The sequence below is a fragment of the Streptomyces sp. NPDC047072 genome (genome assembly GCF_040643855.1).
Classification (GTDB): domain Bacteria; phylum Actinomycetota; class Actinomycetes; order Streptomycetales; family Streptomycetaceae; genus Streptomyces.
In genome coordinates this window covers 57,035-105,130 of the sequence record NZ_JBEYVC010000019.1, presented here as the reverse complement: position 1 = coordinate 105,130, position 48,096 = coordinate 57,035, and the positions used below count along the sequence as shown (strand labels likewise).

The 48,096-nt window shown below is 71.8% G+C and carries 45 protein-coding genes (1 of these 45 running past the window's edge); 38 read left to right on the top strand and 7 right to left on the bottom strand.

All coding sequences use genetic code 11. The annotated features are described in order from the left end of the window. The 20 genes from ABZ896_RS11730 to ABZ896_RS11635 all read left to right on the top strand — a co-directional run. Positions 1-1,216: N-6 DNA methylase (locus tag ABZ896_RS11730; protein ID WP_360925774.1), on the top strand; the 1,216-nt coding region annotated here is incomplete at its 5' end. Continuing rightward, positions 1,209-1,565: a hypothetical protein gene (locus ABZ896_RS11725; RefSeq protein ID WP_360925771.1), complete on the top strand. Its 357-nt coding sequence runs from the start codon at positions 1,209-1,211 to the stop codon at positions 1,563-1,565. The genes ABZ896_RS11730 and ABZ896_RS11725, both read left to right, overlap by 8 nt. 19 nt (positions 1,566-1,584) lie before the next feature. Continuing rightward, positions 1,585-2,577 (top strand): DUF4007 family protein, encoded by a 993-nt coding sequence (locus ABZ896_RS11720; RefSeq protein ID WP_360925768.1) that lies wholly within the window; start codon positions 1,585-1,587, stop codon positions 2,575-2,577. A gap of 94 nt (positions 2,578-2,671) precedes the next feature. Further along, entirely contained in the window at positions 2,672-3,043 is a 372-nt protein-coding gene (locus ABZ896_RS11715) for a hypothetical protein (protein WP_360925766.1), read from the top strand. A gap of 326 nt (positions 3,044-3,369) precedes the next feature. Beyond that, a complete protein-coding gene (locus ABZ896_RS11710; protein WP_360925763.1) occupies positions 3,370-4,110 on the top strand; it encodes a hypothetical protein in 741 nt (246 codons plus the stop codon). Between the two features lie 111 nt (positions 4,111-4,221). Then, complete coding sequence (locus ABZ896_RS11705; protein WP_360925761.1) at positions 4,222-5,019, top strand: hypothetical protein; 798 nt, start codon at positions 4,222-4,224, stop codon at positions 5,017-5,019. After that, complete coding sequence (locus ABZ896_RS11700) at positions 5,016-5,963, top strand: hypothetical protein (RefSeq protein ID WP_360925758.1); 948 nt, start codon at positions 5,016-5,018, stop codon at positions 5,961-5,963. The genes ABZ896_RS11705 and ABZ896_RS11700 overlap by 4 nt, the downstream gene beginning before the upstream one ends. A gap of 102 nt (positions 5,964-6,065) precedes the next feature. Further along, positions 6,066-6,440, top strand: a complete 375-nt coding sequence (locus ABZ896_RS11695) for a hypothetical protein (protein WP_360925755.1) — start codon at positions 6,066-6,068, stop codon at positions 6,438-6,440. A gap of 35 nt (positions 6,441-6,475) precedes the next feature. After that, positions 6,476-7,036: a hypothetical protein gene (locus ABZ896_RS11690; RefSeq protein ID WP_360925752.1), complete on the top strand. Its 561-nt coding sequence runs from the start codon at positions 6,476-6,478 to the stop codon at positions 7,034-7,036. Then, positions 7,033-7,920: a hypothetical protein gene (locus ABZ896_RS11685; protein ID WP_360925749.1), complete on the top strand. Its 888-nt coding sequence runs from the start codon at positions 7,033-7,035 to the stop codon at positions 7,918-7,920. The genes ABZ896_RS11690 and ABZ896_RS11685 overlap by 4 nt, the downstream gene beginning before the upstream one ends. A 433-nt stretch (positions 7,921-8,353) precedes the next feature. Next, entirely contained in the window at positions 8,354-9,190 is an 837-nt protein-coding gene (locus ABZ896_RS11680; protein WP_360925746.1) for a hypothetical protein, read from the top strand. A 498-nt stretch (positions 9,191-9,688) separates the two neighbouring features. Further along, positions 9,689-11,428 (top strand): hypothetical protein, encoded by a 1,740-nt coding sequence (locus ABZ896_RS11675; protein ID WP_360925743.1) that lies wholly within the window; start codon positions 9,689-9,691, stop codon positions 11,426-11,428. Between the two features lie 114 nt (positions 11,429-11,542). Next, positions 11,543-12,007, top strand: coding sequence for a hypothetical protein (locus tag ABZ896_RS11670; protein ID WP_360925740.1), 465 nt, complete (start codon positions 11,543-11,545; stop codon positions 12,005-12,007). Between the two features lie 134 nt (positions 12,008-12,141). After that, entirely contained in the window at positions 12,142-12,822 is a 681-nt protein-coding gene (locus tag ABZ896_RS11665) for a hypothetical protein (protein WP_360925738.1), read from the top strand. Between the two features lie 141 nt (positions 12,823-12,963). After that, positions 12,964-13,596 carry a TetR family transcriptional regulator gene (locus ABZ896_RS11660; RefSeq protein ID WP_360925735.1) on the top strand — a complete coding sequence of 211 codons (633 nt, stop codon included), beginning with the start codon at positions 12,964-12,966 and terminating at the stop codon, positions 13,594-13,596. Between the two features lie 50 nt (positions 13,597-13,646). After that, positions 13,647-14,030 carry a hypothetical protein gene (locus tag ABZ896_RS11655; RefSeq protein ID WP_360925732.1) on the top strand — a complete coding sequence of 128 codons (384 nt, stop codon included), beginning with the start codon at positions 13,647-13,649 and terminating at the stop codon, positions 14,028-14,030. Positions 14,031-14,157: 127 nt separating this feature from the next. Beyond that, positions 14,158-14,514 carry a hypothetical protein gene (locus ABZ896_RS11650; RefSeq protein WP_360925729.1) on the top strand — a complete coding sequence of 119 codons (357 nt, stop codon included), beginning with the start codon at positions 14,158-14,160 and terminating at the stop codon, positions 14,512-14,514. A gap of 116 nt (positions 14,515-14,630) precedes the next feature. Further along, on the top strand, positions 14,631-15,623 hold the full coding sequence (locus ABZ896_RS11645) for a hypothetical protein (protein WP_360925726.1): 993 nt from the start codon (positions 14,631-14,633) through the stop codon (positions 15,621-15,623). Between the two features lie 97 nt (positions 15,624-15,720). After that, positions 15,721-16,446: an HNH endonuclease family protein gene (locus ABZ896_RS11640; protein WP_360925723.1), complete on the top strand. Its 726-nt coding sequence runs from the start codon at positions 15,721-15,723 to the stop codon at positions 16,444-16,446. Between the two features lie 267 nt (positions 16,447-16,713). Further along, the gene (locus ABZ896_RS11635; protein WP_360925720.1) at positions 16,714-17,088 is read left to right on the top strand and encodes a hypothetical protein; all 375 of its coding nucleotides are present in this window, start codon (positions 16,714-16,716) and stop codon (positions 17,086-17,088) included. 14 nt (positions 17,089-17,102) lie between these two features. Here ABZ896_RS11635 and ABZ896_RS11630 read toward each other — a convergent pair whose 3' ends face one another. The 3 genes from ABZ896_RS11630 to ABZ896_RS11620 form a co-directional block, all read right to left on the bottom strand. Then, complete coding sequence (locus tag ABZ896_RS11630) at positions 17,103-18,350, bottom strand: hypothetical protein (protein ID WP_360925717.1); 1,248 nt, start codon at positions 18,348-18,350, stop codon at positions 17,103-17,105. A gap of 285 nt (positions 18,351-18,635) precedes the next feature. Further along, positions 18,636-19,340, bottom strand: a complete 705-nt coding sequence (locus tag ABZ896_RS11625) for a beta-ketoacyl-ACP reductase (RefSeq protein WP_360925714.1) — start codon at positions 19,338-19,340, stop codon at positions 18,636-18,638. 45 nt (positions 19,341-19,385) lie between these two features. Then, the gene (locus tag ABZ896_RS11620; RefSeq protein ID WP_360925711.1) at positions 19,386-20,282 is read right to left on the bottom strand and encodes a helix-turn-helix domain-containing protein; all 897 of its coding nucleotides are present in this window, start codon (positions 20,280-20,282) and stop codon (positions 19,386-19,388) included. An 86-nt stretch (positions 20,283-20,368) separates the two neighbouring features. On the opposite strand from ABZ896_RS11620, the gene ABZ896_RS11615 reads away from it, so the two are divergent. The 17 genes from ABZ896_RS11615 to ABZ896_RS11535 all read left to right on the top strand — a co-directional run bounded on the left by ABZ896_RS11615 (position 20,369) and on the right by ABZ896_RS11535 (position 38,571). After that, the gene (locus ABZ896_RS11615) at positions 20,369-21,250 is read left to right on the top strand and encodes a helix-turn-helix domain-containing protein (protein ID WP_360925708.1); all 882 of its coding nucleotides are present in this window, start codon (positions 20,369-20,371) and stop codon (positions 21,248-21,250) included. Positions 21,251-21,333: 83 nt separating this feature from the next. Further along, positions 21,334-22,290 (top strand): MBL fold metallo-hydrolase, encoded by a 957-nt coding sequence (locus ABZ896_RS11610; protein ID WP_360925706.1) that lies wholly within the window; start codon positions 21,334-21,336, stop codon positions 22,288-22,290. Between the two features lie 308 nt (positions 22,291-22,598). Continuing rightward, positions 22,599-23,120 (top strand): hypothetical protein, encoded by a 522-nt coding sequence (locus tag ABZ896_RS11605; protein ID WP_360925703.1) that lies wholly within the window; start codon positions 22,599-22,601, stop codon positions 23,118-23,120. Between the two features lie 488 nt (positions 23,121-23,608). Then, complete coding sequence (locus tag ABZ896_RS11600) at positions 23,609-24,193, top strand: hypothetical protein (protein WP_360925700.1); 585 nt, start codon at positions 23,609-23,611, stop codon at positions 24,191-24,193. Then, on the top strand, positions 24,148-25,110 hold the full coding sequence (locus ABZ896_RS11595; protein WP_360925697.1) for an ATP-binding protein: 963 nt from the start codon (positions 24,148-24,150) through the stop codon (positions 25,108-25,110). Before ABZ896_RS11600 ends, ABZ896_RS11595 begins: the two co-directional genes overlap by 46 nt. Before the next feature lie 20 nt (positions 25,111-25,130). Next, complete coding sequence (locus ABZ896_RS11590) at positions 25,131-25,820, top strand: SAF domain-containing protein (RefSeq protein ID WP_360925694.1); 690 nt, start codon at positions 25,131-25,133, stop codon at positions 25,818-25,820. Next, positions 25,820-26,635 (top strand): hypothetical protein, encoded by an 816-nt coding sequence (locus ABZ896_RS11585; RefSeq protein WP_360925691.1) that lies wholly within the window; start codon positions 25,820-25,822, stop codon positions 26,633-26,635. The genes ABZ896_RS11590 and ABZ896_RS11585 overlap by 1 nt, the downstream gene beginning before the upstream one ends. A 14-nt stretch (positions 26,636-26,649) precedes the next feature. After that, positions 26,650-28,224, top strand: coding sequence for a CpaF/VirB11 family protein (locus ABZ896_RS11580; RefSeq protein ID WP_360925688.1), 1,575 nt, complete (start codon positions 26,650-26,652; stop codon positions 28,222-28,224). Continuing rightward, on the top strand, positions 28,221-29,162 hold the full coding sequence (locus tag ABZ896_RS11575; RefSeq protein WP_360925685.1) for a type II secretion system F family protein: 942 nt from the start codon (positions 28,221-28,223) through the stop codon (positions 29,160-29,162). The genes ABZ896_RS11580 and ABZ896_RS11575 overlap by 4 nt, the downstream gene beginning before the upstream one ends. Further along, entirely contained in the window at positions 29,159-30,055 is an 897-nt protein-coding gene (locus tag ABZ896_RS11570) for a type II secretion system F family protein (RefSeq protein ID WP_360925682.1), read from the top strand. The genes ABZ896_RS11575 and ABZ896_RS11570 overlap by 4 nt, the downstream gene beginning before the upstream one ends. 18 nt (positions 30,056-30,073) lie before the next feature. Then, entirely contained in the window at positions 30,074-30,274 is a 201-nt protein-coding gene (locus tag ABZ896_RS11565) for a hypothetical protein (RefSeq protein ID WP_360925679.1), read from the top strand. Continuing rightward, entirely contained in the window at positions 30,271-30,693 is a 423-nt protein-coding gene (locus ABZ896_RS11560; protein WP_360925677.1) for a TadE family protein, read from the top strand. The genes ABZ896_RS11565 and ABZ896_RS11560 overlap by 4 nt, the downstream gene beginning before the upstream one ends. Next, entirely contained in the window at positions 30,693-31,142 is a 450-nt protein-coding gene (locus ABZ896_RS11555) for a TadE/TadG family type IV pilus assembly protein (protein ID WP_360925674.1), read from the top strand. Before ABZ896_RS11560 ends, ABZ896_RS11555 begins: the two co-directional genes overlap by 1 nt. An 11-nt stretch (positions 31,143-31,153) precedes the next feature. Beyond that, complete coding sequence (locus ABZ896_RS11550; RefSeq protein WP_360925671.1) at positions 31,154-31,606, top strand: hypothetical protein; 453 nt, start codon at positions 31,154-31,156, stop codon at positions 31,604-31,606. A gap of 2 nt (positions 31,607-31,608) precedes the next feature. Continuing rightward, entirely contained in the window at positions 31,609-35,283 is a 3,675-nt protein-coding gene (locus ABZ896_RS11545; RefSeq protein WP_360925669.1) for a LysM peptidoglycan-binding domain-containing protein, read from the top strand. A gap of 193 nt (positions 35,284-35,476) precedes the next feature. Then, complete coding sequence (locus ABZ896_RS11540) at positions 35,477-37,159, top strand: DUF2637 domain-containing protein (protein ID WP_360925666.1); 1,683 nt, start codon at positions 35,477-35,479, stop codon at positions 37,157-37,159. Between the two features lie 110 nt (positions 37,160-37,269). Then, positions 37,270-38,571, top strand: coding sequence for a hypothetical protein (locus tag ABZ896_RS11535; RefSeq protein WP_360925664.1), 1,302 nt, complete (start codon positions 37,270-37,272; stop codon positions 38,569-38,571). Positions 38,572-39,054: 483 nt separating this feature from the next. Here the strand turns inward: ABZ896_RS11535 and ABZ896_RS11530 are convergent, their stop codons facing one another. Beyond that, the gene (locus tag ABZ896_RS11530) at positions 39,055-41,061 is read right to left on the bottom strand and encodes a hypothetical protein (protein WP_360925661.1); all 2,007 of its coding nucleotides are present in this window, start codon (positions 41,059-41,061) and stop codon (positions 39,055-39,057) included. A 360-nt stretch (positions 41,062-41,421) separates the two neighbouring features. Between ABZ896_RS11530 and ABZ896_RS11525 the strand changes: the two genes are divergently transcribed. Beyond that, entirely contained in the window at positions 41,422-42,819 is a 1,398-nt protein-coding gene (locus tag ABZ896_RS11525; RefSeq protein WP_360925658.1) for a hypothetical protein, read from the top strand. A gap of 108 nt (positions 42,820-42,927) precedes the next feature. Here ABZ896_RS11525 and ABZ896_RS11520 read toward each other — a convergent pair whose 3' ends face one another. The 3 genes in view from ABZ896_RS11520 to ABZ896_RS11510 are tightly spaced (at most 8 nt apart) and all read right to left on the bottom strand, a layout consistent with a single transcriptional unit that may run on beyond the window. After that, positions 42,928-46,065 carry an error-prone DNA polymerase gene (locus ABZ896_RS11520; protein ID WP_360925655.1) on the bottom strand — a complete coding sequence of 1,046 codons (3,138 nt, stop codon included), beginning with the start codon at positions 46,063-46,065 and terminating at the stop codon, positions 42,928-42,930. Beyond that, a complete protein-coding gene (locus ABZ896_RS11515) occupies positions 46,058-47,587 on the bottom strand; it encodes a DNA polymerase Y family protein (protein WP_360925652.1) in 1,530 nt (509 codons plus the stop codon). Before ABZ896_RS11515 ends, ABZ896_RS11520 begins: the two co-directional genes overlap by 8 nt. 8 nt (positions 47,588-47,595) lie before the next feature. After that, a protein-coding gene (locus tag ABZ896_RS11510; protein WP_360925650.1) for a hypothetical protein crosses the window boundary here: on the bottom strand, positions 47,596-48,096 show its 3' portion. 183 nt of this gene lie beyond the right edge of the window; the window shows 501 of its 684 coding nt (coding positions 184-684); its start codon lies off the right edge, out of view; it ends in the stop codon at positions 47,596-47,598.

Sequence of the window (48,096 nt, the reverse complement as noted above, 5' to 3'; positions counted from 1 at the left end):
GACGGTGGAGCTCACCTTCACCCCGGCGGAGGGCGAGGCGGGCCGCGCGCGCCGGGTCGCCGTGGTCCCGCTGCTGGACGAACGCCCCCTGCGCTGGCTTCGGACGGGGACCGCTCTTGTCCACACCCCAGCGCGTCCCGTCAGAAAGCTGATCATGCCCTCTCCCTCCACCGCTGGCCTTGTCAGCGAGATCGTCGCCACGGCGCTGGCAGGACCGCCCGGCAACTGCACTGATCCCGGCTGCGCCCGGCACGCGGGCACCATGGAGTGCCTCCCGTTCGAGACGAGCCGCAGTGCAGGCGACGTCTTCGGCGAAGCGGTCGCCGCGGCCTGGTTCTCCGCCGGCGGAAGCCGGCTGGACATCCCCGCAGGGATCGTCGCCGCCCTGGCCCTGTGGCCCGTCAAGTCCCCCGGAGCCGAGCACGCCGACACCCTCGCCTCGTACATCGCCGCGCAGCCGCCGCGTGTCCTGGTCCGCGGACTTGCCGAATGCGCGGACTCCTACTGGGGGCTGCGACCGGACCTGTGGGAGGTCTCCCGGCCGCTGTTCGACTGGACGAGAGAAGACCTCAACTCCACCCAGCTCAACGGCGTCATGGCCGTGACGAAGGCGGCGCTGCGCCATGGAGTGCTCCGCCACACGGGTGACAGCGACCCCGGCCAGCGGTCGCACATCGATCTGATGTCCTGGGTGATCACGAACCTGCGGCATCACCAGTCCCGGCGCACCATGGGCGAGTACCACACGCCTCCGGACATCAGCGACCTGGTCACCACGATGCTGGCCGCCGAAAGCACCGGCTGGGCCCGCCCGCAGGGCGAGGCGTTCATCGAGCCGACCGCCGGCACCGGCGGGCTCTTCCGATCGGCGGCTCAGGATCTGCGCCGCAACGGCGAGAATCCGGCGGATTTCGCCTGGGTCATGCTCGAACTCGACCCGCTCGCCGCCGCGGCAGCGGCCGTGAATGCGATCGTCTGGGGTCTGGGGCCGCGGGCAGTCGTCGCGTGCGGGGACGTGCTCGTGGATGCGGACCTGGACCGGGAGGCGCGCACCCGACGCCGCGAGCTGGCCCGGCACCGGGACGACCTCGCCGAGCTCATCGGCTTCGCCGTCGCCACCCAAACTACTGACCAGCTCCTGCGATCGCTCCTCGCGCCGCAGGAGAAGCCCGACGCCGGAGCGACGGCGGGCCCGTCCGGAGGCACCGATGTCTGAGACCCATGACCACACCGACAGCGAGATCGTCGCCCTGGCGCTCCAGGAGGTCGTGCCGCTTCCCAGCCGCACCCGGGTGTACGCGCTGACCTGCGGATGCCCCGACTCCGACGGCGAGTTGTTCTGGAGCATCGACACGGAGACCCGCTCCTACGAACTCTCCCTCGCTCCGGACGGGACCGGCCTGCGCGCCGTGCGCCTGATCAGTGAGCCGCGCTTCGGGGACGGCGCCTCCTGGACGACGGGTTTCCTCGTCCGCGACACCGCGGCCGACTGGGCGCAGTCCCTCGCCCGACTCGTCGCACGCCTGACACTTGCCGACCGTAGCCCCCTCCCGTTTTCCGGCTGACCGACTGGAAGGAAGACCCGTGCAGAAACAGACGATGATGACGGGGTGCCTGCCCGCCTTCGGCCGGCACCGCGGCTACCCGCCGCGATGGGGCTGGTTGCGCAAGGTGCACCTCGCCATCCAGAACGACCCCGGGGCCATGACGCGGCCGGACGCGACCGTCGAGCTCGGCGTCAACAAGAGCATGGTCCCGGCCATGGGCTTCTGGTCCCAGGCCTTCGGCCTGGCCCGTCGTGAGGGTCGCGACCTCGTGCCTACCGACCGGGCCCGCTGGCTCCTGGACGACGATCACGGAGCAGACCCCTTTATCGAGCTCGACGTCACCTTGTGGCTGCTGCACTGGTGGCTGCTGAGCGCCGAGCCCTGTCATGTGCCCAGCTGGCGCTACCTGTTCGGGATCGCGGGGCTGAATCGGTACAGCCGCAGGGAACTCCAGCGGCGCCTCGCGTGGACCGCTGACGACAACGGCTGGAAGCCCCCCGCGCATTCCGTCCTCACCGCCGACATCGCCTGTCTGGTCAGCATGTACGGTCTCAGTGACGACACGGCGGCGGATTTCGAGGATGTGCTGTCCAACCCTTTCCGCACCCTGCAACTGCTCAGTTCCGAACCGCCGGGCGAGGACGTCGCCGACCGCAGCCACCTCGTGTCCATCCATCGCAGGGCCGGCAGCCGCTGCCCGGCGATCATCCAGGCGTACGCCAGCATCGACTTCGCCGCCCGCGCCTTCGGGACCGCTGCTGGCTCGATCAGCCTCACACGGCTCTCCTCCGACCCCCTTGGTCCCGGCCGGCTCCTCCTCGCCGATACCGCGGTGCTCCGCCACGCCCTGCACAGGGTCGCGGCACGTCATCCAGACCACCTGGCCGTCGTCCAGTCCGGCGACGGGGAGGAGATGCTCACCTTCAGCAGCCGTCCGGACCACCTCGCCGAACACCTCCTGGACACCGCGTATCCCGGGCCGGGAGCGGAGTGGCGCCGGGAGGTCCATGCCAGGGGTCGAGAGGCGTGATCATGCGCGCTCGCCATCCCCCAGACCGTTTGCGGCCTCCGAGCCTGGGCGGGGCCGCCGGCCACGACGGTCCACCACCGTGTTGGAGGGTCACGTGAACCATCCCGTCCCTGCGCCGTGTGGCGCGGAACGGCTCGCACCGCTCGGCCTGAAGAACTTCCTCGCCGAGGGCTACTCCGACGACGAAGTCGCCGACGTACTCGGGTCCGTAGCAGAGGTGACCGGTGTGCACGTGGTCTGCCTGTGGGACTACGTGGACCGGTACGGCTGTGGCGGGGACTCCGACTGGTACGTGCGGGCACCCAACGGCTCGCTGCACTGGCTTGCCTGCGATCTCTTCTCCTGGATCAACTACGGCGAGAATGCCCCAGGCGACCCGAGTACCTGGGCTGGCAGCCCCGCCGGCATCACCACCAGCACCCTGGTGACCGTCAGCCCGTTCAACTATGCGCGTCGGAGGGCATGACCCGCGCCGAAGGGCGGTGGGACGACCCGCCGGCGCGTCGCCGGCGCCGGTGAGGTTCATGGCGGGCCTCCCTGCGGGCGGGGCGTCCGTCCTCGGCCTGCCGCCTGGTCCCTTGCAGCGTGCAGGGCTGCTGGCGGCGTGCTCTACCACCTTGAGGGTGTTGCAGATTCACTTTTCGCCGTGTACGTTGACTGTGTGCCGGGCCGGTCCTCCACGTAGGGGCAACTCGCCCCTTACTCGACCGGCGACGCCCTGAGCAGACCTCTCGCAGACCGCACCTTCCTGTCTGCACATCCCCCCTTTCTTCCCCGGGAGTTGATCCCTCCATGCCTCCATCGCGCATTGACCCGCGCCTCGCCGAAGAGCAGCTGGCAGCAGCACTGCACAACGGGATCCTGGCGATCCAGACGAACACCGGATCGTGCACTGCCGGCGACATCACCGCACACCTGGTCGAACAGCTGACGTCCGGTCTGCTCTCGGAGCCGACCGCAGCGGCGTCGGCGTCCGCCAGGAACGGGCAACTGGACGTCGACGCCCTGGTCCAGACGCACTACGACGTCGAGAGCACGGTCAACAACACCAAGGCCCAGGTCCGCTTCACCCCTGGTCTGGCCGCGAGCGGCCTGGCTCGCGGAGAGCATCTGGACATCAGGGCGGAAGTGTCCCTGAAGTACCGGGTCGAACTGCGGTTCCAGTGCGCCCTGTTTAGCCAGAGCGACGGAGCCGACTGGTTTCTCGCCTTCACGGAATCCGACAAGAGCTGGCTCGAATCCGCCAAGACCCTCAAAGCGCCGGTCGGAGGACTGGTCACCGAGCTCGCGCACGAGCGGGACCACCGGTCCGGACTGGAGCCCGTGGTGGAAGCCGCCCGGCATGTCGCCGCCATGCGGGCGCTGTGGGTCCTCGGGGCAGCGCGCAGGCAGCTCGCCTCCGCCAGCACCCGCGCCCTGGCCGCACGGGCCGCCTTCGACCGGTACGGCTACGCGGCGGCTGACCTGGACCGGCTCGCCGCTCGCCTGCGGCAGCTCGCCGGAGAAGAGGACCTGATGCTCATCGGCTGGTGACGAGACGCCTCGCGCGAGCCCGGCGGGCCGCGCGAGGCAGTTCGCTCGGCCCGCAGCCACCGGGCCGCAGGCGCACACCTGCCCGATGCCGCTCACCGCCCGGAGAAGATCATGCCCGTCCACGCCCTGCCCCTGCCCGCTCCGTCGGCGCCTCCCCCGCTCCCGACGTTCTGGCTCGGTGTCCATCGTCCTCACTGGCTCGGGCTCGACAGCGTGCCGATGTTCGTGTCGAACCGCCAGCTGGCCGCTGTCAAGACCCTTCCGCGGGCCCGCGGTCCGTGGGCGCTCGACAGCGGCGGGTTCACCGAGATCACCAAGTACGGCGAGTGGCGCACCAGTCCTCGCCAGTACGTGAAGCTGATCCGCAGGTACCGCGACGAGGTGGGCCGCCTGGCCTGGGCCAGTCAGCAGGACTTCATGTGCGAGGACCAGGCGCTGCGTATGACCGGTCTGACGATCGACCAGCACCAGGACCTCACCGTCGCGAACTTCCTGACCCTGCGCGAGCTCGCCCCCGAGCTTCCGATCATCCCAGTCCTTCAGGGGTGGCTGCGCCCCCACTACTTCCGCTGTGCGGAGAAGTTCCTGGCCGCCGGAGTCGACCTGACCCAGGAGCCGCTCGTCGGAGTGGGCAGCATCTGCCGGCGGCCGAGCACGTACGTGGCGGGCACGATCCTGGAGGACCTCCATGCCGCCGGTCTGAAGCTGCACGCCTTCGGCTACAAGAAGTCCGGCCTGGACGTCTCCTGGCGGCACGTGGTGTCGGCCGACAGCATGGCGTGGTCCAAGAGCGGCCGACACGACGTCATGTGCGGGACGCACAAGAGCGAGGCGAACTGCCTGCGGTACGCGTTGTGGTGGCGCAGGGATCTTCTGGACCACCTGGCCGACATGCGGGGCCGGCGGTGAGCCGGCGGCCGGTCGTGCCGAGCAATGGCGAGCTGCGCGCGATCGTGTCCGGGGAGCCCCGGGGATTCGCCCAGCGGTGGACCTACGGCGTCCCAGGGTGGCGGCACACCTCGGAGGGCGGCTTCCGCAGGACGCGCTACGAGGTCGTCGGGATCGGTGAGGAGACGGCCCGTACCTACGTGACCAGGCATCATTACCTGTCCGGGTGGCCGGCGAGCATCCACAGGTACGGATTGCTGGACACCGAGGCAGAACCGGGCCCCGGCGACCAGACGGTGCAGGGCCACGTCCTCGTCGGGGCCGTGGTGCTCGCATCGCCCATGAACGAGCGTGTCCTCACCAGGCCGTTCCCGGGGTTGGTCCCGTATAGGGAGAGCGTCGAACTCGCCCGTCTGGTGCTCGCGCAGTCCGTGCCGGCCAACGGCGAGACGTTCCTGGTTTCCCGGGCCCTGCGGCAGGCCGCTGACCAGGGAGTACGCGGGGTCGTTTCGTTCGCTGACCCAGTTGCTCGGCAGCGGGTCACGGAAGGCGGGGTGATCATCGGTTCTCCGGGCCACCTCGGGATCGTCTACCAGGCGCTGGGAGCACATTTCGCCGGCAGGAGCACGGCCAGGTCCTTGTGTGTCCTGCCGGACGGGTCGGTCCTGAGCGCGCGTTCGATGGCCAAGGTGACCGGGGGCGAGGTCGGCAGGGAAGCGGTGGTGCGCAGGCTGCGGGCGCTGGGGGCGCGCCCCCAGTCCGGCGGCGAATCCCCTGCTCGGTGGCTGGCGGAAGTCCTTCCGGCAATCGGAGCACAGCGGGCGCGGCACCCGGGGAACCTGCGTTATCTGCTGACCGCCGGGCGCACGCGCAGCGAGCGGTCGAGGACGGTCCTCGGGATGCCCTCTCTGCCCTACCCCAAGTGGGCTGCCGATCGGCGCCCGAAGCCCCGCACCACCCTGTAGTGTTGCTGTTCCATGTTTTGTGATGTAGATTCATCATGCGGTCGAGGTGATGCCTCCCGTCCCGTCCTCCTCCGGAGCCCCCATGTCACGAGAGAGCCTGAGATGAAGCTGCTCATCACCGCCGCAGAGTCCAACTACTACGCGTCGCCCGCGGATTACTCCTGGACCCTCCCCGGAGAAGTCCTCACCACGGGTACCCCCGACACCTTCGTCGGCCTCGGCTTCGGACGGTCCACGACCCGCGCCCGGGTCACCGATGTCGACATCCCCCGCGCCGAAGTCCTCCGCAAGATCATCGGCCACCTCACCCGCAGCGGGCTCTACGAACTCGACGGCCAGGTCCAGAGCGTCAGGACGCGCCAGCGCATCACCGCGTTCCTCGGTTTGGCGGACGGGTTCGACGTCGGCACCGTTCTCGAACTCCACGACGGCACTCTCCGCCCGGTCACCGGCTCCGGCCCCGCTGCCGCGTCCTGACCCCAACGCACCCCAGCACGAGAAAGGGCACCGCCTTGAACGCCCCAGCCCCCCGAACCGACGCCGAACAGATCTGGTACCTCGCCACCCTCGGCCGCGAGAGGCTCCTCCGCGCCCTGGCGCCGCTCGGCCTGCCCGCCGCCGTCACCCACGACCCGCTCAGTCTCGCGGCCCGGGTCGTCTCGGCGACCCCGGGCAACGGGATGCACCGGGCCGGACAGAGCGTCCTGCGACCGCTGTTCGCGGCCAAGACGTTCTCCGTCACGGTCACTTCCGACGACGGCGCCGTCGACTTCACCGGTCTCGTACCGGCGCTCGGCCAGCGCACGGCGGGCGGAGCGACCGGCCTGTACGCCGAACTGCTCCTGTTCAGCAGGGACGGCCTGGAGAACAAGGCCGCCTTCCGGCTCTCCCTCATGCCGACCGACAAGAAATGGATCATCGACACCGAGTTCCAGCCGAGCGGACACCCCGGCGTGCAGCAGCCGTTCGCCTCCGCGCGTCTGGGCCGCAAGCGCACCGTTCTCGCCGCCTTCGCCGCCGAACTCGACCGCCTCGCCGCTCAGGCTGAGCAGCCGGACAAGGACGCGACGTGACGCTGTACGGCATCCCGCCCGCCGGGTTCCGGCGCTTGATGGCGCCCGAGCGCGGGCGGGACCACGCACATGCGATCGCTGATGCCGCGCATGCCTGGTGGGTGGCCAACCGCGGGGGCTCGGGCGACCGGGCCATCGCCGTGGGCACGCTCGCCGGGCTCGCCCTGTCGGCCCCGAGCCAATCCGAGGGTCCCGACTACGGCCCGCTGTTGATCCCCCTGAGCGACGAAGGGCTCGTGGACACGCTCAGAGCGGGCTGGAACACCTTCCGGCTCTACGACCCCGACCTCGCGGCAGTCGCCCGACCGCTGCACGAATGGCTTGCTGCGCCGACCGAGAACGATGTCCGGGGCCTGTCCGACTACGCCCGGGTGCTCGTGCGTGCAGGGCTGCTGGAGTACTGCAGCGACCTGGCCCGCGCCGAGTCGGACGACCTCCTCGGCCTCATGATCGCCCGCATGCGCACGTACGCTGAGCGGCAGAGCACCGGCGAGTTTTTCACCCCCGCGATGGCGGCCGACAACATCGGCGAGGTCATCTTTGCTACGGAGCGAAAACCCGGAGATCTCTTCCTGGAACCCGCCGCCGGCACCGGCACGATGGCACGAGCCGCCGCGGCAGCCCTGCGGGTCTACGGCACGGACCCGGCCAGCTACCGCTGGTGGCTCAACGATCTGGACCCCCTGAACGCGGCCTGCTGCGCCGTCAACTCCCAGCTCTGGCGCCTCGGCCGCCGGGTCACCGTTTCGTGCGGCGACGCCCTGAACCAACCCCGGCTGCTGGAGGAATCGGTCCAGCGACGCGCCGAGCAGGCGATCGCCGAGCTCGAGGAACGCCCCGTGCTCTACCCCACCCGGACCCGGCCCCCTTTCTGGCCGTTCTGACACGTCGCCGGCATATCCCGAGCGCCGGATGCCGCCCCCCGGAACCGCTCTGGTGAGCCGCCGGCCCCCGGTCAGGCGCGGTGCTGCCGTACCAGCTTCCCGTGACCCCGGGGCCACTGTCCGGCTCGTCCACGGCCTGCTCGGACCATCGACGGCCCGGCCGGGGCGGAGGTCTCTCAGAATTCCACCCCGGCAGGGCCGATGCGGCAGGGAGAATCAGAGAGACACAGCCCGCCGACGATCTCCCACGACCACCACGGAAGGACCAGCGATCTTGGAGTCCCGCCCAGTCCCTGGCAGCGGCAATGAAGGCGCTCATGCGCAAGGTCGCCGGCCTGCGGGGTGTGTCGAGTTCATCAGTGCTGGTGAACGGCCCGGGTGCAGCACCCTCAGCACGGCCCTCGCTGTGGCTCTGGCCCGCTCCGGGACACGTGTGGCACTCCTGGTCAACCTGATGGGCAACGGACACGCGGCCGGGTTCACCTCGGACCGGTCCCACGAACTGTGGCCGCACATGACCCCCGATGTACCGGTGAACCCGGGACAGTTGCGTCTGGCACCCCAGCTTGCGTGGACTCCCGGGGGTCCACGCGCGGCACTGGGCGCCGCGGTCCGGAAGCTGGCCGACAGCCAAGACACTGAGGACGGAGCGGAGTGGCAGAGTCCCGAGGCGCTGGAGGCGTGGGAACGTCCCCTCCCTGCGGAGCATGAGCTCTCTCCCGTGAGTCGGGCGCAGCGCTACAAGGCTCAGCACCGTCGGACCCAGATGCGGCGCATGCTTGCCGAAGGTGAGGCCGGCGACCTCGTGATCGTTGACTCCGGCAGCGGTCCCCGCGTCACCGGGATTCCCATCGACCACACCTTCGTCGTCCGCGCTTTCGAGCACGTGGTCTGGAATGAACTGGACAGCGAGGGGACATGGCCGAAGCCCCGGCGCGCGCCCGGGCAGACAGCCCGGCTTCTGGCACCCCGGATCAGCCAGCCACCTTCCGGGCCGTGGGAGCTCGTCATCACGCCGGCCTCGCCGGCCGCATCGGACAACGAGTTCCTCGGCGCCGTGCGCGATGAACTGATCGCTCTGGGGATGGCAAGGCTGACCGGCATCACGTTCGTGCCGTACCACGAGGACCTGCACCTGGGGCGCTGGCGCCGGCAGGCGCATCACCTCGAACCGGGCGGCCCTGCCTACGCGTTCCGGCCGGGAGGAGTTGTCACCAACGGCCTCGGCGACCTGCTGGGCGCCGTGAACCGTGCGCTGCGTACCGGATAACGTGCTGGGTGGAACGCAGGCGGGCGGCTGCACTCTCGAGGTCTTTCCGGAGGCCGTCACGGGCAGCAGCGAGCCTCCTACCCGTTGCGCCGGTCACGGCCATTCGCTAATAACCGCGACCAGGACCGTCTGCTCGTAACGGACCGCCGGTACCTCACCAACGCGTGACCACCGGCGCCGCTTCTCGCGATTGATGCAGGTCCGCCGAGACCCGGCAGCAAATCGTCGCCGCACTCCCAGCCCCGAGCCGACGCGGAGAGTGAAGAACTGACGGCGGCGACGAGCCCGGTCGTGGCCAAGATCCATACGCGGTGGACGCCCTGTCCGGGCCGCCCCACGCCGTGCCCACAGAAGGCCCCGACCCCAGGGCGTTGCAAAAACATTTTCCAAGATGTAGTTTAAGTGCACCGCCTGGCGCACAGCGCTCGCGGTTTCGCCCCAACTCCCATGACTCCAGGTGAGGTTGCCGTGTTCTCGCATCTGCCCGACGCATCGGACGTGTCTGACTCCGCTCTGCTGGCAAGCACCTCGGCCGCCGCCAGGCAGCGAAAGGTCGTCCCCGACGACGAGTTCAAGATCATCACTCCGCTCCAGTTCCAGCTCTACCAAGAACTCCACGCCGCCGCCGCTGATTCGGTCCGGCCTCCGGTCCAGGCGAGCACCCGCCCGCTGGCACTCGCCCGGCTGACGCGCGCGCTCAAAAGCGTCATCGAGCACCGGGAGGAAGCCGCCGTCTTCCGCCAGGTGTATGCGCACCTGGCGAATGCGGCGCTTGCGTCTGAGCGCGCGGCGAACGGGCTTCTCGTCCTGTCCAGCGGGCAGGAGGGCTTGGGCGCCTCGTTCCTGAAGCGTCTGCTCCGGTTCGCGGCCGTAGACACGCCGGTGCGCACCGTGCAGCTCCTCGTCGCCCATTTCCTGACGTCCGAGGACCCGGACACGGTACGGGCGGCTCTGGGGCAGCTCGCGGGCCTGGAGTGGGCGATCGACCCCGAGGACGCCCACCAGGAGCTGCACCTGGGGTCCGTCGACTTCGTGGTGGACCAGAGGCAGTCCGAGACCGAGCGGTTTCGCGAACTGCTCGCGCTGGACGCCTCGGACCAGCCGTCCGGCACCTGCCTCACCGATACCCGAAGTGAGGCCTGGGACACCCCGGACTGGCACCGCATCCGCACCTGGCGGCGCCGGTATGTGGCGGCGCACACCCGCGACATCGACTGGGCCCTGAACAAAGCCGTCAGCTACCGGCGGGCGCGCGAGCCGCTGGCTGCCTACTGGCATACGGACGGCATCGAAGCGGGGGTGGTGACCCAGCTTCGCCAGGAGGCAGACCGTGCGGCGTCCGCGCGCCTGTTCCAGGCCACCGATTCCGTGGCCCAGATGGCGCTGCGTCGCATGCGGCGCCGCGCCGTGAAGCGCACGACCCCGTTCGATCGCGGTCACCTTCCCAAGACCAGGGGCATGCTGTTCCTGGACTCGCCTTTCGAACTGCCCAACGGCCGACGCATCATCGGCTACGTGTGGGGCCCGTGGTCTCCGCGCGACGAGGAAGGCTGGCTGCAGGTCGACGACGATCAGGAGCTGGCCCGGCTGGAGACCCCGGACGGCGATGCCTCCTGGACATGGGTGACGCCCCTGACGTGCGACGAGTCGCTGCTGACGCTGCCGTTCGCGCCGTACGGCACGCTGCTGCTGCGCCCCGGGGACACCCTGGAGCCGGAGACACGGCTGCGTGACCCGCAGAACCCCGACCGGTACCGGGAGGGCCGCGAACGCCAGGGCCACCGTGAACTGCTGATCCGGCACGTGCGCAGCCTGTGGGAACTGCTCACCCAGCACAAGCGATCATCGGTGCGGGTGCTGTCGACCGAGGTCCACCAGGCCAAGCCCCGCGAGCAGCGGTCCGACCGGCGCCGGGGCATCTCGGACTCCGGCCAGGTGGAGACCGTCTTCGTCGATCCGGATGCGGGCGAGCGGTACCGGGCGCAGCGGCGCAGCAGCGAGAGCGGTACCGGGCGCAAGGTGACCGTCCGGTACTGGAGGAGTGAGCACGAGCGCGACCAGTGCCCGAACTCGCACGAGCACGCACTGCGTGAAGCGGAGAAGGCCGGGAGCTGCCCGCACTACGAGATCACCATTCCCGAGCACGTGGTAGGGCCGTCCGGTGCGCCCTGGTCCGACCGCATGCACCGCGCGGTGACCGGGCACGCGGTGCCCTCCGACAGCGAGCCGGACGCGTAGCGCGTCACGTCCCGTACGGCCGGGCAGCAACGCCTGTCCGGCCTCCGGACCGGACCCCCGCCGCATGTCGGGGTCCGGTCGTCCTTCCGACCCCGTTTTGCCTTGAGGAGACTCATGTCCGCCGACCGAACTTCCCGGACGCCCGTACGGCACCGCTGCCAGGCTCTGCACACCATCTACGGCCTGGTGGCGCTGTTCGCCGGCACCGGAGTCCTGCTCCAGCAGCCCGTGATGGTCCTGTTCGCCCTCCCCATGGGGTTCATCGCGCTCCAGGTGATCCGCCTGGTCAACGGCCGCGCGCACGCCGACGGCACCGAAGGCACCGCTCAGAAGCAGGCCGTCGGCGCGGGAGCGTCCCGCCTCCGCCGAACGTGGACGGTGGCTGCAGGGCTTCTGGACACGGTGCTGATCCTTTGCGCCTTGAACGTCTGTGTGATCCTGCTGCGCGGTGCGGGCGCCGCCCTCCTTCCGACGGGGTCGGTGGCCGACTACCTCGTGCTCGTCGGCGGGGTCCTGTTCACCGCGGCGCATACCTACGCCCATCGCAAAGCCGCAGGGCCGGCACGCACCGACGCGTAGCCGGCCCACCGGCCAGCACCGCCCGTACGAGCCGGACGGCACGGCGTATACCGCGGCGCATGCAAGCGCGAGCGGAAGCACACCGACCCCAGCAACGCGGCATGACCGCCGCCGATGAAAGGAGAAGTACCCCCATGACCCGGATGGTTCGCCGTGATGTCGTGGAAGCGCTGGAAGAAGCCGGGTGGAGCGGCGAGGCCGGCATGCCGCTCGGCCGTTTCCTGCGCCACCCGTCCGGCGCGGTGTGGACGGTTCAGGACGAGTCAGGAGCCTGCCGCCTCGAAACCCCCTGCGGCAGCGCCGAGTTCTCCGCCGGCGCCCCCGGCTCCATCGTGCTCGCCGCCTGCCTGGACGCCGCCGGCCAGGAGTCCCCGCAAACCCGCAGGGTCCACTACGCCTACCGGTCCGCCCGCCGGCGCGCCGCCCGCCGGCTGCCGCACGAGCGGGAAGGACTGATCTTCCACCTGGAGCGGCGCAACCGCCGTCTGGAGGAGTTCGCCCGCATCGCGAACGCGGCCGCTGACGTCTCCGCGAAGGCCGGTGAGGAGGCTGCGGCCGAGGCGTTCGCGCTGCGGACGAGCGTCGGCCATCTGCGGGCGCGTGTCCGCGAGCTGGAGGACCTGCTCGGTGCGGCGTCCCCGCCGTGCGGCCGGGAGTTGTCCACCGGCGAGCCCTGCCCGGACCATCCCCGGCCCACGACAGCCGACGTGGAGTACCGCTTCTGCGGCGCCGACCTCGGCCGCGACGAGGCGCCGTACACCTGCAATCGGCGCATCGCGCACGGCGGCGCGTGCGGACCGGACATGGACACCTAGGAACGCCGCGATCGATCCGGGCGTCACCCTCTGCGTTGCCAAATCATATTCCAGCGTGTAATGTGACTATCCGTTGGGTCGGCCGACGCCAGTGAGCGAGCCGCCCTCCCCCGGCTGCATCACGACTCCCAGGAGACAACTTTGTCCACCCCCCTCACGACACGCTCGGCCGATGCTCGCATCCCCGGCCAGCGGGCCCTCCAGACCCGGCAGAAGCTCGTGGAGGCGACCGTCGGACTGCTCGAAACGGGCTCCTACCGCAATGTCACCGTGAAGCAGATCGCGCACGAGGTGAACACCTCGCCCGCGACCTTCTACCAGTATTTCGCCCAGGTCGAGGACGCCGTCCTCGAAGCCTCCGCTCCCCTCCTCGACGCGACGACGGCCGCTCTCGCCGAGTTCCAGGACGGCACCTGGTCCTCTGACGGCCCAGACGGCGCCGCCCGGCTCGTCAACGCGGTTCTGGACACTTGGAAGAACCACCGCCCGGTCCTCCGCGTTCTCACTGCCGTCGCCGCCGAGCAGGACTCCCGCTTCGTCCTCGCCTACGCCGACGTCACCCGGCCGGTGACCCGCGCGCTGACCGCCGCGATCGGGACGGACACGCCGTCGGGGCCGCTCCACAAGGCCCTGGTGCGCAGCCTCGTGGCGGCGCTGGCCGCAGCGGCCGGGCAGGAAGGTGCCCGGAAGATCCACGGACTCAGCAAAAAGACGCGGCGCGAGGGGCTCGCACACCTCGTGCACGCCACCGTGACGAGCACCGCCGCCGACTGACCACGCTCCTCCCTCTCACGCCCGCTCCCACCCACAACGACGGGGGATCCATGTTCCAGCTCGGTTCATTCGCCACCGGCCTCGTCATCGGCGCCGTCATCGCCTTCGTCCGGCTCCGCCAGCAGCCGCCGTGGCGCCGCCGGGTCCTGCCGCTGTCGGTCGCCCCGGCGAGCCCGGAACTCCGGGCCCCCCTGTCTCTCGCCGTGGTGCAGCAGTTCAGCGACACCCACCGCTTCGCCTACGCGACCGTCAGCGTCTTCGAACGCAACAGCCCCGAGACCACGGTCAACCTCTACCCGGCACGCGGACCGCTCCTCGACTCCATGCGCCTGGACACCAGCCGTCCCGGCACGGCAACAGGACAGACCGCCCGGATGCTTTCCGGCCTGAACCTCCCCGCCGGGGTCATGGTGATCCCCCTCTCCACCCGCTGACACAGCCGCCCGGCAGTCCCCGCCCTCACCGTCCTCTCCCCCCGCGAATCCTCGCCCCTGACCGGCACAACCCCGGAGGGCCGCCACGCCACGGCGGCCCTCCACGCCACCAGACACCGGAGCACGTATGACGTCCATCGGCACCGCCCGCCACTTCCAGCCCCACGGAACGCCCGGCCACATCTGCCGTGACCACAACCGGGCCGTTCTCGCGCCCGCCGTCGCCGTCGAAGCCCTCCGCAACGGATGGGGATCCGACCTGACAGATGCCCAGCTCGACCAGTGCGCGGCCACCGCCGAGCGCCACCCCCTCTCCCTCACTTCACGCGCCGCCGTACGCACGGCGCTCCAACCCGCCCTTTCCTCCAGCGACACCCCCGAGAGCGTGCACGAGCGGCTGTTCGCGCTGCCGCCCGGCCACCCTCTCCGGATCCGCGTGGGCGACCAGGAGTACTTCCTCGTCCCCGTCCCCATCACGCTGTGACCTGAGGTCCGCAGGCTGCGAGCAGCCGGCGAGGCCGCCGAACCGGTGCCGGCCACAGGCGTTTTGGCAGGATCCCCGTCGCCCGGGAAACCAGGACCCGACACCAAGGGGAAATCATGCCCACCCACAAGCACCTTCGCCGTCTCCTGCCCGCCACGCTGCTCGCCGCGTCCGTCCTCCTCACCGGCTGCGCAACAGGCCACGAGGCAACCGAACACGCCGCGCAGCACACCGGCAGCAGTAGTCCCTCCCTGCACCGTGATCCGGCAGACACGCAATTGCCCCGGGGCATCGCGCCGCCGGGCACCCAGCAGGCGGTCGGCGACGGCGCCTGGTCCGTGACGGTCCAGCGCCTCGAGCGGCTGCCGGCCGGCACGGCCGCGGACGTACCCGCCGGCTCGAGCGCCTACCGCGCCCGGCTGACGGTCACCAACCGGCGGCCGCAGATCGCGACGGCCCCGCAGATCGCCGTGACCTGGCGCTACGGCCAGCTCGGACGCCAGGCCACCGAGCTGGCCGGAGCGGCCGCCGCTCTCACCGGTGACGATCCCCCGCTGGTCCGGCCGAACGCGACCGTCCGCCAGGACGTGCGGCTCGTCCTGCCCGACCGGGCCCAGGGCCAGCCGGTCACCGTGACGGTGGAGGCGACGCCGCAGGGGCTGGCCGAGCCGGACCTGCTGTTCTTCGAGAGCGCTCTTCCCGGCCGGCCCGCCGCGGCGACCGCGTCGCAGGCGGACGGCAGCTCCGGAAGCCGGCAGGACGTCACACCCCTCGGGCAGTGGAAAGCCGGAGTGCGGCTGTCCTCGGTGTCGGTCACCGGCACCGGTTCCGTCCGCACCGCGCGCCTGGAGCTCAGCGTGGCGAACGGCACCGGCGATCCGTTGCCCGGGCTCGGCACCGCACTACGCGTCATGACCGGCGAGGACCTTCACCCGGCCGCGACGATCCGCCCGGTGTACGGCTACCACGACGCCGCCATCGCGCCCCACCGAACCGCCACCCAGACGATCGCCTTCCGCGTGCCGCAGTCCGCGGTCGGCGAGCCGGTGACCATCGAGGCCGTCGACGCGGACGGCTCCCGCGTCACCTTCGAGGGCCGGATCGGTTGATCGAGCACGGGAATCGCAGCCGGAGTGTCACACCGCTGCTCCTCACCGCACCTGTAGAAGGCGACGGTGCCGTTTTCGACACGAACAGGAACTCGCCATGCCCCCTCGCCTCTTCACCGCCGGCCTCGTGCTCGCCGGCGTGCTGGCCTGTACCGCCTGCGGACCGCTGGCCGACACGGACTCCAGCGCCTCCAGCGCCGCGGCGGTGCCCGCCCCTGGAGCCGCCGCACAGGCGCAGCCCGCGCTGGCCGAGCTCGACGCTCTGCCGGTACGGGCCCCCGGCTCCCTCGGCGGGTACAGCCGTGACGCCTTCGGCCCGGCCTGGAGCGACGAGGGCACCGTCGCCCTCGCGCACAATCATTGCCCCACGCGCCAGGACGTCCTCTTCCGCGACCTGGTCGACGTGGTGCGGGACCAGGACGGCTGCACGGTCGTCTCCGGCGCTTTGCACGACCGATACACCGGCAAGACGATCCGGTTCCACCGCGGCCCGGGGACCTCGCTCGCGGTGCAGATTGACCACATCGTGCCGCTGGCGCTCGGTTGGCAGTCCGGGGCCCGGAAGTTGTCGGCCCAAGAGAGGCTGAATTATGCCAACGACCCCGAAAATCTCGTTTCCACGGACGGCCCGACGAACGCGGCCAAGGGGGCCAAGGACGCCTCTGCATGGCTGCCGCCGCGCGAGGACGCACGCTGCTGGTATGTGACGGCGCAGGTGCGGGTGAAGACCAAGTACCGGTTGTCGGTGTCCGCAGCGGAGAAGACGGCGATGCGCGCGGTGCTGCAGTCGTGCACCTCCGGCGGGGACGGGGCGGGCCGGTGATGACGCCGCTCGCGGCCCGGGTTGTGGCGCTCGCCGGTGACGGGAAGCGCGGAGACCGGTCCTCGGGCGCTCCCGGTCGAACGGATCGAGGTGGAGCGCCGAGAGGAAGCCGTCGCCTCGGCCCGCGCGGCGGCCGAGGCCGCAGGGGCCGGCCGGTCGGGCCGGCTGCTGGGTGCCGCGCCCGCGGGGGCTGGCGGGAGCCGGAGGATGCCGGCGGTGCCCGCACGGTGAGGGTCGGAACGGATCGGACACGAAAGGGCGAGGGACATGGACGGTGAACACGGCCGGACTCGGCGGCCCCGGTGGCGGGAGGAGCACCCGGAGGCTTACGCGGAACTCCGGCGCACCTACGGGGTGATCGGGCATAGCGGCGTCCTCACCGCGCTGAGCCTGAGTCTGATCGGAACGGCGCTGACCATCGGAGACCTTCACCTGCCCGAGTGGCTGGAGCGGGCAGCTCGCCTGGTGGCGAGTCTGGGGGCGGTGGGCTGCGCCGTGATCGCGCTGGGGCAGCTGCTGCGGGCGCTGTGGCGGACGGCACGGGCTGTCATGGGAAGTCGTCGGCGGCCGCGTGCCGGACAGGCTCCACCGGCGGGAGAGACCGCGGGCGCAGCGTCCCCGGGCGCGGCAGCAAAGTCGTGAGCAGCGGGCAAACCTCACCACGGGACGCGTTCCCTGGCGTCGCAGACGGCCTCCCACTGGGCGAAGGTGTGGCACTGCTCGGGTGCACGGGCGCGCCAGGCTCGCTGGGCCTCGGCCAGAGAGGCGAGGATGCGGTCGCGGATGACGAACGCCGGCAACTCGGGCTCGGACGGCGGGTGCTGGGGGCGCAGGCGGGTACGCAGGGCGGCTGCGGCGGTCCGGAACGCCTGGTTGGGCGGGACCGACGCCACCTCCTCGGCGGGGCCGGGCGTTTCGTACCCGACGGACGGCTGACGGGTTTCCTCGTGCCAGCGGACCGTGATCACGGCGGCCGGGGAGGCGGGCCGGCGGGGGACGCGCCACGCCATCAGCTCGGCGGCGATCTCGGCGGGCGCCTGCCCGGCGGCGATCCACGGCCGCAGGGCGTAGGCGAGCCGGCGCAGCGGCTCGGCCTGGGTCCAGGGCACCCGGGGACGGATCCAGGCGGCGACGGACACGGCGTGGGCGGCCTGCTGCGGGGTGGCCCGGTAGGGCGCCGGGACGTCCGGGCGGTGCGTTCGCGCGGTGCCGCGGCGGGTCCTCGGCGGCGGTGCACCGGTGTTGTTGTTCTTCCTCCCCATCTCAGCTGTACGTCGTGGGTGGTTGGTCCTCCAGGAAGGGGTGTCACGGCGGTTGGCGGGGCGGGCGCGGCGGCGGGCGTCGGCGATGGCGAGCTCGCGGCCGCGGTCGGTGAAGCCGATGTGCCGGGCGTGGTAGCCGTGTCCGCTCACGCGGTGTCCGAGGGCATGGTCCCAGGCGCGGGGCACGACGGCGGCGTAGATGGTGGCGGTGCCCGCCCAGTCGCCGCTGCCGGCGGGGCGGGTGTTGGTGCGGCTGCCGTGGACGACCCATGCGAGCAGGCCGAGTTCGCGCAGCACGGCGATGTGCCGCTCCAGGGTGCGGCGGCTCAGGCCCAGGCGGCGCCACATGGCGTCGCGGCAGTAGGCGACGTGTCCGTCGGCGTTGAGCCGGGCGGCGAGGTCCTTGGCGACGCGCAGCGTGGTGTCCTGGGCCTTGGGGTGCAGGCGTTCTGTGATGGCCCAGGTGGCGGCGCGCAGGAAGTCGCCGCGTCGGGTGCGGCGGGACGCGGTCGTGTCGATGTCCTGTTCCGCGTGACCGCGAACCAGGATGAAAGGGTTGTCCGTGGATATTCGGGGTTGTCCGCGGGCTGGGTGCGGTTGGACATCGGTGTTCTGGACCGGCGCGCGGGCATGCTGCATCATGGGCAGAGCACGCCCCTCCTTTCGGGCATGCGACGGCCCCGTTTCGGTGGGGCCGGGTTCTTCGGGAACCAAGAGATCCGCCCTGGCAGGGGCGGTGTCGCCCGGTCATTGACCGGGTTCTTCACCGGGCGAGCTGGACACTCGCCGGGTGGTGGCAGAGGTGCGGCGGGCGGGCCGGGGTGCTGGACACACCAGACGGCTTGCCGCCGGAGGGCAGCCCGCGGGGGACTGCCCGCTGTCAGGTCATTCGCGCATCCGGCTCCTGGTGTGGGGCGGTCATGGCGGTCAGTGGCCCATGCCTGCGCCGCCGTCGACCGGGACCACGGCGCCGGTGATGTAGGCGGCGTCCTCGGAGGCGAGGAAGGCGACGGTCGCGGCGATCTCCTCGGGGCGGGCGAGACGGCCCAGCGGGATCTGGGTCTTGAGGTTGCTGAGCTGTTCCTCGCTCAGCTGCTCGCTCATCGCGGTCTCGGTGAGGCCGGGCGCCACGACGTTGAAGGTGATGCCGCGGGAGCCGAGCTCGCGGGCCATGGAGCGGGCGAAGCCGACGAGTCCGGCCTTGGAGGCGGCGTAGTTGGCCTGGCCGCTCTCGCCGCGCAGGGCGACGGCGGAGGAGATGAGGACGACGCGGCCCTTCTTCGCGCGCAGCATCCCGCGGGTGGCGCGCTTGGTGACGCGGAAGGCGCCGGTGAGGTTGGTGTCGAGGACCTCGATGAAGTCGTCCTCGCTCATGCGCATCAGCAGCTGGTCCTTGGTGATGCCCGCATTCGCGATGAGGACTTCGACGGGGCCGTGCTGTTCCTCGGCCTGCTTGAAGGCGAGGTCGACCTGCTCGGTGTCGGTGATGTCGCAGCGGACGCCGAGCAGGCCCTCGGGGGGCTCGCCCGAGCGGTAGGTCACGGCGACGCGGTCGCCGGCGTCGGCCAGGCGGCGGGCGATGGCCAGGCCTATGCCGCGGTTGCCGCCGGTGATCAGAACTGAACGGGACACGAGAGTGGCGCCTTTCTGTGGTGCTTCGCGGTATGGAGCAGTCAATCAGCTCGCCCTGCGTGCGCCCGAGCGAGTGAGCCGCCCGCTCATCGCCGCGGCCGCGTCCATCACCGCGTCGACGTAGCGGGCGCGGGTGGCGGCGCGCTTCATCTGGGCGTCGCCGGCCAGCAGAGCGACGGATCCGGCAACCGTCGAGCCGTACCAGACAGGCGCGGCGATCATGGAACGGCCCGGGAGAGGGGATGATCCCAGCGCGTGACCTTCCTCACGGATGCGGGAAATGTCGATCTTGCTGCCGATCGGCGCGCCGAGACAGGCAAGGATCGCCTTACCTGCGGGATCTGCATCCAGCGGGGCGGACTCCAGTGCTTGGAGTGCTTCCCGGGGCTCCTTGAACAGCGTCTCGCCGTGCGCGCCGTATGCCCGATCTGCACAGATTCTCATTGGTGTGCCGATCAGATACGGGCGATAAACGAATGCGATTTGGCCAGTTCGTGACTGTAGGGTAACCAGCTCAGCCCTCACGGCAGGCGAGGGCTGGCCAGCTGGCGACGGCTGGGACTTCGATATCGAGTGGGGTGCACCGTGCAGCGCGTCGACCAGCGCGTACCGAGCGCGTGGCCCTCGCTGTTCAACGGCCCCCTCGCGCACCATGGCCTGCAAATACCGGTGAGCGGTGGCGGCGGGAAGTGCCGCCGATTCCGCGATCGACGCCAGAGCGTGCTCGCCCGGACCGAGCCGGATCAGCGCCCGGAGCACCGCCATGGTGCGGGCCACGGCGCCGCCGGCACGATCCGACGGGGCGGCAACGGGATGCAGCAACGCGAATTCCCCCTCGCGATCGAGGACCGGCGCGTCTCCCACAACGCACGTGCGATCCGGGGGCCGATTTTTCCCGGCCAAGATCCCGCTCACCAGGCTCGGAATTTTCCGGTCAGTCATTTTCAGGAGCAAGCGCTTCCGGTAATTCACCGGATCGCGGCGGCACGGGGGGCACGACAGTACGGCAGCACGGGGAGGGTTCGGAGTTGAACAACAAGGAGGCGTTGCAGCGGCTGCTGCAATGGAAACGCAAGCAGATAGACCCAGTTGAGCTGGGATGGCCCAAGCGCACCGGGCGGGGCCGGCGTTCCACGGGACTCTCCCAGGCGCAGGTGGCCCAGGGCCTGTACGTGAGCGAGCGGACCTACGCGGCCCTCGAGCGCGGTGACATGCCGGCGCCGACCGCGGAGTTCCTGGACAACGTTGCCCGGATTCTGCGGATGGAGGAGCGGGAGCGGACCGCGCTGTATGTCTACTCGCTCGGTCACGAACCGCCGATCCCGATGGACCCGATGGCGGGCACCAACGTCGCGCCGGCCTGGCAGCGAGCCGTCAGCAAGGTGAGCGGGCAGCCCTGTTACGTCAACGACCTGGCCTGGAACGTCCTCGCGGCGAACGACGACTTCATCGCCATGTTCCCGCAGCAGCCGGGCACACCCCTGCGGCTGCCCGAACGGAACCTCATCCGCTGGATGCTCCTGCGCGAGGACGCCCGCGAACACCACCTGGTCGACTGGGAGAAGCGGTGGGCCACGCCCGTCGCCGCCCAGCTGCGTACCGCCGTGGCCGCACACCCCGACAGTGCCGACCTCCAGCAGCTCGACAAGGAAGTCAACGACGACCCGGTAGTCGGCCCGATCTACCGCAACCACAGCATCGCCTACATCCACCCCGACGGTGACACCCGCGTGATGCGGCATGCCGGTTACGAACCGGAGCCCGGCCGCCCCGACACCCGGGACCGGTGCTGCGACCGGCACGCCCCCTCGCAGCTGGGCAACGTCACCATGTGCGCGGCGCAGCCGTTCGGCAGCCCGGGTGCCCGCTTCTTCTTCCTGGTGTTCGACCCGTTCGAGCCCGCGCGGTGACGGCGTGCGGCGGTCCGGCGGCTGGATTTCCGGCCGGGCCGCCTGCACCGCCACAATGCATGCCCATGACACAGAGTTCTGACATGAAACTGATAGCAGACGGCGTCGCCGCGTGGCTGCCCGGGCAGTCCGCGGCCTGGGGGCTCGCCAACTGCGGTCTGATCACGTCCCAGGACGAGGCCCTTCTCGTCGACACTCCCTACACGCCGGCACTGACCGACACCTTCCTCGACGCGGCCCGCGCGATCACCGGCCCGGGCACCCGTCTGAACAGGGTGGCCGTCACCCACGCCAACGGCGACCACACCTGGGGTCTGCAGCAGCTGCCCGGCGCCGAAGTCCTCGCCACGCACGCCGTCCTGGAGCACCAGTGCCTGGAGCCGGCTCCCGAGCAGCTTCAGACTCTGACCCGTGACACCGATCCCGGCCAGCCCCTGGGCTGGTACTTCCGGACCCACTTCGGACGGTTCGACTTCTCCGGCATCCAGGTCGTGGCTCCGACCGACACCTTCACCGGGCGCCGGGACCTGCAGGTGGGCTCACTTCCGGTGGAACTGCACGAGGTCGGGCCGGCCCACACCGTCGGCGACCTGATGGTTCACCTCCCCGAGCAGCGGGTGGTCTTCGCCGGCGACATCGTCTTCCACGGCGATCACCCCTCCCACTGGGCCGGGCCCCTGGAGAATGTCTCGGCGGCCTGCGCGCGGATTCTCGCGCTCGACCCCGAGTGGATCGTGCCCGGCCACGGACCGCTCATGACGCCCGAGGACCTGCGCGCCTACGTCGGCTACATCGACGATCTGGCGGACCAGGCCTACCTGATGCACGGCCAGGGCCGTACCGCCGTCGAGGCGGCCCGCCTGCTGATCGAGGAAGACCGCTATCCCGGCCTCGGCCTGCCGGAGCGCCTGGTCATCACCCTGAGCACGGAGTACCGCCATCTCGAGAAGGACGGCACTGCACCGAACCTGGTGGAGCTGGTGGACCACGCGGCACGCATCGCCTGGGAGCGCACCGCGGCGCAGACGCCCGCCTCGTGAGCCGCCCCGGGCCCATGCCGTTCCGGCCGGTGGAACGAGGAGACCGACCTCTGTTCCGATCATTGAAATAAGAACTGCATTCCTTGCCGCGCCGGTTGCCCTCGCGTGCACCGGCGCGGTGGACTACCGGCGTCGGCGCGCCGTGCACGCACGGAGAACGCCGCCCAGGCACGGAGGGCACTCCCACGCCCTGTGATGTGCGCGGTCGAGCAGCACCCGTTGCTGGACTCGATTCCGGCTGCCGCCGCCGGCCCCCCGGCGGCGGCACCCCCGGCACCCGCTCGCAGTCGCCCCGCCCCGGGAGAGTCATGTCCCCTACCGCCCTGCCCGTCCCCGCGCCCGTCCCCGAGTTCCTGGCTCCGCGCATCGAGGCCGTCCGCCTTGCCATCCGCTCCGGACAGCCGCAGCAGGCCCTGGACATGGCGCGGGCCATCAGCGGCGAACTCGCCGACAGCCACGGCCCCCTGCACGTCTACACCCTGCATGCCCTTGAACTCGCCGCCTTCTGCGCTCAGATGGCCGGCCGGCCCGCGGACGCCACCGAGACGTCGCTCCAGGCCGCCGCGGGCTTCCACCGGCTCCTGGGCGCCGGGCACCGCCACGTCGAGCGGCAGATCCGCAACGCCGCCGCTCACTGGCTCACGGTCAGCGACCTGGCCGACGCGGTCCGCACCGGTACCGCTTTCCTTGCTCTGCTGCAGTCGCTCGACCGCCCCCACCCCGCCGCGGTCTTCGTGGAGCGGCGTCTTGCGGCCATCACCGGCCCTGATCCGCGGGCGGCCGAGCTGGCGCTCCGCGCGCATGGCCCCGCCCTGCTGATCCGGCCCTGAGCTCTTGAGCGCATACCGGCCAACCGCCAAAGGACGGCGGCATATACCGGAAAGCGGTCTACCGGAAAAAACCGGGACTGGCTGGCGTGATCTAGGTGTCCAAGAATCGGCGACGGACTGATCGCGTTGTGGGAGACGCGATGTCCTGGACCGCGAGGGGGAATTCGCGTTGAACCACAAAGGAGCCGCAGTCGCTCCCATCGGCGCCGCCGTGCCCTGGGCCCGGCGGGCAAGGGCTTGCCGTACGCGCACGCCGGGACGGACTGGCGCCGCGCAGCGAGCGGCGGCCGAGGCCACACCTTTCACGGATAGCCCGCCCCACGACCGGCCGGAATGCAGCGCCTGCCTTCCGACCGTTCTCGTAGGCTCGCCGGGTCCTGGTCCGGCGTACGTGACCATGCGCGAGACGCGGTAGAGGCATCTCTCCGCGGCCTCGTCTCATGGCCCGTACGTCAGCCCGCACCCGACATCCGAAAGGGACATACCCGATGGCATCGCCCCTGCAGCCCCGTTCCCGCGTCCTGCGTCTGGCCGGATCCGTCCTTACCTGCGCCGTCGCCACCGGCCTCCTGGCCGGCTGCGGCGGCGATGACACGAAGAGCGCTTCACCCACGCCCTCCACCAGCGCTCCCGTGTCCACGTCGCCCTCGGCAAGTGACGCGGACCAGGCGGCCAAGGACGACGTCCTGGCCGCGTACACGAACATGCGCGAGATCCAGATCAAGATGGCCGCGGACGGGGATCTGCACACCCAGGACCTGGCGAAATACGCCAAGGGCGATGCCGCGGCGGAGCTGAAGAAGTCCGTCCTGCGCAACCGGTCGCTGGGCATCAAGTTCACCGGCCGCCCGGAGATGGACCCCCAGGTCACCTCCGTCGACACGCAGAAGAAGACCGCCACGCTCAGCGACTGCTTCGACGCGACCAAGTGGACGCCCGTCTACACGAAGTCCGGCAAGCCCGTCGAGCTGGCCAAGCAGCGTCTGAAGTACCCCGTCACGTCCCAAGCCACGCTGGAGGGCGACACATGGCTCATCACGAAGATCACCGCAGACCGAACGAAGGGCTGCTGATACGCGGTGCCCGCGCGACGGGTGCCCTCGCCGTCCTGTTCGCCCTGCTGCCCTCCGGCATGGCCTACGCGAGCGGAGGCGACGGCGGCGCCCACGGCTGCTCGGACGTGGATGTCTGCGTCGACGCCGGCACCCCCGGCAGCTCCGGAAGCGGCGGCAGCAGCGGAAACGGCGGCGGGACGGGCAGCAGCAGCGGCAAGGGCGACGGCATGTGCAAGCTCGTCGACGACAGCGAGATCCCCTGCGCCCCCGGCTACAACCCCGCGGACCGGTGCTTCTACCAGCTGATGGACCCCCAGCCGCCGTCCGGGCCGGGACACACCGACATGAACGGCGCCGACACCAGCGGTCCGGGCGCCTTCTACATGAAGGACTGCATCGTCAACGACGTCGGCGGGATCGTCTGGCTGACCACGCCGCCGGCCACGATCCTGCCCGATCCGGAGGAACTCGCCCGCCAGGCGCGCGACAAGATGACCCTGCTGGGCGCCGACATCGGCTCCGCCCCGGGCCCCAACTCGCCCGGCCTGGTGGGTGTTCCGGTGTGGCTGTGGAACACCAAGAGCGACACCACCTGGGGACCCAACAGCGCCACCGCCGCCGTGCCGGGCCTGTCCGTGACCGCCACCGCCCGCGTCACCAAGATCACGTATTCCATGGGGGACGGCGGCTCGGTCACGTGCACCACGGCGGGCACGCCGTACAAGAAGTCCTACGGCGGCAAGTCCTCGCCGGACTGCGGCTACCGCTACACGAAGGTCTCCACCGACCAGCCGGGCGGGAAGTTCACCGTCACCGCGACCAGCACGTGGGAGATCACCTGGCAGGCCTCGACCGGTGCGGGCGGAACGCTTCCCGCCGAGGTCCGTACGTCCACCACCACAGCGCGCGTCGGCGAGCTGCAGGTCGTCAACTAGCACGAGGAAACGCAACAACGATGTCTCGTACCAAGGAGCAGGCGGCCCCCGAGCAGGGACGCGCCCAGGCCCCGGCACCGCTGCCGATCACCAACGACGCCCCGCGCAGCCGGCGGCGCCCGGTGGTCGTCGGGGCCGGTCTGGCTCTGGCGGCCGTCGGCGCGCTCGTGTCGGTGTGGATGGTCAACGAAGCCGGCGACAAGATCGCGGTCGTCGCGACCCGTCACGCCATCGCCGCCGGCGACACCATCACCGCCTCCGACCTGGTCACGGCGGAGATATCCCGCGGCTCCGGGCTGCACTCCGTGGCCGCCGCCGATTCGGGCGAACTCGTCGGCAAGCGGGCCGCATCCGACCTGCCGGAAGGCGTTCTCGTCACCCAGGACTCGGTGAGTTCCGCCTCTTCCGTGACCAAGGGCAAGTCTGTGGTCGGCATCCTGGCCAAGCCCGGCCAGCTGCCCGTGCAAAAGCTCCACACCGGTGACAAGGTCACCGTGGTCCACACCCCACAGGACGGCAGCGCCTCGGCTACGTCCAGCAAGCCCGGCTCGGATCCCGACAGCCTGCCCGCCGTGGTCTCCCGGGTCGGTTCCCCCGACGCCAACGGCGCCGTCGTCGTCGACGTGGCCGCCGCCGAGGTCAACAGCACCTCGCTCGCCGCATGGGCCGCCGCCGGCGACGTCGCGATCGTGCTCGAGGCGGACAGCTGATGGCCATCATCGCGCTGGCCTCCGGCAAGTCCAGCGGGGTCACGTGCTCGGCGCTCGCCCTCACGCTGTCCTCGCCGCGCCCCTCCCTCCTGGTCGAGGCCGACCCCGCGGGCGGCACCATCCGCGCCGGCTACCTCGCCGGCGAGGGAACCGCGCAGGTGGGCCTGCACCGGCTGGCCTCGGCCGACCGGCAGGGCACCCTGGCCCGGGAGTTCCGCCACCACTGGATCTCCCTGGACAAGGAGCACTCGGGCAACCGCATGCTGCTGCCCGGCCTGACCGCGCCGACCCAGGCCCCCTCCATGGCCCGCACCTGGGAGAGCATCGCCGAACTGCTGTCGGTCCTGGACGGCCAGGGCTTCGACGTCATCATCGACGCCGGCCGCATCGTGGCCGAGTCCGAGACCCACCTCAGCAGCCGCTCCTACCCCGCCCCCCTGCTGCGGGCCGCCGACGCCGTCCTGCTCGTGGTGCGTTCCACCCAGGCCTCCGTCGTCGCCGCCGCGCCGGCCGTCCGGGTCCTGAAGGAGGACCTGGCGAGCAACGGCACCGGCGCCGACGCGCTGGGCCTGCTGGTGATCGAGGAAGGCGGCGCCTCCACCAGCAACGTGCAGCAGTGGCTGCAGACCCCCGTGGTCTGTGCCCTGGACTTCGACCCCGACACCGCGGACGTGTTCACCCACGGCCAGGCGCGGCTGCGCCGCACCGCCAAGGGCCTGCTGCGCTCCGCCCGTTCCGCCCATGACCGTCTGCAGGAGGTCGTCACCCGGCGGCGCATCCAGCTCTACCCCGCGCACTACGGCGCCCGGGCCTGAAGGAGGGCAGCATCATGACCGACATCCGACCTGAACGCGTTCCCCCTGCCCTTCACGATCTGGACGCCCTGTTCGAGCAGCGGCTCCAGCAGCGCAGCACCGCCCCGGACGCCGACGGCCCCGCCCTGCGCGCGGTGGCCTCCCCCGCCGCCGTGCCCACCACGCCCCTGGCCTCGGGCGGGCAGGGCCCGGGCATGCTTCCGGTGGGCTACGAGGTGATCGCCGAGCTTCGCCAGCAGGCCAGCTCCAAGATCGGACAGGCCAGCGCGGCCGACGGCACCATGACCGGCCAGGACCAGCGCCAGCTCGGCCTGAAGATCATCAGGGAGACCGTCAGCGAGTGGGCGACCCGCTACGCGGCCACCACCGCCACGGCGCTGACCGACGCGCAGGAGACCCAGCTGCGCCAGGCGGTGTTCGACGAGCTGTTCCGCGCCGGCCGCCTGCAGCCGCTGCTGGACAACCCGAACGTCGAAAACATCCTCATCAACGGCGACCGGGTCCGCGTCGACTTCGCCGACCGGCCCAGCCAGCAGTGGGACCCGATCGCCCCGAACGACCGCGAACTCGTACGGCTGATCAACCACATCGCCCGCATGCAGGGACAGGGCGAACGCGCGCTCACCCCCGCCACCCCCAACCTCAACATGCGCCTGGGCGACGGCTCCCGCCTCGCCGCCAGCTACCTCATCACCCCGCGCCCGCAGATCGTCATCCGCCGCCACCGCACCCGCGGCCAGGGCCTGGACGACCTCGTCAAGTGGGGCACCATCGACAGCACCCTGGCCGACTTCCTGCGCGCCTCGGTCAAGGCCCGCAAGAACATCGTCATCGTCGGCTCCCAGGGCGCCGGCAAGACGTCCCTGCTGCGCGCCATGGCCCGGGAGATCCCCCGCACCGAGCGCGTGGGCACCCTGGAAAGCGAGTACGAGCTCTACCTCCACGAAGACCCCGACGGGCCGGAGGTCATCGCCTACGAGGGACGGGAGAGCAACGGCGAACGGGGCCCGGACGGCAAGCCGCTGGGCGAGCTGACCCTCTCCGACCTCTTCCCGCAGCTGCTGCGCATGTCGCTGCGCCGGATCATCGTCGGCGAGGTCCGCTCCAAGGAAGTCGTGCCGATGCTGCACGCCATGAACACCGGCGAAGGCGGCTCGATGTGCACCCTGCACGCCGAGACCGCCCAGCTGTCCGCGGAGCGGCTGGTCACCTTGTGCCTGGAAGCCGGCATCGGCATGTCCGAGGCGCTCGCCTACCGCCTGGTCGCCCAGGCGATCGACCTCGTCGTCTACATCCGTCTGGTCGACGAGACCGAACTCGTCGACGCCGGCGGGCGGTCCGGACGCAAGCACCGCTTCGTCAGCCACGTCATGGAGATCACCGGCATCGGCGAGAACAACCGCCCCAGCCACCAGATGGTCTTCGCGCCCCGCGAGCAGGACGGCATCCGCGAACCGCGCGCCGTCCCCCAGCAGATGCCCAGCCCCCGCTACCTCTCCGACATCGAACGCGCGGGCTTCGCACGCCACGCGCTGACCCGGGCGTGGGGCACCTGGAGCGAGCGCCTGGAGACGGTGATGCCGCTGTGAACATCGACCTCGACGCCCTGATCGCCGCGCTCGCCGCCGTCGCGGCAGTGGCCGGCGTCTTCATCGCCGCAGCCGGCCTGACCGGCTGGGCCGACCGGCCCGCACACCGCCGCAGCCGCGCCCGGCAGCGGCTGCGCGCCCTGCTGGGCCTGGACAACCAGCCCGGCCCCGTCGTCTGGTGGGCCCGCTCCAGCACACGCCTCACCGCCGCCCTCGTCGCGGGCCTCGTGGTCTGGCTGTTCAGCCGGTGGCCCATGGGCGGACTGGTCACCGCCGTCGTGGTCATCGGCCTGCCCTGGCTCCTCAACCCCGGTGCCAACGCCACCCGCGAGATCGCCCGGCTCGAAGCGGTCGAGGAATGGGTGCGCCGCCTGGCGGACATCCACACCGTCGGCGTCAGCCTGGAGGCGAGCATCCAGCGCAGCCTCCAGACGGTGCCCGCCGCCATCAAGGACGAAGTCACCCTCCTCGTCTCGCGGATGTCCGCCGGCTGGCACCCGGCCGACGCCTACCGGGCCTTCGCCGACGAACTCAACGACGCCACCGCCGACGAGGTCGTCGCCCTCATGATCCTGCACGTCGAGGACCGCGGGGCAGGCCTCAGCCGCGCGCTCAACGAACTCGCCTCCGGCCTGTCCTACGAAGTCCTCTCCCGCCGCGAGATCGAGGCCGAACGGCAGAAGCCGCGGACCAACGACCGCTGGGTGACCGGCTTCTGCCTGGTGATCTTCGGACTGTCCATGCTCTCCACGGCATGGGCCGAGCCGTACTCCACCGTCATGGGCCAGCTCGTCCTGACCGTGCTGGTCGCGGCGTTCATCGTCGTGAAGATCTGGATGCGGCGGATGGCCATCATCGAGCCCACCCCCCGGTTCCTGACCGCCCAGGACCGCGCGGGCGGCACCACCACCCTGACGCTCGTGAAGGAGAGTGCATGATCTCGCCGTTCGCGGTCCTCGGCGGCGCGGCCGCCGGCGTCGGACTCGTCGTCGCCTACCGGGGCCTGGCCCCCGGCCGCCCCGACGTGGGCGACGTCATCTCCCGCATGGACGCCAGCCGCCTGGAGAACCTCCAGCCGGTACGCACCACCGCCCCGGCCGGCGGCCTGGACAAACTCGGCGCCGCGCTGCTGCGCTCGGCCGGCGAAGGCACCCTGCGCCTGCCGCGCCAGGAACTGGAACTCATCGGCCGCAGCCCCACCCGGCACGTCGGCATCAAAGTTGCCCTCGGCCTGTACGGGCTGGTGCTGCCCGCGCTGCTGCTCTCCGTTGCCGCCGCGGCCGGCTACCCGATGCCCTTCCCCGTGCCCGCGCTCGCCGGGCTGGTCCTGGGCGTGCTGTTCTGGTTCGTCCCCGACATCCACGTCAAGCAGCAGGCCGTCGAAGCCCGCGCGGACTTCCGCCACGCCATCAAGACCTACCTGCGCCTGGTCCAGCTCGAGCGCGCCGCGGACGCCGCCCCGACCCAGGCCCTCAAGCGCGCGGCGGAAGTCGGCGATGGCTGGGTCTTCGTCAAGATCCGCGACGCCATCACCCGGGCCGAACTGGAGGGCATCAGCCCCTGGGAGGGCCTGCGCCGCCTGTCGGAGGAACTCGACGTACCCGAGCTCGGCGCCCCCGCAGACATCATCTCGATCGCCGGCGAAGAGGGCGCGGCGGTCGGCGAGACCCTCGGCGCCCAGGCCCGCTCCCTGTCCGGAGCCCTGGTCACCGCCGCCAAGGCCAAGGCGAACAACGCCTCGGAAAAGATGGTCATGCCGGTCTCCGCCCTCGTCGTGATCATGACCATCTACATCGGCTATCCCGCCCTGACGCGGATCATGTCCGCCTGACAACGACAAGGAACCACCGTGCTCAACGACCCCATCCTCAGCCTCCTCGTCACCCGCGCCCGTGCGGAGGCGGCCAAGCTGCGCGCCCTCAAGGACGAGGACCGCGGCGGCCTGTCCATCGAAGCCATGATCATCGTCGGGTCGCTGGTGGGCATCGCCATCGTCGCGGCCGCTGTGCTGCTGACGAAGGTCAACGAGAAGGCAGACCAGATCAAGTGACCCGAACCGGACGACAGGCCGGCCGGTGGCTGCGCGCCGTCGCTGCGCGCAGCTCTGCCCGCGACCGCGGCGCTCTGTCCCTGGAGCTCATGGTCATCTTCCCCGTCGTGCTGATGCTCATCCTGCTGACCGTGCACGCCGGCCTGTGGTGGCATGCGCGCAACGTGGCGCTGTCCGCGGCGCAGCAGGGAGTCGAAGCGGCCCGCGGCCGCGGCTCGAGTCTGGACGCCGGCACGAGGGAGACCCGGGACTTCCTCAGCCGGGCCGGGGGCAGCATCTCCGGCGCCCACGTCAGCGGCAGCCGGGGCCAGAGCGTGCGGATCACCGTCACCGGGCACGTCGACACCCTCATCCCCGGGGTGACGCTGCCGATCAGCCAGCACGCCCAGGCCGCGACCGAACGCATCACGGAGCCGTAGTGACCATCCCCGCCCTGCGCCGGCGAATGGGCGTCCCCGACCGGGGGGCGCTGTCGCTGGAGGCCATGATCCTCTTCCCGGTGCTGATCCTGGTGCTGCTGCTGGTCGTCGCCTTCGGACGGATCCAGGCCTCGGGCAACGCCGTCGACACCGCGGCACGCAACGCCGCCCGGGCCGCCTCGCTCGAACGCGACGCCGGTGCCGCGCGCACCGCCGGCACCGACGACGCCCGCGCCGGGCTGCGCGACCAGGGCCTGTCGTGCACCGCGGTGTCGGTCGACATCACCACCGACGGGTTCGACGCCCCGCTGGGCACGGCCGCCACCACGACCGCCACGGTGAGCTGCACGGTGCGCCTCTCCGACATCGGCATGCCAGGCATGCCCGGCTCCAAGACCCTGACCAGCAGTTTCACCAGCTCGATCGACTCCTACCGCCAGCGCGACTGAAACAGGAAGCCATGACCGCCGCCCGCCCCACCCCTGCGTCCCCTCGCCCGGCCGCCGCGCACCCGCGCTGGTGGCGGCGGGACGACGGCGCGCTGTCGCTGTTCGTCCTGGTGACGATCGTCGGGCTGTTCGCCGTCGCCGCCCTGGTCGTCGACGGCGGCGGCAAGCTGCGCGCGCTCAACAACGCCGAAGGAGTGGCCAACGAGGCCGCCCGCGCCGGCGGGCAGGCGATCGACGCCGGCAAGGCCATCGCCGGTGAGGGCGTCGTGGTCGACCGCAACGCCGCGGTGGCGGCCGCCCGGTCCTACCTGTCCCGCGCCGGTGTCAGCGGGAGCGTGACGGTCAGCGACGACGGGGCCTCCCTGGACGTGACGGTCCACGAGACCTACTCCCCCGTCTTCCTGCCGGGCGGCGGCTGGTCCGTGACCGGCACCGGCCGGGCCGACCTGGTCTACCGGGGGTAACGATGAAGACCCGCAGCAAGTCCGCCGCCTTCGCCCGCGGTCTGCTCTCCCTGGCCGCCCTCCTGCTCCTGCTGGCGGCCGTCCCGTACGCCCTGTTCCACATCGGGGTCCTGCCCCACCACGTGCCCTCCGCCGGCGAGATCACCACCGCCCTGACCGAGCAGGACACCGGGCAGCTCTTCCTCGGCGCGATCACCCTGATCGGCTGGTACGGCTGGCTGTCCTTCGCGCTGTCCGTCGTCCTGGAAGCCGCGTCCTTCGCCCGGCACCGCAAGGCCCCCCGGCTGCGGATGCTCAGCGGGACCCAACGGCTGGCGGGCATCCTGGTCGGCGGCATCATCCTGCTGCTGCCCGCCAGCGGCGCTTTCGCCGCTCCCGCCTCCGCCGCGCCCCAGACCGCCGCGACGGCCACCGTCACACCCGTGGCGAGCACGGTGGCGTCCGCTGCCGCCATGGCCGAGCAGACGTCGGCCGTGCAGAGCGCGCACACCGGCCCGGTCCACCATGTCAAACCGGGCGACACCCTGTGGGACATCGCCGAGCAGCGTCTGGGAAGCGGCCTGCGCTGGCGGGAGATCGTCGAGGCCAACCAGGGCGTCACCCAGCCCGGCGGAGAACATCTGACGGAGGACACCACCGTCCTCCAGCCGGGCTGGACCCTGCGCCTTCCCTCCGACGCTACGCCCGAGGCCTCCGCCGACGAGGGCGGCGCGCGGACCCAGAACGACAGGACAGCCGCTCACGACACGGAGCACACGGTCCGACCCGGCGAGACTCTGTCGTCCATTGCCGAGGACGAACTCGGCAACGCCGACGACTACCCTGCGATCGCCGAGGCCAACGACGGCGTACGCCAGAGCGACGGCCGGGCCCTGACCGATCCGGACATGATCTACCCGGGCTGGCAGCTGAAGATCCCCGAAGCTCACGCGCCCGCGGACGACCGTGCGGACACGGCCGCTCCGGAACACGACCGCGGCAGCCAGCAGCAGGAACCCACGCCCGGCCACCCCCAGCCCGACCAGGACGAGCAGCACAGCCAGGGCACCAGCCAGCCGACCGATGGCCCGGACGAGAAGGCCACGCAGACCCCGGCGCCACAGGAGTCCGGGCGGCCGGCCCCCTCGGCACCGGCCGCACCCGACGCCTCCGCGCAGCCCGCCCCCCAGCACGACACCGGCTCCGGCGAGTCGGGCGTGCGGACGGTCGCGGCCGCCGGAAGCATCCTGGCGGCCGCCGTGCTCGCCGTCCTCGCCACCCGCCGGGCCCGGCAGCAACGTCGGCGGCGCGCCAAGCGGCGCATCCCCATGCCGTCCGGCGCGGTCGCGGACTTCGAGAAGCAGCTGCGCGCGGCCTCCGACATCACCGGCATCGCGCTCGCCGACCGGGCCCTGCGCACCCTGGCCGCGCGCTGCCGCGAAGCGGGCCGGCCGCTGCCCGAGATCGAGGCGATGCGTATCGCCGCGCGCGGAGTCGAGCTCCATCTGGCCGCCGCCACCGCGCCGGTGGCGCCGTTCGCCGAGCGTGAGGGCAACCCGATGGTGTGGTGGTGCCCGGCCCGCGGTGCCGCCCTGCTGGACGAGGACGAGGCCGCCGACGTCACCCCGCCCTATCCCGCGCTGGTCAGCCTCGGCGAGACCGAACAGGGCGACGCGGTCCTCGTCGACCTGGAGAGCATCGGCCTGCTGCGGCTGTCGGGCAGTGCGTCCGACGTGCGCGCGGTCATGCTCGCCCTCGCCGTCGAGCTGGCCTCCTCCAAGCTGGCCCCCGCCACGCAGATCGTGCTCGCCGGAGCCGGCAGCGACCTGCCCCACCTCTACCCCGACCAGATCGACCACCACACCGACCTGGCCACGGCCACCGCCGAGCTCCAGGCCCACGACACGTTCCAGCGCGAGGCCCTCGATGACGGCGGACACGACCACCTGCGGGCCGCACGGCTGAGCGAGGAGACCGGCGGGGACACCTGGATCCCCCGTATCCTGTTGTCCACCGCCCCTGCCGCCGGCCGGGCCGCCACCGCGCTCGAGGACCTGCTCGTCTCACGGCCCCGTACATCGGTCGCGGTCGTCACGGCGGCCGCCGCGGACCTCGATCTTCCCGGCGCGTGGACCCTGCCCGCGCAGCCGGGTATCGCGGTCGAACTGCCCGGGCTGGACCTGGCGGTCAAGCTGCAGTACCTGGACGACGCGGCCTACGACCGGCTCGTCCAGCTCCTGGCCACCTCCAGCCGCACCGACGACGTGCCCCCACCCGCATGGACCGGGCACACCGGCGCCCACCACAACGGCCCCCGGGCCGCCATCGGCACCACCACGGAGTCCTCCGCCCTCGCCCCCGAGACCTCCTGGAGCACACCGTCGCCGGCCCAGGTTCCCGCCCAGGCGGGGGACTTGAGCACCGCCCTGCCCAGCTTCGGCTCCCTCGCGCCCGCCTTCACCCCCGAGGACCCCACCCCGGCCGAGGAGACGGGCGACAGCGCGCTGTCCGACGCCGTCGCCGGCCCCTCCCACGCTACAGACGGCAACCCCGGCGGCGACCCGAACGGCGACGCCATACCCGCCGAGCCCGCCATCGCCGGCGAGGACCAGCCGGAAAGTGACGAAGAGGCCTCCGCGCTCGGCGCGGCGGTGTGGGACGGTGCCGAGCCCACCGACGCCGCCGAGCCCACCGACGCATTCGACTCGGTCCTCGGCGAGGTACTCGCCGAACGCGACACACGCGCACCGGACGACGGCGGCGAGGACGGCGAGATGGAGGAGTCCGGGCTGTCGGCGGCCACGCGCGGCGAACCCGAGCAGGAGCCGGCGGTGAGCGGGACCCGCATCGTCCCGCGCCCGAGCGCCGCGACGTCCACCGTGCTCGCGGCGCTCGCCGCGCCGCCGCCCGCCACGCCCGCCCCGCAGGTCCAGGTCCTCGGCCCGGTCTCCCTGGTGGGCGCGCGCGGCCGGATCGGAAGCAACCGCCGCAACAGCCTCATGGAGATCGCCGCCTATCTCGTGCTGCACCCGGGCCTGGGACGCCAGGACCTCGACGACGCGATCTGGCCCGGGATGCGCATCAACGCCGAGACCCGCAACACCGCGATCAGCCGGCTCCGCTCCTGGATGGGCCAGGACCCGCGCCTCGAACCCTCCGACCCGCAGGCCGCCTACCTCCCCCCGATCAAGGGCGGGATCTACCAGTTCCGCGCACCCGTGACCTCCGACTGGGACAGGTTCCGCGAGCTGTACCAGCAGGGCATGCACCACGACGGACAGGACGCCGAAATCGCGCTCGCCCAGGCCCTCGCACTGGTCCGCGGCAGGCCCTTCGCCGACGTCGACCCCTCCAAGTACACCTGGGCCGAGGCGGACATCCAGGAGATGATCAGCGCGATCGTCGACGTCGCCCACGAGCTCGCCGAACGGCGCCGCCAGGTACGCGACTACCGCGCAGCCGCCCAGGCCGTCACCAAGGGCATGCTCGTCGACAACCAGTCGGAGCTGCTCTACCGGGACCTGTTCACCATCTGCCACGAGATGGGCGACCGCGAGGGACTGGAACGCGCCGCCCACCAACTCGCCCGCATCAACGCCGAGGAAGGCATCGACTCCTCCCCCGAGACCGTCGGCCTGCTGCGCACCCTCCTCAAGGGCGAGCGCCACCAGCCCGCTTGGGGATCCGCCGCCTCATGAAACGCACCGTCAGATTCACCGCCCCGCGGTGTCACACGGCACCGCTCCCCCGCACCTGTAGAGAGCGAGGAGCCTCCTCGGGCACCCATCCGACGAAGGAGACCGCGCGCATGATCCGCCGCCGGCCGCACGCCGCCGCCCCGCCCTGCGGGGCCGAAGCCCCCAGCGGGCACGCCCGGGAGGGAGGCCAGTGATGAACGCCTCCTCGTGGGCGCTGCCCGCCGGCCTGGCCGTGGCGGGGATCGGATCCGTCGTCGCCGTCGGCATGGTGCTGGGCAACCGCCGCCGTGCCCAGGAACAGAACGCGAGTGCCGAGGAACGCGCGCAACTCGCCCACCAGCGCCGCCAGGCGTGGCAGCGCCGCCTGGCCGTGATCGCTCTCGCGATCGGCTGCGTGATGATGTTCGTCCTCGCCGGCATCGCCGCGTGGCTCTCGTTCGGGGCGCAGCGTGACTACGCCCACGCGCACAACGGCGGGGACTGGGACGCGGCCACGGGGTTCGCGCTGCTCCTCGACGCGGGCGCGCTGAGCCTGTCCCTGATCAGGTTCTTCGAGGCCCTCACCCTGCGTTCCTCCGCTATCACGCGGATCCTGCTCCTGGCGTTCGTCAGCGCTTCAGCGGCGATGAACATGTTCGACGCCCCCGAGGCGGGCACCGGGAGCGCCTTCCTCGCGATGGTCCCGCCGCTGGTCTACGCCGTGCTGCTCGAGATGCTGCTCTACAAGGTCGAGCAGGTGATCATGGGCCGGCAGAAGCGCCGCAAGGCTGGCCAGGACCGCGGCTACAGCCTGCTGCTGTGGCTGCCCTGGCCGATCGGCGCACCCGTGAAGATGTGGAAGGCGTGGCGCACGGAGCTGCTCTCCACCGTCAGCAACGTCCGTGTCACCGGCTCCCTGCGTCCGCTTCCGACGGCCGCTGATCCCGCCCTGCCTGCGTCCCCGTCGGCAGGACCCGCCGAGCTGCCCCCGCCGACGGCGGCCAACGGCGCTCCACCCCCGTCGGCCACAGCGGTCGGCACGGGCCAGGCGCCCGTCTCCGTGGCGACCGCCCCGACCGCCGGTCCCCAGCCGGCCGTCGGACAGCGCCCGCCCGCTTCCGTCCCTGCCGCTCCCGCCCCGCCGACACCGACACCGACACCGGCGCCGGTGACTGCGGCGGCCGCCGCGGTGGCTCTTTCGCCGGCGGCGCAAGAGCACGGCGTCCCGTCCCCGGCCGCGGCCGGCAGCGCCGAACGCGCTGCGGATGCCGAACCTGTGCGGGTCGGGCACCGCGCCGAGCCGGACAGCGATTCTGAGCCCGGCGCCGGACCGGCACCCCGCGAAACGCAGGAGGACCCCACCGGGGCACAGGACGACGCGCAGTCCGACGCGGTCGGCGAAGCTCCCGAGGACGAGGGGGACGACGCGCAGGACGGTGCCGCCGGTGAGACCGCGCAGACGGGCCACGACGAGCAGACCGGCGACGAGCCCGAGGCCGAAGAACCCGACACGGAGCACGGGCACGCCTCTTCGGACGGAGGCGACGACGAAGTACGCGACGAGCGCCGTGTCCAGATCGACCTGACCACGCTCCCCAAGGACGAGACCCCGCGCCAGCTCGCCGAACGGATCTACGTCGCCCACCAGGTCGCGGGCCTGCCGCTGAACAGGGCCGACCTGGGCAGATGGGCGGGCTACACGAACCCGCGCTCAGGCGGGAACGAGTACCGGCGACTGGAGAAGGAGTACGGGCCGATCCTGGAACGCAAGGGTGCCGCCTACGTGGATCTGGACTGGTCCAGCCTCGACCAGCACACCCCTGCGGCCGCCTCCTCCAGCGAGCCGGGCGAGGCGGACGAGGACCGCCAACCCGCCGAACAGGCCCAGGCAGCCTGATCCGCGGTCGACATCCGCGGGATGCGCGAAGGCGGTTGCCCAACTCGGGTCGGGTGTCGGACCGGACGGGTAGCCTCGGGGCGGCACGCGGTCGGAGCAGGGGGTAGGGGATGAGCGGCGATTGGCACACGATGATCGCCGAGCTGCGCGCCCAGGGCGATGCGGCACGCGCCGCCGCCCGGCGCGTCGGCGAACTCGACACCGACGCCACCCGCGACGTGCGCAGCACCGCCGTTGCCATCCAGTACACGACCGAGACCGACTACCTCCGCAGCGCCCTCACTCTGCTCCGCGCGCACCTCGACCGCCGGCGCCCTCCTCGACGGCTGCCGATCGCCCGGGTGTGGCCGTTCTTTCGGGACATGTGGAAGGACCATGCGCTCAACCGGCTCGGCGGCGTGTGGCGGGCGGTCCCCGGCAAGGCCGCGCTGGAGCGGATGCGCAGCGCGCCGTCCGAGCCGCTGCTCGACGCGGTGATCGAGCAGGCACAGGCCCTGCAGGCCAGCCACCGCGGACACCGAGAGCGCGCCCGGATGTACGAGTCCTTCATCCCCGCCCCGGACGCCGGCCCGATCGACGAGGCCGTCGGCGTCGGCGGCCTGTCCGCTCCCACGCTGCCCGGCTTCCCCGACCCGGGACATCCCCTCAACCGTGCCTTCCCCCGGGGCCGGGGCCTGCGCGTCCAGCCTGACCGGATAGGCGAGTTCAACCAGCTGATGCGTGACCGGTTCGCGGTACACGAGCGAGCCGCCGCCTTCGGCGACGCGGTCCTAGCCCTGCTCGTCGAGCACCATACGGACGGCGTCGCGCCGCAGGCTGGCCGCGTGCGCGGTGCCGGCCGGTGGGTTGCCCGCGAGCAGGCGCTGGTCCCGTCCCGTCCGACATGGCCGACCAAGCCCAACCTGTTCCAGATCGCGACACTGGCCGGGCTGGCCTGGCTCGTGATGGTGGTCACCGCCCTGCCGCTCACCTTCGGCCTGCGCGCCGACCTTCTGGCATCTCACGGCACCCTGCTGATCCTCTCAGCCGGCGCCATCGCATGCCTCGGCGCCGGGAGCATCTACCGGTTCGGGCCGCAGCTGATCCAGGCCCCGGGCGCCCGCGCCGCGGTACCGGGCGTCGTGGCCGCTCTCGTCGCCTTGTCCGCGGGCCAGCAACAAGGGCCCGTAGCCGACTACTTCTTCGCCGGCCCCTACGACCGCTACGCACGTGAGTACGCCGACGACTGCCTCGCCGCCAGCCCGTACCGTACCGACGCCGTCCAGTCGCGCGTCGAAGACCGGGTGCTCATCGTCACCCCCATCAACGGCGGTACGACGCTGCGCCTGGGTCCCGCCGAGGACGGCGGCATCCACCCGCTGCACGCAGTGGACCGGGCCACCCGGGCGGTACTCGACCGGTACGGGTGCTGACTGGCCCTTCGGCCGAGGACCGCACCGCCCCCGGCTGTCGGTGTGTACTGCCAGACTGAGCGCCAGCGGGCCGGGGGCGGGTCACGACGGATCAAGGGAGCCCATGGTGGAGCAGCGGACGGTCAGTTGGTCGCGCGAGCTGGTTGTGGACGACAGCCTCGCTACCCTGCGGGAGGTGGCCCTCAAGCGTCTCGCGCTGCCCGTCTGTGCCGATGGCCTCGTGGCCGGTAGTCCGGGGAAGACCTCGGTGACCTGGTCAGGTGCCGAAGTCTCCGCAGATGCGGCCCCGGCCGGCCGGGGCCGCACGAACCCTCGCTGATCGGGAGGGCGTACTGCCCGCCGTCACCTGCACGACAGGGCGGGCACCCCGTTTCCGTTCCAGGAATCGCCCTGCTGGCGGTAGGTGCCCCGTGGACGCGGTCTGGCCGTGTCCACGGGTGCTGCTCGTCCCAGCCCAGGCAGCCGGCCGGGACGAGCGGGCGATCAGCTGCGGCCAGAGGCGGCCAGCAGGTCGGTGACGGCCACGGCCAGGCGCGCGCCGGCGGCGGCCTGGGCTCCGTCGGCGACGGCCAGTCCTGCAGTCTGCCGCTGCAGTTCGCCGAGTTCGGGCAGGGTGGGGACGGAGGCGACGCCGCGGGCGCCGCGGTCGCGCAGGATGCTGCCGACCTCGGCGAGTTGCTGAGGGTCGATGTCTCCGTGGACGCGGTTGACCGTGAACAGCAGGCGTGCGGTGGGCAGGTCATGCACGGCCTGGAGGAGGCGGTCGGCGATGTCGGTGCTGGGCTGCGGGATGGCGACGCGTTCGATCAGTTCCGTGTAGGGATCGACAAGGGGTTCGTCGGAGGCGGCCCGGACCGCCCACTGCCGGTGGTGGGCCTGCCACAGGTCGCTGCCCCACCGTGTGATCGCCTCGGCCTCGACCATGGTCAGCACCTCCTGCAGCAGCGCACGGAATTCGTCATGCTCGGGTTCCGTCGCTCGCAGACCGGCCCGGTTGCGGCGCCGGCTGTGCTCGGGCCACGCGGCCGCGATCTGGGGCCACAGCCGCGGGTAGCGCCGTGTCCCCTCGGTGTCGACCGCGGCGAGGAAGTCGGCCCGCCAGCGGTCGAGGTCGGGTTCCTCGTCCTCCGCGGGCAGGTCCTCGATGTCACGGGCGTCCAGTTCCAGCAGTTCGTCCACGACGACCCAGTCGGGCTCCCAGTAGGCGAAGTGGTCGGCGTCCGCCCAGCTCTTCTGGGCAACCCAGTCGGCGAAGACGACATCGAGGAACGTCAGCAGCAGTTGCTCTTCGCTCCGTTCACGGACGGGCCGTCGCTGGAGGTACTGCTGGTCGAGCCAGGCCCACATTCGTACGTGCTCGGGCCGGCGGTCGATGAGCTCGATGTCCGCGATCCAGTGCCGCTGTTGGTAGCGCGTGACCGCCAGGACCAGGTCGGTCTCCCGTGCCAGGTACAGGTGGGGGTGAGAGCCGTTGCCGGTATCGACGATGACCACGTCGGCCTGCGCTCGGGCGCGGTCGACGAGCGCGAGGGCCTCCTCGCGTTCCTCTGGCAGGACGGCGCCGCGCAGGGCGGGAAGTCCGGGTACGAGGTCGCGCCACGATGCGTCACCGGAGCGCCGGTCCGGCCAGGCGAGCGGGGACGCCGGGGAGTTCCCGTCCGCCAGGACGATGACCTGGGTGCCGCCCCGGGCGAGGGCGGCCGCGAGGTGGAGGGCGACGGTGGTGCAGCCGGCAGCGCCGAGGCCTCCGGCCGGGGTGACCGCCACGGTGCCGCGGATCGTGCCAGCCAGGGGTCCGACCGGCCGGGGCAGCAACTGGGCGGGCTTGGGGCCCTCGAGTTCACCAGCGAGCGGTGCCCTGCGGGCCCATTGCGCAGACGTCTGCGGGTCCGCGAGACCGGGGCGGCGCAGGGCCCGGCTCCACAGCTGGGCTTCGCCCGGCGCGAAGGCGTCCACGAGGGTGCTCCAGGCGTTCCGCTCCCCGGCGGCCGGCGCCGTCTGGTCCCAGAGCGGTTCACGGCCGGCCGCTAGTGCTGCGGCGCGGGCCCGCTCGACGTCGGCTCCGGTGGCCCGGACGGTGATGCGCGCGGCCCGGCCCACCAGGCGGACGACCAGGTCCTGGTAGGGGCTGGTGACCGTACGCAGTGCGGGAAGTCCCGCGATACCGTCGTCGGCCCGGGTGGGCAGCAGGTGGAGCAGGAAGGCGGTGAGGTGGTCCGGGTGCGGCCACAGCACGAGGCTTTCCACCCCCGGGGACGCGGCCGCCAGGCAGAAGGGCGCGCCGTTTGGCGTGGGCAGCGGGCCGAGGGCGGGGTGGGGCCGGGCCAGGGTGTGCAGCACGGCGGCCTCGAAGATCTGCTGTTGCGGGTCGTGGGTGTCCGGGACGAGCCCGAAGTGCATGCCGTGCCGGCGGTAGAAGGCGAGTGCAGCCTGGTGCCCCTCGCCCGTGTACCGGCGGCGCAGCTGTACGGCCTGGCGTTCCGTGGACATGATGACGTCCGTCCTGCGGCGCGACTGCCCGGACCGGCGCGCCGACAGACGCAGGGTGAAGTCGTGCGACTGACGTGGCGTTCGCCTCTTCCCGCCGGATCGCATCCGTGGGTCCGGGCCACTCGATGCGGACGGTGGCAGCAGTTCCTGCCGCCGCAAACGATAGCGCGCCAGCGAATGCCACCGTGCCGACAGGGGTCCATGGCGCTCACCCGTCCGCTGCCGGTCACCGTCGCGTGCCGTGGCGCAGGGTAGGCCTCTGAGGCCTTCAGGTCTGTCGCTTCCCGTCGCTCGCCGGAAGATGTCGCTGGCCACCAGGAATCCGGGACGGTGACCTGCGTTCTTCTCTAGCATCGTGATGTGACGGGCGGGACGGATCTGGTAACACTGCGTCGGCTGGTGGGGGACGTCGTTTCGGCGCTCGGTGACGCTTACGGGCACCGCGACATCGCCGAGGTGTGCGAGCGCCTCGGTCTGCCCGCACCGCCCGGCAAGGACGAGGCGTCGAAACGCGAGCGCTTCGAGCAGAGCTTTGCCGCGCTGCCGGAGGACGAGCTGCCGACCGTCGCACGCCGGCTTTTGGACCAGCGGCCGGTGGATGCCGCCACCCGCAACGCGATCCAGGACATCCTCTGGGCCCCTCACAGCGCGCTGGAGATACCCAAGAGGACCCGGCACGAGATCGCCCGGGACCTCGGCATCGAGCACATCGTCCACCGTCCCGACCGGTTCCGGGAGCTGCTGGACCGCCTGTGGGTGCTCGACGATGACCCGTTCAGCGGGTGGCTGTCGAGTCCGGGGCGAGGACTGGGGGCCCGGATCGACCAGCATGTGTTCAACAACCCGGGAGACTGGACCGTCGAGGAACTCTTCGAGCAGCTCGGCGCGTTCGACGCCAGCGATGCACGGTTCATACGGTTCATCGAGGGACTGGTCTGCGCCGACGTCATCCCTGACGAGCACGATCAGCGATGGGTCGTCGACATCGTCAACCCCCATCTCCATGCGATCTCGGCCGAGTTGCGCGAGGTGGGCGACGATGGCGGCTACCCGGTGTTCAACGTCGTGTCGACGCGGTCGGCACGTACCGGGCAGCCGAAGACCCTGATCTTCGCCACGCTGGCCAAGCCCGACATCCGGTTCGGTGACGTCCTCGACAACGACATCGAGATCCTCGGCGATCCGGACGACGTCCTCGCTTACGACCGCCCGATCGGTCCCGACGGCCTTATCTGGCGCGATCTGCTGGCCTGGTGGCAGGCCACCCGCGGTGTTCCCGACGACGCCGAGGCGAAGAGGTCGTTGTACAAGCGGCTCGTGCGCAGTCTGCCTGAGCCCGATATCTCTCCGCCCCAACGGCACCTGTTCGACCTCTATCACGAGATCCACGGTCCCGCTGTGCACAACCTTCCTGCGCTGCTGCCCGAGGTATGGCTGCACTGGGACCCGAAGACCGTCCGCGAACGCGGCCGGGAAGCACTGCTGCGGTTCCGTATGGACTTCCTGCTCCTGCTGCCTCGCGGTCAGCGAGTCGTCCTGGAGGTCGACGGCTCCCAGCACTACTCCCGCAACGGTCAGCCGGACCCCGCCACGTACGCGGCTGGCATGCGGGGCGACCGTGAACTCAAGCTCAGCGGGTACGAGGTGTTCCGGTTCGGCGCCCATGAGCTTCTCGACCGGGATCGTGCACGACCGGGGCTTGAGGAGTTCTTCGCCGCCTTGTTCCAGCGCTTCGAGGTCGGTGCCCGCTCAGGTTGAAGCGCGGACCGCGGCCACTGCCGGGCGACGTGGGGTCGGCGCACTCCTGTCCCTGAGGGTGTTTCCGGCACGACCTGGTCGAATGGGCGGGCGGTGCCCCGGCCGGGCTCATCTTCGGCGTCGGCGGCGGGACGGGGCGGGCACCGTGAGGGGGCGCACGTCGTGGACGACGACGTTGACTACGTCGTAGGCCCGCTCGATGTGCCCGTCGAGGACGACGGCTGCGGCCTCGGTCAGGGTGCGCCGACAGCGCTCCCAGACGGGAGGGGAGAAGATCAGGTTGGTCATGCCGGTCTCGTCCTCCAGGACCCCGAAGGCCACGCCCCGGGCGGTGGGCGGGCGTTGGAGGTACTTCGCCAGTCCGCCGAGACGGACACGCTGCTGGTCGGCCATGCCGCGGACCGCGGTCGCGGTGACGGCTCCGAAGCCGGTGAGACGGGTGCGCACGTGCTGGACGGGATGGATGTCCGCGCTGGCCCTGGTGGTGGCCAAGTCTGCGGCGGTCTGCTCGGCCGGTGTCATCTCGGGGAGGTCGGGCGCCGGCGCGAGCGCGCCGAGCCCGGGGAGGTAGGGCTGCACGCCGCGGGGGAAGACGCCTGCCGTCCACAGGGCGCTGCGGCGGTGCTCGCCGAAGGCGTCGAAGGCGCCGGCCGCGGCCAGCCGTTCCATCAGGCGGGCAGACAACTGGGTGCGGCGGGCGACGTCTTCGAGACCGGCGAAAGGCTGCTCGGCCCGCGCGGCCACGATCGTGCGGGCTGTTTCGGCGCTGAGTCCGGTGACGCTGGTCAGCCCGCGCCGGATCGCGCGCGTGCCGGCGGAGGCGGGGTCGGGCTCCAGGACGGAGTGCACGTCGGAGAGCTGGATGTCGACGCCGCGGACGGCGATGCCGAGCCGTTTGGCCTCCTGGATGAGCGACTGGGAGTCGTAGAAGCCCATGGGCTGGTGGGCCAGTGTGGCTGCCAGCAGGGCGGCGGGAAATCTGAGCTTGATCCAGGCGCTCGCGTAGATGAGGTGCGCCATGCTCTGCGCGTGGGACTGGGGGAAGCCGTAGTCGCTGAAGGCCTCGATCATGCCGACGATCTCCTGCGCGGCCGACGGGGGGATGCCCTTGCGGGCCATGCCCTCCACGAGACGGCCGCGCAGCTGGGCGACTTTCTCCACCGAGTGCTTGGCGGACATGGCCTTGCGTAGCCGGTCGGCCTCTCCGGGGCTGAGGCCGGCGCAGTCGACGGCGAGCATCATGGCCTGCTCCTGCCAGAGGCAGACGCCGAGGGTGGTCTCCAGCGCCCGCCGGGCAAGCGGGTGCGGGTAGGTGACCGGCTCTTCGCCGCGGCGCCGGCGCAGCAGCGGGTTCTTGCTTCCCGCGGCGATGGGGCCCGGCCGGATGATGCTCGCGGCGATCGCGAGATCGTCGAAGGTGCGCGGCTGCAGCAGGGGCAGGGTCGAGACCTGGGCGCGGCTCTCGGCCTGGAAGACCGCCACGGTCTGGCCGGCGGCGACCATGCGGTAGACGTCGGGGTCGTCCTGCGGGATCGACGCCAAGTCCAGCTGCACGCCGTAGTGTTCGTGGATAAGGTCCGCCGCCGTATGCAAGGCGGACAAAATACCCAAACCGAGCAAATCTATTTTGATCATGCGGGCTGCGGCGACATCGTCCTTGTCGCCGCCGAGCACGGAGCGGCCCTCGGCCGTCGCCCACTCGACCGGCATGAATTCCCCGATCGGCTCGCGGGTGAGGACCATGCCGCCGGAGTGCACGCCCAGATGGCGCGGCAGTGTGTGGAGCTGGGCGGCGAGCTCGCGGACGTCGGCGGGCACGCCGGCGTCGGGCCCGGGCGGTTCGTGGTGAAGGTGCCGGGTCATCTCCCGGATCCGCCCCGCCGGGTACCCCAGGCACCGGGCGGCGTCGGTCACCGCCAGTTTGGGCTGGTAGCTGATCACGTTGGCCACCTGCGCGCTGTGCTGCCGGCCGTAGCGGTTGAAGACGTACTGGATGACCTCCTCGCGCCGGCCGGCTTCGAAGTCGATGTCGATGTCGGGCGGGCTGCCGCGCTCCATGGAAAGGAAGCGTTCGAACAGGAGGCCTCCGTGCCGCAGGACGTCGACGGAGGTGATGCGCAGGACGTAGCAGACGAGCGAGCTGGCGGCCGAGCCGCGGCCCTGGCACCAGATGCCGCGGCCGATGGCGAACTGGCAGATGTCGTGGACGATCAAGAAGTAGCCGGCCATGCCCAGCTGGGCGATGACGGACAGCTCGTGATCCAGTTGCCGCCAGGCGCGGGCGGCGGCCGGGTCCTCGCGCTCGCCGTAGCGGGCGGCGCAGGCCCGCTCGGCCAGGTAGCGCAGCCACCCGTCCTCGTCGTACCCAGCCGGCGTGGGGAAGCCGGGCAGTTCGGGCCGCAGCTCGTCGAGGTCGACCACCAGGGAGCGGCCCAGCTCGAGGGTCGTCTCCAGCACGCCCGGGTAGCGGGCGAGCCACTGGGCCATCTCCGTGTGGCTGCGCAGATGCGCGGTCGGCGCCGGCATCAGGTGGCCCGCGGCGTGATCCAGGGTCTCGCGCCGGCGCAGGGCGGCGACGGCCTGGGCAAGGCGGGCCTGGCGCGGCGCGGCGTAGTGGACGGCGCCGGTCGCGATCACGGGGATGCCGATGCGATGCGCCGCCACGGCCATGGCGTCGTTGGCCACCGAGTCCTCGGGAAGATGGTGGTGGACCAGCTCGGCGTGCACGCCGGGGCCGAACACCTCGACGAGGCGCTCCAGCCGGCGGGCGACGGCCGCCACGTCCCGCCGTTCGGCTCCGGGGGCGGGGCAGCCCGGCAGTACCGCCCACTGGCCGACGGCCGCCGCCTCGCTGAACGAGGCGAGGTCGTAGCGGGGAGCGCCTTTCCGGCCGGCCAGCTGGGCGGCGCTGATCACCGCCGACAGGCGGCGAAAACCTGCCAGGCCGCGGGCGAGAAGCACCGGTGATCCCAACTCGGGATCGTTCAGCGTCAGTTCGGCGCCGAAGACGGTGCCGATCCCCGCCTCTTTCGCGGCTTCTGTCAGCCGCCGCGCGGCATACAGCCCGTCCCGGTCGGTGAGGGCGAGGACCGAGATCCCGAGCCGGGCGGCCTCGTCGACGAGTTCGTGGGGCTGCGCGCAGCCCTGGAGGAAACTGAAGGCCGAGTGGACATGGAGTTCGGCCCACGCCCGCTCGACGACGTCGTGTTCCGCCTGTGGGTCCGGGAAGCGGAGGACCTCACCCATAGTTGGCCTCCGCCCACCAGCGGCCCTGCTCGATCACCATCAGCCACGCCCGGCCGTCGGCAGCCGTGACCTGCATCCGCGCGACCCGACGGCCGCCGTCGCGGTCCCACCACCGCTCCAGCACGGGCCACGGCCCGGCCCACCCCGTGACCGCCGCCCGGCCGTACCCGTCCACCGCGACCTGGGCGGGAGCGGCCGACAGGGCCAGGCGCCCGGAGACGGCCACCGGGCGGCCGCCGGCGTCGACGAGCTCGGCGCGCACCTGCTGGGGGAACGTCGCCGCCGGGTACGGAGCCGGCAGCCGCCCCGGCCACGGCCCGTCCGGATCCCGGCGTGTGTCGGCGACGTCGCCGAACGGCACGAGGCGGACCCGTTCCGCCGGCGCGCGCCCGCCGACGGTCTCCATGCTCACCACCGCCTGGTGCCCGAGGATCGCCTGCACCCGGGCCGCGGCCCGTTCGATCTCCTCGGAGGTATGGGCTGCCCCGAACAGTGCGGTCTGGCGGCCGGCGTCCTGGCTGAGCTGCTCGGGCCGCAGGGTCAGCGCGGCGATGCCCCGCTCCGGACCGCCGCCGTTGCCCAGCACGCCGGCCTCGGTCCAGGCCTGCAGGACACCGCGGACCCGCTCGGTGACCGCGAGCGAGGACAATCGGCCCTCGTGGCGGTAGACGCGCGCCAGACGGCGGCCGTCGGCGAGGTCGACGACCGCCTCGAGCCGGGCCGACACCGCACCGGCCGCCGCCAGCCGGTCGTGGAACCGGTCCGCGAGCGCCTTGGCCGCGAAAGCCGCCGCCTCCAGCCGTTCCTCCGCCGGTTCGAACCGGTGCGTCACCGCGAAGTCGTCACCGCCGCTGCGGACGGTGAGCGGGCGCGGCTCCTCGCCGCGGGCCGTGCGGTGCGCAGCGAGGCCCGCGGTACCGAAGCGGGCCGACACCCGGTCGGCCGGCAGCCGCGCGTAGTCGCCGACCGTACGGATCCCCAGCCGGTCCAGCAGCTCCGCCAGCTGCCGGACCCCCAGCACGCCGACCGGATACGGCGCCAGCCACGCCGCGTCCCCGCCGGCCTGGACGATCTCTCCCCGGCGGGCCGCGAGCGCGGCGGTGAACACCGCGTCCGCGATACCCGCCCGGGCCGGCAGACCCAGCTCCGCGACGGCGGCGACCAGACGCTCGAGAAGACGTTGTTCGCCGCCCCAGTAACGGGCCGGTCCCCGAGCCGGGGCGGCGAGCAGCCCGGGACGGATCACCTCCAGGCGGGGCATCACCGTGGCCTCCAGATGGGCGGCCACCCGTTCGAAGGACCGCACCTCGGCCACGAGGTCACGCTCGACGACCCGCAGCTGCGGCGAGCATGCCTGCGCGCTGCGCAGCCGCATCCGCCGCCGCACGCCGTCGGCCCGTGCGGCGGCCGAGCAGGCCACCACCATGTCGCGGTCGACGACGGCGACCGGCTCGGAGGCGGTGCCGCCGCACGCGATGACGGGGAAGTCGGGCGACCAGGCCACGACGGTTCTGTCTGCCACGGGCGGGGTCACCCCACCAGGTGCATGGCCGCGCGTCGGCCGCGGACCGGGGATTCCTTGGCCGTGGTGTCCGGCCGGCGATCGTGCAGATCGTGCAGGGGTGCGATCCGGCCGTCCGGGCCGGGCAGCCACATGTCGGCATGACGGGCAGCCCCTGCCGCACCGCGACCGGCGGCCTCGACCGTCACCCTCCGCCCGCGCAGCAGGCCGTGCCCCTGGCCGACGCCGTCCCAGGAGGCGGCCACCACCCGCAGACGGACCTCCGCGCCCTCCCACCGGTCCGCCGCGAGGAGAACCGACCCGCTCCGCCGCAGCACGGCGCCCAGCCGGCGGGCCACCTGATCACTCACCGGCCCCAGCGCACCGACCAGGACGACCGGGACCGCTTCGAGCGTGATGGCCAGAACCTGCCCCCACCGAGGGCCGGGCTCGTCGATACGCATGCCGCGGGCCAGCTCCAGGCCGGCGGCCTCGGCGGCCAGCATGCCCAGCTGCGGCAACCCCACGGC

Excerpts from the sequence above, each read along its gene's own strand:
- ABZ896_RS11725 (WP_360925771.1), top strand. The coding sequence starts at position 1,209 with ATGTCTGAGACCCATGACCACACCGACAGCGAGATCGTCGCCCTGGCG.
- ABZ896_RS11710 (WP_360925763.1), top strand. The coding sequence starts at position 3,370 with ATGCCTCCATCGCGCATTGACCCGCGCCTCGCCGAAGAGCAGCTGGCA.
- ABZ896_RS11705 (WP_360925761.1), top strand. The coding sequence starts at position 4,222 with ATGCCCGTCCACGCCCTGCCCCTGCCCGCTCCGTCGGCGCCTCCCCCG.
- ABZ896_RS11695 (WP_360925755.1), top strand. The coding sequence starts at position 6,066 with ATGAAGCTGCTCATCACCGCCGCAGAGTCCAACTACTACGCGTCGCCC.
- ABZ896_RS11670 (WP_360925740.1), top strand. The coding sequence starts at position 11,543 with ATGTCCGCCGACCGAACTTCCCGGACGCCCGTACGGCACCGCTGCCAG.
- ABZ896_RS11665 (WP_360925738.1), top strand. The coding sequence starts at position 12,142 with ATGACCCGGATGGTTCGCCGTGATGTCGTGGAAGCGCTGGAAGAAGCC.
- ABZ896_RS11655 (WP_360925732.1), top strand. The coding sequence starts at position 13,647 with ATGTTCCAGCTCGGTTCATTCGCCACCGGCCTCGTCATCGGCGCCGTC.
- ABZ896_RS11650 (WP_360925729.1), top strand. The coding sequence starts at position 14,158 with ATGACGTCCATCGGCACCGCCCGCCACTTCCAGCCCCACGGAACGCCC.
- ABZ896_RS11645 (WP_360925726.1), top strand. The coding sequence starts at position 14,631 with ATGCCCACCCACAAGCACCTTCGCCGTCTCCTGCCCGCCACGCTGCTC.
- ABZ896_RS11640 (WP_360925723.1), top strand. The coding sequence starts at position 15,721 with ATGCCCCCTCGCCTCTTCACCGCCGGCCTCGTGCTCGCCGGCGTGCTG.
- ABZ896_RS11635 (WP_360925720.1), top strand. The coding sequence starts at position 16,714 with ATGGACGGTGAACACGGCCGGACTCGGCGGCCCCGGTGGCGGGAGGAG.
- ABZ896_RS11630 (WP_360925717.1), bottom strand. The coding sequence starts at position 18,350 with ATGATGCAGCATGCCCGCGCGCCGGTCCAGAACACCGATGTCCAACCG.
- ABZ896_RS11620 (WP_360925711.1), bottom strand. The coding sequence starts at position 20,282 with ATGACTGACCGGAAAATTCCGAGCCTGGTGAGCGGGATCTTGGCCGGG.
- ABZ896_RS11610 (WP_360925706.1), top strand. The coding sequence starts at position 21,334 with ATGAAACTGATAGCAGACGGCGTCGCCGCGTGGCTGCCCGGGCAGTCC.
- ABZ896_RS11605 (WP_360925703.1), top strand. The coding sequence starts at position 22,599 with ATGTCCCCTACCGCCCTGCCCGTCCCCGCGCCCGTCCCCGAGTTCCTG.
- ABZ896_RS11600 (WP_360925700.1), top strand. The coding sequence starts at position 23,609 with ATGGCATCGCCCCTGCAGCCCCGTTCCCGCGTCCTGCGTCTGGCCGGA.
- ABZ896_RS11595 (WP_360925697.1), top strand. The coding sequence starts at position 24,148 with ATGGCTCATCACGAAGATCACCGCAGACCGAACGAAGGGCTGCTGATA.
- ABZ896_RS11590 (WP_360925694.1), top strand. The coding sequence starts at position 25,131 with ATGTCTCGTACCAAGGAGCAGGCGGCCCCCGAGCAGGGACGCGCCCAG.
- ABZ896_RS11585 (WP_360925691.1), top strand. The coding sequence starts at position 25,820 with ATGGCCATCATCGCGCTGGCCTCCGGCAAGTCCAGCGGGGTCACGTGC.
- ABZ896_RS11580 (WP_360925688.1), top strand. The coding sequence starts at position 26,650 with ATGACCGACATCCGACCTGAACGCGTTCCCCCTGCCCTTCACGATCTG.
- ABZ896_RS11570 (WP_360925682.1), top strand. The coding sequence starts at position 29,159 with ATGATCTCGCCGTTCGCGGTCCTCGGCGGCGCGGCCGCCGGCGTCGGA.
- ABZ896_RS11550 (WP_360925671.1), top strand. The coding sequence starts at position 31,154 with ATGACCGCCGCCCGCCCCACCCCTGCGTCCCCTCGCCCGGCCGCCGCG.
- ABZ896_RS11545 (WP_360925669.1), top strand. The coding sequence starts at position 31,609 with ATGAAGACCCGCAGCAAGTCCGCCGCCTTCGCCCGCGGTCTGCTCTCC.
- ABZ896_RS11540 (WP_360925666.1), top strand. The coding sequence starts at position 35,477 with ATGAACGCCTCCTCGTGGGCGCTGCCCGCCGGCCTGGCCGTGGCGGGG.
- ABZ896_RS11535 (WP_360925664.1), top strand. The coding sequence starts at position 37,270 with ATGAGCGGCGATTGGCACACGATGATCGCCGAGCTGCGCGCCCAGGGC.
- ABZ896_RS11530 (WP_360925661.1), bottom strand. The coding sequence starts at position 41,061 with ATGTCCACGGAACGCCAGGCCGTACAGCTGCGCCGCCGGTACACGGGC.
- ABZ896_RS11520 (WP_360925655.1), bottom strand. The coding sequence starts at position 46,065 with ATGGGTGAGGTCCTCCGCTTCCCGGACCCACAGGCGGAACACGACGTC.